A 55,906-nucleotide genomic window follows, 5' to 3' on the forward strand; every position below is an offset into this window, starting at 1 on the left:
AATGCTCTGTAGGCAATAAGGAGGATTTCCGCTTCCACCTAGGTCAGTTTGGGCATTTTGAAGTCGCAAACAGGCAAACGGTGGTCATGGGTATTTCGCACAATCGGTCGCAACAGGCTAGAACCGACCGGGATTCACCGGCGGCGCCATCCCCCGGCAAAACCGCTGATTACAGCGGGTTGCGGAGGCCCACCGGAAATCCCGGCGGGAGGACGGCTCGCCCTGTTCGACCCGGGCGGTAGGTAGCCCCAAACAATACAGGCGACATCAGGTTGTCGCAGGGAGATCTTCGATGTTCAGCAAGCAAGACCAGATCCAGGGTTATGACGACGAACTGTTCAGTGCGATGCAGGAAGAAGAGCATCGCCAGGAAGACCACATCGAGCTGATCGCCTCGGAAAACTACACCAGCAAGCGCGTCATGGAGGCCCAGGGCAGCGGCCTGACCAACAAGTACGCCGAAGGCTATCCGGGCAAGCGTTACTACGGTGGTTGCGAGTTCGTCGACAAGGTCGAGCAACTGGCCATCGATCGCGCCAAGGAGCTGTTCGGCGCCGACTACGCCAACGTCCAGCCGCACTCCGGCTCCCAGGCCAACAGCGCGGTCTATCTGGCCCTGCTGCAGGCCGGTGACACCATCCTGGGCATGAGCCTGGCCCACGGCGGCCACCTGACCCACGGCGCCAAGGTTTCCTCGTCCGGCAAGCTGTATAACGCCGTGCAGTACGGGCTGGATACCGCCACTGGCCTGATCGATTACGACGAGGTCGAGCGCCTGGCCGTCGAGCACAAGCCGAAGATGATCGTCGCCGGCTTCTCCGCTTACTCCAAGACCCTGGACTTCCCACGTTTCCGCGCCATCGCGGACAAGGTCGGTGCGCTGCTGTTCGTCGACATGGCTCACGTCGCCGGCCTGGTCGCCGCTGGCCTGTACCCGAACCCGCTGCCCTACGCCGACGTGGTCACCACCACCACCCACAAGACCCTGCGCGGTCCCCGTGGCGGCCTGATCCTGGCGCGCAAGAACGAAGAGATCGAGAAGAAGCTCAACGCCGCGGTCTTCCCCGGCGCCCAGGGCGGCCCGCTGATGCACGTGATCGCTGCCAAGGCCGTGTGCTTCAAGGAAGCGCTGGAGCCAGGCTTCAAGGAATACCAGGCCCAGGTCATCAAGAACGCCCAGGCCATGGCAAAGGTGTTCATGGATCGCGGCTATGACGTGGTTTCCGGCGGTACTGACAACCATCTGTTCCTGGTCAGCCTGATCAAGCAGGGCAAGACCGGCAAAGAGGCGGACGCTGCCCTCGGCCGTGCCGGCATCACCGTGAACAAGAACGCTGTACCGAATGACCCGCAGTCGCCGTTCGTCACTTCCGGCGTGCGTATCGGCACCCCGGCCATCACCACCCGTGGCTTCAAGGAAGAGCAGAGCATCGAGCTGGCTGGCTGGATCTGCGACATCCTCGACCACCTCGGCGATGCCGATGTTGAGGCGCAGGTGGCCAAACAGGTCGCCGGTCTCTGCGCCGACTTCCCCGTCTACCGCTAATCCAGGAGTCCGAACATGCAACGTTATTCCGGCTTCGGTCTGTTCAAGCACTCCCTGAGCCATCACGAAAACTGGCAGCGCATGTGGCGCAACCCAACGCCGAAGCCGGTTTACGACGTGATCATCGTCGGCGGCGGCGGCCATGGCTTGGCAACCGCCTATTACCTGGCCAAGGAATTCGGCGTGAAGAACGTCGCGGTAGTGGAGAAGGGCTGGCTGGGCGGCGGTAACACCGCGCGCAACACCACCATCGTCCGCTCCAACTACCTGTGGGACGAAGCGGCGCAGCTGTACGAGCACGCCATGAAGCTGTGGGAAGGCCTGTCCCAGGACCTGAACTACAACGTCATGTTCTCCCAGCGCGGCGTCTACAACCTCTGCCACACCCTGCAGGACATGCGTGACTCGGCACGTCGGGTCAACGCCAACCGCCTGAACGGCGTCGATGGCGAGCTGCTCGACGCCCGCCAGGTGGCTGAAGAGATTCCGTACCTGGACTGCAGCAAGAACACCCGTTACCCGATCATGGGCTCCACCGTGCAGCGCCGTGGCGGCGTGGCCCGTCACGATGCCGTTGCCTGGGGTTATGCCCGTGCCGCTGACGCCTTGGGCGTGGACCTGCTGCAGAACACTGAGGTGATCGGCTTCCGCAAGCAGGACGGCGCTGTGATAGGTGTCGAAACCAATCGCGGCTTCATCGGCGCCAAGCGCGTCGGCGTCGTCACCGCGGGTAACTCCGGCCACATGGCCAAGCAGGCCGGCTTCCGCCTGCCGCTGGAGTCTCACCCGTTGCAGGCTCTGGTATCCGAGCCGATCAAGCCGATCATCCACAGCGTGATCATGTCCAACGCCGTGCATGGCTACATCAGCCAGTCGGACAAGGGCGACCTGGTCATCGGGGCCGGTATCGACGGCTACAACGGCTACGGCCAGCGCGGCTCCTACGGGACCATCGAACACACCCTGCAGGCCATCGTGGAGATGTTCCCGATCCTCTCGCGGGTTCGCATGAACCGTCAGTGGGGCGGCATCGTCGACACGACGCCGGACGCTTGCCCGATCATCTCCAAGACGCCGGTGAAGAACCTGTTCTTCAACTGCGGCTGGGGCACCGGCGGCTTCAAGGCCACCCCGGGTTCGGGCCATGTGTTCGCGGCCAGCCTGGCACGCGGAGAAATGCACCCGCTGGCCAAGCCGTTCTCCATCGATCGCTTCCACACAGGCGCGCTGATCGACGAACACGGCGCGGCTGCGGTAGCGCACTGATTGAGCTCCCTCTCCCTCTGGGAGAGGGCTGGGGTGAGGGTGGTTGAGGCCGTGCGAAGGCCGACACCCCTCACCGCCGGGCCCTCTCCCAAGGGGAGAGGGGAGACACAAAGATTCACCGGAGACCACCATCATGCTGCACATCTTCTGCCCCTACTGCGGGGAGTTGCGCTCCGAAGAGGAATTCCATGCCAAGGGCCAAGCGCACATCCCGCGTCCGCTGGACCCGAGCGCCTGCACCGACGAGGAGTGGGGCGACTACATCTTCTTCCGCGACAACCCGCGCGGCATCCACCACGAGCTGTGGGTGCACTCGGCCGGCTGCCGCAAGTATTTCAACGCCACGCGCCACACCGTGAGCTACGAGATTCTCGAAACCTACAAGATCGGTGAGAAGCCCTCTGTCACCGAAGCCACCGTCGGCGAGAAGAAAGCCGCGACCGCAGGAGTAACGGCATGAGCCAGGTCAACCGTCTTCCCAAGGGCGGCCGCGTCGATCGCAGCCAGCCGCTGACCTTCACCTTCAACGGTGAGAACTACCAGGGCTTCGCCGGTGACACCCTGGCCGCAGCCCTGCTGGCCAACGGCGTCGATATCGTCGGCCGCAGCTTCAAGTACTCCCGTCCGCGTGGCATCGTTGCTGCCGGTGCGGAAGAGCCCAATGCCGTGCTGCAACTCGGTTCCACCGAGAGTGCCCAGGTGCCGAACGTGCGTGCCACCCAGCAGGCCCTGTATGCAGGCCTGGTGGCTACCAGCACCAACGGCTGGCCGAACGTCAATAACGACGTGATGGGCATCCTCGGCAAGGTCGGCGGCAAGATGATGCCGCCCGGGTTCTACTACAAGACCTTCATGTACCCGCAGAACCTGTGGCTGACCTACGAGAAGTACATCCGCAAGGCTGCTGGCCTGGGTCGTGCGCCGCTTGAGGTCGATCCGGACATCTACGATCACATGAACCAGTACTGCGACGTGCTGGTGGTCGGTGCTGGCCCTGCAGGGCTGGCCGCAGCCCTGGCCGCCGGCCGCAGCGGTGCCCGCGTGATCCTGGCTGACGAACAGGAAGAGTTCGGCGGCAGCCTGCTGGATACCCGCGAGACCCTGGACGGCAAGCCTGCCAGCGAGTGGGTGGCACAGGCCATCGCTGAACTGGAGAAGATGCCGGAAGTCACCCTGCTGCCGCGTGCCACGGTGAACGGCTATCACGATCACAACTTCCTCACCATCCACCAGCGCCTGACCGATCACCTCGGTGAAGTCGCGCCCCATGGCCAGGTCCGCCATCGCGTGCACCGTGTCCGCGCCAAGCGTGTGGTACTGGCTGCTGGCGCTCATGAGCGTCCGCTGGTGTATGCCAACAACGACGTGCCCGGCAACATGCTGGCCGGTGCCGTATCCACCTACGTTCGTCGCTACGGTGTAGCGCCGGGCCGCCAGCTGGTGCTGTCCACCAACAACGATTATGCCTACCGCGTGGTCCTGGACTGGCTGGATGCCGGCCAGCAGGTCGTCGCCGTGGCTGATGCCCGCAGCAACCCGCGCGGCACCTGGGTCGAAGAGGCCCGCGCCCGTGGCGTGCGCATCCTCACCGGCAGCGCCGTGGTCGAAGCCCGCGGCAGCAAGCGTGTCACCGGTGCACGCATCTGCGCCGTCGACCTGAAGAGCTTCAAGGTCACCAGCCCGGGCGAAGTACTCGACTGCGACCTGATCGTCACCTCTGGCGGTTACAGCCCGGTCGTGCACCTGGCGTCGCATCTGGGCGGCAAGCCGACCTGGCGTGAAGACATACTCGCTTTCGTTCCGGGTGAGGGCTTCCAGAAGCGTCATTGCGCCGGTGCCGTGAACGGTGTGTTCGGCCTGGGCGATGCACTGGCCGATGGCTTCGAGGCGGGCGTCAAGGCTGCTACCGAAGCTGGCTTCAAGGCGGTCGAAGGCAAGCTGCCGAAGACCGAGAAGCGTAATGATGAACCGGCGATCGCGCTGTTCCAGGTGCCGCACGACAAGTCCACCTCGCGTGCGCCGAAGCAGTTCGTCGACCTGCAGAACGACGTCACCGCAGCGGGCATCGAGCTGGCCACCCGCGAGGGCTTCGAGTCGGTCGAGCACGTCAAGCGCTACACCGCGCTGGGCTTCGGTACCGACCAGGGCAAGTTGGGCAACATCAACGGTCTGGCCATTGCGGCTCGCTCGATGGGTATCAGCATCCCGGAAATGGGCACCACCATGTTCCGCCCGAACTACACCCCGGTGACTTTTGGCGCTGTCGCCGGTCGTCATTGCGGTCACCTGTTCGAGCCCAAGCGTTACACCGCCATGCATCGCTGGCACCTGGCGCAGGGCGCCGAGTTCGAGGATGTCGGCCAGTGGAAGCGCCCGTGGTACTTCCCCAAGCGCGGCGAAGACATGCATGCCGCCGTGGCCCGCGAATGCAAGGCCGTGCGTGACAGCGTGGGCATCCTCGATGCCTCGACCCTGGGCAAGATCGACATCCAGGGCCCGGATGCGCGCGAGTTCCTCAACCGTGTCTACACCAACGCCTGGACCAAGCTGGACGTGGGCAAGGCCCGCTACGGCCTGATGTGCAAGGAAGACGGCATGGTCTTCGACGACGGCGTGACCGCGTGCCTCGCCGAGAACCACTTCGTGATGACCACCACCACCGGCGGTGCCGCGCGTGTGATGGAGTGGCTGGAGATCTACCACCAGACCGAATGGCCGGAGCTGAAGGTGTACTTCACCTCGGTGACCGACCATTGGGCCACCATGACCCTGTCCGGCCCGAACAGCCGCAAGCTGCTCGCCGAGGTCACCGACATCGATCTGGACAAGGACGGTTTCCCGTTCATGAGCTGGAAGGAAGGCCTGGTTGGCGGCGTCCCGGCGCGGGTGTTCCGCATTTCCTTCACCGGCGAACTGTCGTACGAAGTGAACGTGCAGGCCGACTACGCCCTGGGCGTGTGGGAGAAGATCGTCGAGGCCGGCAAGAAGTACAACCTGACCCCGTACGGCACTGAAACCATGCACGTACTGCGGGCCGAGAAGGGCTTCATCATCGTCGGTCAGGACACTGACGGTTCGGTGACCCCGGACGATCTGAACATGGGCTGGTGCGTCGGTCGCAACAAGTCCTTCTCCTGGATCGGCTGGCGCGGCATGAACCGCGAAGACAGCCTGCGCGAAGACCGCAAGCAGCTGGTGGGCCTCAAGCCCATCGACCCGAACCAGGTGCTGCCGGAAGGCGCCCAGCTGGTGTTCGATCCGAAGCAGTCCATCCCGATGAAGATGGTCGGCCACGTCACCTCCAGCTACATGAGCGCGACCTTGGGCTATTCCTTTGCCATGGCCGTGGTCAAGGGTGGCCTGAAGCGCATGGGCGAACGCGTGTTCGCGCCACTCGCCGATGGCAGCGTGATCGAAGCCGAAATCTGCAGCTCCGTGTTCTATGACCCGAAAGGGGATCGCCAGAATGTCTAACGTGAACGTCTACAAACAGCGCCCCGAAAAAGCCCAGGCCGAGTCGCCGCTGTTCCACGCCGGCCTCGACGAGCTGGCGCGCAAGGGCAAGAGCAGCGCAGGAGTGATCCTGCGCGAGAGGAAACTCCTCGGCCACCTGGTGATTCGTGGTGATGCCAAGGACCCTGCCTTCGCCGGTGGCGTGCACAGCGCCCTCGGCCTGGAGCTGCCGGTGGCCCTGACCCTGGTGGCCAGCGGCGACACCTCGCTGCAGTGGCTGGGGCCGGACGAGTGGCTGTTGATCGTGCCGAGCGGCGAGGAGTTCGCCACCGAACAGCGTCTGCGCAAGGCGCTGGAGGGGCAGCACATCTCGGTAGTCAACGTCAGCGGTGGCCAGACCGTCCTGGAACTGTCCGGGGCCCATGCCCGCGAAGTGCTGATGAAGTCCACGTCCTATGACGTGCACCCGAGCAACTTCCCGGTGGGCAAGGCGGTGGGCACCAACTTCGCCAAGTCCCAACTGGTGATTCGCCATACTGGCGAAGACACCTGGGAACTGCTGGTTCGCCGCAGCTTCGCCGACTACATCTGGCTCTGGCTGCAGGATGCCAGCGCCGAGTTCGGTTTGGCGGTGAAGGCCTGAGGCATGCACGGATAGCCCCCCTCTCCCTCCGGGAGAGGGGGGATAACCATCGGAGTCCGCATATGAGCCGCACCCCCGATACCTGGATTCTCACCGCCCATTGCCCGAGCGTGCTCGGCACCGTGGATGCGGTGACGCGCTTTCTCTACGAGCAGCGCTGCTATGTCACCGAACACCACTCTTTCGATGACCGGCTCTCCTCGCGCTTCTTCATTCGTGTTGAGTTCCGCCAACCGGACAACTTCGACGAGCAGGCCTTCCGTTCTGGCCTTGCGGAGCGCCTGGCACCCTTCGACATGCAGACCGAGCTGACGCCACCGGGCTATCGCGCCAAGGTGGTGTTGATGGTGTCCAAAGCCGATCACTGCCTGAACGACTTGCTCTACCGTCAGCGCATTGGCCAACTGGCCATGGACGTTGTCGCGGTGGTATCCAACCACCCTGATCTCGAGCCGCTGGCCCGCTGGCACGACATTCCCTACTACCACTTCCCCCTTGATCCTAACGACAAGCCGGCGCAGGAGCGCAAGGTCTTGCAGGTGATTGAGGAGACCGGCGCCGAACTGGTCGTGCTCGCCCGCTACATGCAGGTGCTCTCGCCCGAACTGTGCCGCAAGCTGGACGGCTGGGCGATCAACATCCACCACTCCCTGCTGCCCGGCTTCAAGGGCGCCAAGCCCTACCACCAGGCCTATCAGAAGGGGGTCAAGCTGGTGGGCGCCACCGCTCATTACATCAACAACGACCTGGACGAAGGCCCGATCATCGCCCAGGGCGTGGAGTCCGTGGATCACGCCCATTACCCCGAAGACCTGATTGCCAAGGGCCGGGACATCGAGTGCCTGACCCTGGCCAAGGCCGTGGGTTACCACATCGAACGCCGTGTGTTCCTCAACGCCAACCGCACGGTTGTGCTCAACGCATGACCTAGAAATCCCTGCCCGCCAGAACGTAGCCCGGACTTCAGTCCGGGACCGGAGGTGGGCAGTTTCCCGGGCTGAAGTCCGGGCAACAGCAGCATTTAGGGGGACCGCTCTGCCAGGTTTACCGGCGGTGCCCAGCAACAGACGCAAGCTCCAGTACAAGGCCGCGCGGCCGTCGGTCGCGCCTTTGTATTCACAACAACAAAGGAGAATTACGCATGTCTGGTAATCGTGGTGTCGTTTATCTCGGCGCAGGCAAGGTCGAAGTCCAGAAGATCGACTATCCAAAAATGCAGGATCCGCGCGGTCGCAAGATCGAGCACGGGGTCATCCTGAAAGTTGTTTCCACCAATATCTGCGGCTCGGACCAGCACATGGTGCGCGGCCGTACCACCGCCCAGGTCGGCCTGGTGCTTGGCCACGAGATCACCGGTGAGGTGATCGAGAAGGGCCGTGACGTCGAGAACCTGCAGATCGGCGACCTGGTTTCCGTGCCCTTCAACGTCGCCTGCGGCCGCTGCCGCTCCTGCAAGGAACAACACACTGGCGTGTGCCTGACCGTCAACCCCGCCCGCGCCGGGGGTGCTTACGGTTACGTCGACATGGGCGACTGGACCGGTGGCCAGGCCGAATACGTGCTGGTGCCCTACGCCGACTTCAACCTGCTCAAGCTGCCGGACCGCGACAAGGCCATGGAGAAAATCCGTGACCTGACCTGCCTGTCCGACATCCTGCCCACCGGTTACCACGGCGCGGTCACCGCCGGCGTTGGCCCGGGCAGCACCGTGTATGTGGCCGGCGCTGGTCCTGTGGGCCTGGCCGCTGCCGCCTCTGCCCGTCTGCTGGGCGCGGCCGTGGTGATCGTCGGTGACGTCAACCCGGTGCGTCTGGTGCATGCCAAGGCGCAGGGCTTCGAGATCGCCGACCTGTCCCAGGACACCCCGCTGCACGAGCAGATCGCGGCTCTGCTGGGTGAGCCTGAGGTGGATTGCGCCATCGACGCCGTAGGCTTCGAAGCACGCGGCCATGGCCATTCCGGTGCCCAGCACGAAGCCCCGGCTACCGTGCTCAACTCGCTGATGCAGGTCACCCGCGTGGCCGGCAAGATCGGTATTCCCGGCCTCTACGTCACCGAAGACCCGGGCGCGACCGATGCTGCCGCCAAGATCGGCAGCCTGAGCATCCGTTTCGGCCTCGGCTGGGCCAAGTCCCACAGCTTCCACACCGGCCAGACCCCGGTGATGAAGTACAACCGCGCACTGATGCAGGCCATCATGTGGGACCGCATCAACATTGCCGAAGTGGTGGGCGTGCAGGTCATCAGCCTGGACCAGGCCCCCAACGGCTACCACGAGTTCGATGCTGGCGTGCCGAAGAAATTCGTCATCGACCCGCACAAGACCTTCAGCGCAGCCTGATCGACTGCAGTACCCCCGACGCCGTGGGTGTGACAGCCGCGGCGTCTGTCCTCAAGGAGCCTTCGGGCTCCTTTTTTTTTGGTGCTTCTCCGAAACCCGGTGGGGCAGTGGGACGAGCCGACGGAATGCCGGGAACGCTGGCCCCCTCCGCGTAGTCATATCCTCGAGTTTCCGCTCACCGGCCGGTACGCAGTGTTCCGGCACGGCTCAAACCTCGAGGTCGACTATGCACACCCCCCGAATCCTGACCCTGGCCACTTTGCTGACGTTGGCGGCCAGCCCGGTATTCGCCGTTACCCTCAGTGATGTGGTGTCCGCCGCCGCAGCGAGTGGCGCCGGGACCGGAACAGCGCAAAGCACCGCCCCGGGCATAGCGCCGGCGGAAACCGCAGCTTTGGTGAACCAGTTGGGCGGCCAATTGCAGATCACCCCGGAGCAGGCCATCGGCGGCGCCGCGGCGTTGTTCGGCCTGGCACGCAATAACCTGCCGGCCGACGAGTTTGCCCAACTCGATCAAGCGGTACCGGGAGTCGGCATGTTGACCGATCCCAACACCATGGGGCTGCTCAATGGATTGGGTGGCTTGGGCGGTTTGCTCGGGCAACCGGCGACCGGTGGCCTGGGCAACCAGCCCGGTGTGCTGGCCGGTCAGATGAACAACATGGCCGACGTCACCCAGGCCTTTGGCAACCTGGGCATGGATGGCGGCCTGATCGCCCAGTTCGCACCGCTGATCCTGTCGTTCCTCGGCCAACAGGGCCTGACCAGCTCACTGCTGCAGAACCTTGGCAATATCTGGAAGTGGACCACGCCCCAGGTCAATCCGGGCCTGCAGCCTTTGGTGCCGGTCGCGCCGGCCGTGCCGGTGGTAAATGGCACCTCGACCTGAGGTGCCCGTTCAGGCGTTTCTGTTCAGCTCTGCGCGCAACTGGTCGATGCGCGCATCTTTCTCTTCCCATAATTGGTTGACCCAGCCCTGGACGGACTGGCGGAATTTGGCATCGTTCTCGTAGTCACCCTGCCACAGGGCCGGGTCCAGTTCGCGGGTCTGGATGTCGACGATGACCCGGGGCACCTGACCGCTGAGCAGGGCCCAGAAACCGGGGACGCCGTTGCCAGGGTAGACCAGGGTGACGTCGAGGATCGCGTCCAATTGCTCGCCCAGCGCCGCGAGGACGAAGGCGACACCGCCAGACTTCGGCTTCAGCAAGTGTCGGTAGGGCGACCCTTGCCGGGCCTGCTTGGCGGGGGTGCAGCGGGTGCCTTCCAAGTAGTTGACCACGGTGACCGGCAGGCGCTTGAACTTCTCGCAGGCCGTCTTGGTGATTTCCAGGTCCTTGCCCTTCATCTCCGGGTGCTTTTCGAGGAAGGCCTTGGAGTAGCGCTTCATGAAGGGGTAGTCCAGCGCCCAGAAGGCTAGCCCAAGGAATGGAACCCAGATCAGCTCTTTTTTCAGGAAGAACTTGAAGTAGGGCGCCTTGCGATTGAAAGCCTGCACCAGGGCCGGGATGTCGACCCAGGACTGGTGGTTGCTGATGACCAGGTAGGAAGTGTCTTTGCGCATGCCATCGCCGCCACGGATGTCCCAGTGCGTCGGGATGAGGGCGGCGAAAATGCGCTTGTCGTTCTCGGCCCAGGCTTCGGCGACCCACATCACGCCACGCGAGCAGGCGTCGCGCAGGTTCTGGCCGGGCAGGACAACCTTGAGCAGGGCGATCAGCAGCATCGGGCCGATCAGAGTCAGGGTGTTGAGCAGCAACAGCAGGGTGGTGGCAATTCCGGTCAGCAGTGCCCGCATGGCTCCTTGGCTCCTCGGCCTGTTGTTTGAGCGCCATGATACGCAGGGAATGGGAAGCGCCCAAGCCGCTGGCCAGCTCGCGAGCCGGAGACACGCAGTGTGAAAGTCGGCGCGCTTGCGGGCGAAATACCTTGCCTAGTGGAGCGCACCGTCGAACCATTGGCCGCTAGGTCAGTCCCAAAACCGTAGTCATTGACGAGGAGAAGCTTCTTGAAACGTCTGATTGCCCTGCTGTCACTGGTGGCCCTGCCGGTGTTCGCCACCGAGGAACCTACTCTCTACGGTCGCTACGAGTACGTGCGGCTGCCGGAGATCGGCCAGACCCTGAAGGCCAAGATGGACACAGGGGCATTGACCGCTTCGCTGTCGGCGAAGGATATCGAGCGCTTCACGCGCGACGGTGAGGACTGGGTACGCTTTCGACTGGCCACCAGGAACGCGGACGACACTGTCTTCGAGCATCGACTGTCGCGCATGAGCAAAATCAAGAACCGCGCCGGCGAGCAGAGCGAGGAGGACGAGGCACCCTCGGCGGAAGTGTCCAAGCGCCCGGTGGTGGACATGGAAATGTGCCTGGGAGGCGTGAAACGCACGGTAGAGGTCAACCTTGCCGACCGCAGCAGCTTCAACTACCCCTTGCTGATCGGCGCCAAGGCTCTGCGCGAGTTCAAGGCTGCCGTCTACCCGGGGCAGAAGTTTGCTGCCGGCAAACCGCAATGCTGATATGACCGGACGAGGCCGCTTGACGCGTTGGGCGGCCTTCCAGTTCAAGGATCCGAGCGTTCCTTCTACGCGTAGCGCCCAACCTCAGGGCGCAGAAGCACCACCCTGAGGCTCTTGCGCTTCAACTCGTGTGGTGCTCTGCTCTGGTCGTCATTGCCTGCGGTCGCGGATTGATAAGCGACTGCCGCCTCGCGGCGCCCGGGCGAGCGTGCATCGTCTATAAGTGATCGGCAAAGGCGCCCTGCTTTTCGTTGGGTGTCGCCATTTCGTAAACAGCTTTTGGCTTGATTCTTGATTCGGCACTCGTCCAAGCGCCGACGCTGGACTACAAGAACTACAGACACCCAGGAGCCCGTGCATGAAAACCGTTGCCGAGATACTCAGAGCCAAGTCCCATACCCAAATCTTCAGCGTCAGCCCGACGACGACTGTGCTGGAAGCCGCCTTGCTGATGGCCGAGAAGGACATCGGCGCATTGGTGGTGATGGAAGCCGGCGAGTTGGTCGGCATCGTCACCGAGCGTGACTTCGTGCGTCGTGTGGCTGCATTGGAGCGCTCCGCCTACGCCACCGGCATCGAGGAGGTCATGACCTCCAATCTGTTCGTGGTCGCCCCGCGCGACAGTAACCAGTACTGCATGCAACTGATGACCGAGAAGAACTTGCGCCACCTGCCGGTGCTGGATAACGGCAAGTTGGTGGGGCTGCTCTCCATCCGAGATCTGGTGCGCGATATCACCGCCGAGCAGGAAAGCCTGATCCAGCATCTGGAACAGTACATCCGCGGGGCCTGAGCCATCGGCTCCGCCAACCCAGCCGGGCTGCTGCCCGCGAAGCAGCCCGGCCGCCCTTCAACACAGACGGACTGATCAGGGTGTCGGTGTGGTGGCTTGCAGGGAGGGGCGCAGGCTGACGGCTGAATACCAGGCGGCCAGCCGGGGGCAGTCACGGCGCCAGTTCAGGTCGGGCATGCGGAAGTCCAGGTAGCCGAGCGCACAGGCGAGGCTGATGGCGGCGACGTCGAAGTGTTTCTCAAGCTCGCCAGAGGCTTGCTCGAAGACTTCCAGGGAACGGTCGATCTTGCTGAACTGGCCCAGCACCCAATCATCCCAGCGCTTGTCCTCGGGCCGCAGGAACGTCTCGTAGCGGGTGAGGACGGCAGCGTCGAGCATCGCGTCGGCCAGCGAGGCGAGAGTCAGCCGGCGCCAGCGAGCGGGCCCCTCGCGGGGGATCAGCGGCGTGCCCTGATGCTGGTGGTCGAGGTAGTCGAGGATCACCCGGCTGTCATGCAGCACGCTGCCATCGGGGAGCACCAGGGCTGGAATCTTGCCGGCCGGGTTGTGCTCGTTCAGCTCCGTGCTCGGGTGCACCGGGGAGAGCTGCACGCCGCGCAGGATCACCGCGTCCAACTGACCGGTCTCGTGCAACAGCACCATCACCTTGCGCACGTAGGGTGAGGTGGGGGAGTGGTAGAGGGTCAGGCTGGCGCTCATGCGGAGTCCTCGGCAACAGGGGCATTTGACAGCCAAGTTATACCGTATTGGCGAGCGGCCGGGCAGGCTGTCACAACGCCGGGGCGTGCAGTCGACGTTGCCTACGGGCGAGGGCAGAGGCCAGGGCAGCCGGGCTGTCGAGGCCTTGGCGGCGGGCTCGGCTGAAGAGAATCAGGGCTATCTCGGCGGTCACCAGCGCATCGGCGCTGGCGTGGTGACGTTGCTGAACCTGCAGGCCGAAGTGTTCGATCCAGTCGTCCAGGCCACCGTTGCGAATGCCGGCTTCGGGGCAGAGCATCGGCGCCAGTTCGGCGACGTCGAGGAAGCAGTGGCGCAGGCGGTAGTCGAGGTCCTGCTTGAGCGCGCGGGTCAGCATGCGCTGGTCGAAAGTGGCGTGGAAGGCAAGGATCGGGCTGTCGCCGAGAAACTCCATGAAATCGAGCAGGGCTTCAGCCGGATCCACGCCAGCGGCCAGGGCGCTGGGGGCGATGCCGTGGATCAGCACACTGGCGCTGGGTTTGCCGGCGTCACGCTGGAGGGTGGATTCGAACTGACTGCCGAGGTCGATGGCACCGTCTTCGATGGTCACGGCGCCAATCGAAAGCACCAGGTCACGGCTCATGTTCAGGCCGCTGGTTTCCAGGTCGAGGACGACGAAACGCTGCTCGCGGAGCGGACGATCATCCAGGGTGGCGGGTGCAGGCAGCTGGTCTCGACGTTCGGCTATGGCCGGGTCGAGGGGCTTGCGGCGGGTGAACCAGGGGAATCCGCTCATAGCTGGTAGCGCAGCGCGAGGCTGCTCTGCAGGCGCTGGGCCTGGCGGAACGACTCGCGCAGGATGCGCCGGTCGAGGTGGTTGAGGCTGTCCGGATCCAGCCGGTTGGAGTAGGGCAGGCCTTGCCGTGCCTGGAGCTGGTGCTGCTGCATGCGGGTGAGCTGGATGAAGTGATAGGCCTCCTCAAAGGCTCCGCCGTCCTGGGCATCGATGACCCCGCGGCCGACCAGCTCGCGCAGTCGATCGAGCGTGTTGCAGGCGTCGATGCCGTGAGCCAGGGCCAGCAAGCGTGCCCCGTCGACGAAGGGCGTCAGGCCTTGCACCTTGAGATCCAGCGTATCTTTCTCGGTTCCTTTGCGAGCAACCACGAAGTCGCGGAAGCGCCCCACTGGAGGACGCTGGCGCAGTGCGTTTTCGGCCATCAAGCGCTGGAACAGGCTGTTGTCGGCGATCTGGATGAGCAGCTCGCTGTGCAGGGCCTCACAGCCTTCGGTGGGGCCCCAGACGGCACGCAGGTCGAAGTAGATGCTCGAGCCCAGCAGGCTCTCCGGTGTCGCCTCGCGGACGAACCCGGCGAAGCGACGGCTCCATTCCGTGCGAGAGAGGCAGAGCTCCGGGTTCCCGGCCATGATGCCGCCCTTGCACAGATCGAAACCGCATTGTGCCAAGGCTTCATTGATGTGCTCGGCCAGTGGCAGCAGCCGTCCACGAATGGCAGCAGCCTCGGCGGCATCACGGGCCTCGAAGAGGATGCCGTTGTCCTGGTCGGTGTGCAGGGTCTGTTCGCAGCGCCCTTCGCTGCCGAAGCACAGCCAGGTGAAGGGCACGCCAGGGTCACCCAGTTCTTCCAGCGCCAGCTCGATGACCCGGCACACGGTGTGGTCGTTGAGCAGGGTGATGATGTGGGTGATCTGGGTCGAGCTGGCGCCGTGGGCGAGCATGCTGTCCACCAGGCGCTGGATTTCACTGCGCAGGGCGGCGAGGGTTTCGACGCGACCAGCATGACGAATGGTGCGGGCCAGGTGTACCAGGTCGACGCGCTGCAGGGAGAACAGGTCGCGTTCGGAGACCACGCCGACCAGGCGTTCGTTCTCCACCACGCAGACATGGGCGATGTGCCGCTCGGTCATGGCGATGGCCGCGTCGAAGGCGCTGGAGGTCGGCGGCAGGTGGAACGGGGCCTGGGTCATGAGCTCTCTGATTGGCTGGCTCAGGTCGGCGCTGGCATCGGCGATGACGCGGCGCAGATCACGCAGAGTGAAAATGCCCAGGGGCCGCCTGTCGGAACCGACGATCACAATACTGCCCACCTGCTGTTCGTGCATCAATCGCACGGCATCGCGCAGGGGTAGGTCGGGAGGGCAGGCGATCGGCTGGCGCACGGCCAGTTCGCCCAGGCGTGTATCGAGCGAGTACTGGGCGCCGAGGGTTTCCACGGCACGGAGCTGGACTTGCTGGTTGACCTGATCGAGCAGGCTGCTGACTCCGCGCAGGGCGAAGTCACGAAAGGGGTTGGAGAGGGCGAACAGCTTGACGAAGGCAGACTTGCCCAGCAGCAGGCAGAAGGTGTCCTCGCCCGCCAGGTGCTCGGTGCGCGTGGCGCGCTCGCCCAGCAGTGCGGCCAGCGGGAAGCATTCGCCGCTGGCGATCTCGAAGGTGGTTTCGGTTCCGCGCCGGGCGGTGTGCGGCCGTTCACCGACCACCCGGCCCTGCTTGACGATGTAGAAGTGCTCTACAGGCCCATCCTGCGGCTTGATGATGGACTCTCCAGCCGCATAGAAGCGCAGCAGGCAATGCTCGACCATGAAGGCGAGGTGGGCGGTTTCCATCTGATTGAACGGTGGATACTTCTGCAGGAGCTCCATGGTGCCGTGGATGTTCTGCATTACCGCCTGTTTGCCGGCTTGGGCAAAGGCATCTGCCTGGGTCATGGGCGTGCCTGTTCTATCGAGGATGGCTTCATGCTGCGGGGAGCCCGCACTTTCGCCCATTGGACCTAAGTCTAGGTGGTTGAGCGTCGGAGGTTTCTTACCGTTCGGCGGGAAGTTTCATGGTAATGGAACTCATTAGGGCTTTCAGGCATCTGAATCGCGGATTCCGTGCTAAATGTTTTTACTGGCTCGCAAGGCCCGCTATGGATGGCACCTTGAGGATTCTTAGATGAGTTACGGTGATTTGTTGACGGATGCCGAGCTGCAAGCGCTCGACGAAATCATGCGTGTACCCAGTGCGCCGCCCAGCGTTCTGCTGGTTGACGACGACGAGGCGGGACGTGATGCCTTGGCTGACCAGCTGGTATCGCAGGGCATCCCTTGCATCACGGCCGACAGCGGTGAGCAGGCTCTGGCGCTGCTGGTTACCCGACCTTCCATCGGTCTGATGATCACCGAGCTGCACATGCAATGCGGTAGCGGACTGGAACTGGTGCGCCAAGTGCGCCAGTCGGCGCGCGCGAGCCTGCCCGTAGTCATCATCTCGGCTCATGCCGATGTCGAGGACGCTATCGAAGCCATGCACATGAAGGTGGTGGATTTCCTGCTCAAGCCTGTGGACGTCAGCCGGCTGGTCAACCTCGCAGACATCGAATTTGGTGCTCCACCAGAGCCTCCCAAGGCACCACCGCCCCCGGTGCGTCCCAGGCAGGCGAAAGCCAAAGCGAAGGTCATTGCGCTGAAGAGCGCTTGAAGAAACCGCCCGGAAGGGCGGTTTTTTTGTGCCTGCGATTTGGCCAGTGTGGGTGCGAATTCATCCGCCAAGGGACGCTCAGAGGCCCATGGAATTCACTGGCAGGCGTAGGGCCTGCTTCGAGAATGAACTCGCACTACAGGGACAGGTTTCTGTGACACAAAGGAAAACCGCCCGGAAGGGCGGTCTTTCATATCGCGCAGCTTACAGGCCGTACTTCGCCTTGAACTCGCGACGGCGGCGGTGCAGCACCGGCTCGGTGTAGCCGTTGGGTTGCTTGGTGCCTTCTACGACCAGTTCCAACGCAGCCTGGAAGGCCACGTTGTCGGCGAAGTTCGGCGCCATCGGACGGTACAGCGGGTCATTGACGTTCTGCCGGTCGACCACGGATGCCATGCGCTCCAGGCTCTCGACGATCTGCTCGCGGGTGACCACGCCGTGGCGCAGCCAGTTGGCCAGCAGTTGGCTGGAGATACGCAGGGTAGCGCGGTCTTCCATCAGGCCGACATCGTTGATGTCCGGCACCTTGGAGCAGCCGACGCCCTGGTCGATCCAGCGCACTACATAACCGAGAATGCCCTGGGCGTTGTTGTCCAGTTCGTTCTGGATCTCTTCCGCGCTCCAGTTGGTATTCGGCGCCAGCGGGATGGTCAGGATGTCGTCCACAGAAGCCGGTGCGCGTTTGGCGAGTTCTGCCTGGCGGGCGAACACGTCGACCTTGTGGTAGTGCAGTGCGTGCAGGGTAGCCGCGGTGGGTGAGGGGACCCAGGCGGTGTTGGCGCCGGCCAGAGGGTGGCCGATCTTCTGCTCGAGCATGCCTGCCATCAGGTCCGGCATCGCCCACATGCCCTTTCCGATCTGCGCGCGGCCTTGCAGGCCGGTGGCCAGGCCGACGTCGACATTGTTGTTCTCGTAGGCACCGATCCACTTCTCGGCCTTCATGGCGCCCTTGCGCACCATGGCGCCGGCTTCCATGGAGGTGTGGATTTCGTCACCGGTACGGTCGAGGAAACCGGTGTTGATGAAGACGACGCGCTCGGCAGCGGACTTGATGCAGGCCTTGAGGTTGACCGTGGTGCGGCGCTCCTCGTCCATGATGCCGACCTTCAGGGTGTTGCGCGGCATGCTGAGGACGTCCTCGACACGACCGAACAGCTCGCTGGCGAAGGCGACTTCTTCCGGGCCGTGCATCTTCGGCTTGACGATGTAGACCGAGCCGGTGCGAGTGTTCTTGCGGCTGGTGTTGCCGTTGAGGTTGTGCAGGGCGATCAGGCTGGTGAACAGGCCGTCCTGGATGCCTTCAGGCACTTCGTTGCCCTGGGCGTCGAGGATTGCCGGGTTGGTCATCAGGTGACCGACGTTACGTACGAATAGCAGGGAACGACCGTGCAGAGTCATTTCGCTGCCGTCGGCTTTGGTGTACGTGCGGTCCGGGTTCATGGTGCGGGTGAAGCTCTGGCCGCCCTTGCTGACTTCTTCAGTGAGGTCGCCTTTCATCAGGCCCAGCCAGTTGCGATAGACCACGACCTTGTCGTCGGCATCGACAGCGGCGACGGAGTCTTCGCAGTCCATGATGGTGGTCAGCGCGGACTCCATCAGCACGTCCTTCACGCCAGCGGCATCGGTCTGACCGATCGGGCTGGTGGGGTCGATCTGGATTTCGAAGTGCAGGCCGTTGTGCTTGAGCAGCACGGCCGCGGGGTTAGCGGCGTCACCCTGGAAGGCGATGAACTGGGCGGCATTCTTCAGCCCGGTTTCAGTGCCGTTCTTCAGGCTGATAGCAAGCGTGCCGTTCTTCACTACATAAGCGGTGGCGTCGACGTGGGAAGCGCCTTCCAGCGGCGCGGCCTCATCGAGGAAGGCGCGGGCGAAGGCAATGACCTTGTCGCCACGGACCATGTTGTAGCCCTTGCCCTTCTCGGCGCCGCCTTCTTCGCTGATCGCATCGGTGCCGTAGAGGGCATCGTAGAGCGAACCCCAGCGGGCGTTGGCGGCGTTCAGGGCGAAGCGTGCATTCATTACCGGCACCACCAGCTGCGGGCCAGCCATGCGGGCGATCTCTTCGTCGACGTTCTGGGTGCTGGCCTGGAAGTCGGCCGGCTCCGGCAGCAGGTAGCCGATTTCCTGGAGGAATGCCTTGTAGGCCACGGCATCATGGGTCTGGCCGGCGCGTGCCTGGTGCCAGGCATCGATCTTGGCCTGCAGTTCATCGCGTTTGGCGAGGAGGGCTTTGTTCTTCGGAGCCAGGTCATTGATGACGGCTTCCACACCGGCCCAGAACTTATCGGCGGCAATGCCGGATCCGGGGATGGCTTCGTTGTTCACGAAGTCGAACAGGACTCTGGCGACCTGAAGGCCACCGACTTGAACGCGCTCAGTCATTGCTTGCCTCACTCTGCTCAATATCCGCTCGGACTGGGGGTTTCCCTTCTTGTAGTCCGAAGCGCGGCATACTACATGAAGCTGCCGCGAAAATCAGTGGGCTTGCGTCGCTATACGACTAAAAGCTGGTTTACGGTCACGGCAGCGGGCAGAATGTTCTCAAAAAACTGGCTCATTGTTCCAGTTAAATCTGAAAAATGTACACGATTTATTTTTCGATTGAACTGCGACAGGCCGTCGCATGCCTCATGGGTGTGGATTTCGGGCGTTCGTTCAGGCATTTCCTATACTCCTTCGAGCCTTGCCCGGAGTCATGCCATGCCCGTCCGCCTCGCCACCTATAGTGACCTTGATGATCTCTCCGAACTGTTCGCCGGCTACCTTGAGTTCTATGAAGTGCCCAAGCCACTCCCGGCCGTGCGTGCGTTTCTCGATGATCGGCTGCAGCGACGCGACTCGACCCTGTTCATCGCCCGCGATGACGCAGGGGCAGCCCTGGGCTTCATCCAGCTTTACCCGTTTCATTCATCGCTGGCGATGGCGCCGGCCTGGTTGTTGAGCGATCTTTATGTAGTGCCCCCGGCGCGCCGTCACGGCGTTGGTGAAGCCTTGATGAATGCGGCACGCGCCCATGCCGAGGCGACTGGTGCCTGTGGCCTGCAACTGGAAACCGCGAAGACCAATCTAGCTGGCCAGGCGCTTTATGAGCGGCTCGGCTATGTGCGCGACGAGGTCTTCTTCACCTACTGGCTGAGTCTGGCCTAGGCTGGCTGTCAGTTCCCCAACGAGGAGTCGAGCGTGGATCATCTGGTACTTACGGTCATCGCACCAGATCAGCCCGGGCTGGTCGAACGCATCGCCCAGTGCATCGCAGCCCATGGCGGAAACTGGTTGGAAAGTCGCATGTCACGGATGGCTGGGCAGTTCGCCGGCATTCTTCGGGTGGCGGTGCCGGCCGAGGGCTACGACGAACTGGTCGAGGGTCTGCAAAGCCTGAATGCCCACGGCATCCGCGTGATGCTGGCGCAAAGCGGGATCGAGCCGGCCTGCACCTGGAAACCGATCCTGCTGGACCTGGTCGGCAATGACCGGCCTGGGATTGTCCGCGACATCACCCGGCTGCTTTCCGAACTGGGCGTCAACCTGGAAAGCCTGGTCACCGAGGTGGCCCCGGCGCCGATGAGCAGCGAACCGCTGTTCCACGCCGAGGCGGTCCTGGCCGTGCCGCTATCCTTGTCGCTGGACGTGTTGCAGGCCAAGTTGGAGACCCTGGCGGATGAGTTGATGGTGGAGCTGAACCTGCATAAGGAAAAGTGAGTGTGCTCCTGGCAGCGCGGCATGGATTCGCCGCAGCGATCCAGCGGCGACGTTGAAGCCAGCCGAGTGGGTGGATGTTAAAGCGACATCCACCCATCCATGAGGAGTTCAGGCGTTGCGCCGCAGGGTAAGCCAGGCATCGACGCTGTAGATCGCAAGTCCCGCCCAGATGAAGCAGAAGGCCAGGAGTTTGCTCGGGTCGAAATGCTCGTCGAACAGGAAGATCGCCTGCAGCATCACCAGGGTCGGCGCCAGGTACTGGAGAAAACCCAGCGTGGTGTAGGGCAGGTGGCGTGCGGCGGCGTTGAAGCACACCAGCGGAACCAGGGTGATGGGGCCCGCGGCAACCAGCCAGAGGGCTTCAGGCGTGCTCCAGAACGCAGCCTGGGACGAAGCCGCATTCGGGCTGAGCAGCAGCCAGCCGATGGCCAGCGGCAGCAGCAGCCAGGTTTCCACCACCAGGCCCGGCAGGGCGGCCACTGGCGCTTGCTTGCGGATCAGACCGTAGAATCCGAAGGTCAGCGCCAGGGTTAGCGAGACCCACGGCAGCGCACCCACCTGCCAGATCTGCTGCGCCACGCCGACGGCGGCCAGCAGCACTGCCAGCCACTGCAGCCTTCGCAGGCGCTCGCCGAGGATCAGCATCCCCAGCAGCACGTTGATCAGCGGGTTGATGTAGTAACCGAGACTCGCCTCGAGCATGCGACCGTTGTTCACCGCCCAGACATAGACCAGCCAGTTGCCGGCGATCAAGATGCCGCTGGCCGCCAGAACCCCGAAACGCTTGGGGTTGTCGCGCAGTTCGCGCAGCCAGCCGGGATGCTTCCACACCAGCAGGAGCAGCGCGCCGAACACGGCTGACCAGAGGGCGCGATGAACGATGATTTCCAGTGCTGGAACGCTCTGGATGACTTTGAAGTAGAGCGGAAACAGGCCCCAGATGATGTAGGCGGTCAGTCCCAGGATGTACCCGCGACGCGGGTCGGCGGTTGCCATGTGCGGTCCTTGATTAGGCAGCTAACGAGTGGGCCATCATTCTAGTGGGCGCTGTCGGGGCTTGTCTGTGTGCTCAGGTTTTTTCCGCAAGCCTGTGCAATCGGAAAGCGTAAAGGCTGCTTTACGCCAGCAACTTCTGCATGGCTACGACTCAGTAGGAACCAGCTTGCTGGCGAATTCCTTGCCGCCGGGTTCGCGGGTAAGCTCGCTCCTGCAAAGGCCGCTCCGCAGGCTTACCGACTGACCAGTGTTTCGGGTCAGAACAGCTTCAGCGGCTCTTCGTCCAGCGCCGACAGTTGTTCGCGCAGGGTCAGGATCTGGTCGCCCCAGTAGCGTTCGCTACCGAACCAGGAGAAGTGCATCGGGAAGGCTGGATCGTCCCAGCGGCGGGCGATCCAGGCGCTGTGATGCATCAGGCGGAGGGCGCGCAGGCCTTCGATCAGCGGCAACTCACGCGAGTCGAAATCGTGGAATTCCTGGTAGCCGTCGATCAGCTCGGCAAGTTGCCCGATGCGCTCGAAGCGGTCGCCGGCCAGCATCATCCACAGGTCCTGCACCGCCGGGCCCATGCGGCAGTCGTCGAGGTCGACCACGTGGAAGACGTCGTCGCGGCACAGCAGGTTTCCGGGGTGGCAATCGCCGTGCAGGCGGATCGGCTGGAAGCGCGTTTCACTGACCAGCTTGTCGATGCGCTTGAGCAGGTCGCGAGCGACCGACTCATAGGCCGGCAGCAGGCTGCGCGGGATGAAACCGCCGTCCAGCAGGGTGGCCAGGGATTGGTGACCGAAGTTTTCCACCGTCAGCGTCTCACGGTGCTCGAACGGTCGTGTCGCGCCCACGGCGTGCAAGCGTCCGAGGAGCTGGCCGAGGCGGTAGAGTTGGTCGAGATTGCCGGGCTCGGGAGCACGGCCGCCCCGACGGGGGAACAGGGCGAAGCGGAAACCCGCGTGTTCGAAGAGGCTTTCTCCGTCGCACACCAGCGGCGCCACGACCGGCACTTCGCACTCGGCCAGTTCGGCGCTGAAGCTGTGCTCTTCGCGGATCGCCGCATCGCTCCAGCGCTGCGGACGGTAGAACTTGGCAATCAGCGGCTCGCTGTCTTCGATGCCGACCTGGTAGACGCGGTTCTCGTAGCTGTTCAGTGCGAGGATTCGAGCGTCGCTGAGGTAGCCGAGGCTTTCGACGGCATCGAGCACCAGGTCGGGGGTGAGGTCATCGAAGGGATGGGACATGCGCGGCTCCGTCATCAGGGCACCCAGTCTATTCCTGTAGGAGCGAGCTTGCTCGCAAAGATCGCCAGCATCGGTGAGCAGGCTCGCTCCTAGAGCGGCGTGCCGAGCAGAACCTGGCCAGGGGCAAACTGCGCACGCACCGGATCGCCGCCTTGAAGTCCCAGCTTCGCAAGCAATTCGGGCTCCACCAGCGCGCATAGAGTCAGACCGCTCGCCATGCCGATGCGGACTTCAGAGGGGCCGTCGTCGGCAGGCAGGATCTGCTCGATCCAGCCTTCCAGTTGATTCAGCTGCGGATCGGCCGGGCTCGACAGCGCGTCCAGGCTCAACCAGCCGGCCTTGATCAAGGCGACGACACCGCGCCCTGCTGCCAGCTCGAGCTTTTCGGTGCTGTCGCGGGTGATCTGCGCTTGGATACGGGCGCCGCCGGCAAGTTCGATCTCCACCAGGTCATTGCGCCCCTGCGGCTGGATGGCGACCACCCGCCCGCTGAGCTGATTGCGCGCGCTGGTACGCAGCATCAGTCGGCCGAGCAGCTCGAGGTCCTGCTCGCTTTCGGCGCTTTCCAGCAGGCGCGCCTGCAGGCTTTCCAGGCGTTTGTAGAGCGCCAGCAAACGCTCGCCCTCGGCTGAGAGTCGCGCCCCGCCGCCGCCCTTGCCGCCGACGGTGCGTTCCACCAGAGACCGCCCGGCAAGGTTGTTCAACTCGTCGATAGCATCCCAGGCGGCCTTGTAGCTCAGTCCTGCTGCCTTGGCGGCACGGGTGATCGAGCCTTGCACGGCGATCTGCTCGAGCAGGGCCACGCGCTGCGGACGACGGGCGAGCTGTTGGGCAAGGGTGGTGGACAGGCTCATGGGACAGAATCGTCTGGGGCTTTGGCGCGCAGGCTGCTGGAGCCTGACCGACAAGTCAAGGGTTCGGTCCGCTCAGGAGTCACCGGGGCTGGGCGTACGTGCCAGGCAGTAGATGTCGACCCGCTCGGCGCCGTGGCGCTTGAGCAGCCGCGCCAGATAGTGCGCAGTCGTGCCGGTGGTCAGCACGTCGTCGACTATGGCCAGGTGCAGGCCGGCCGGTTGCGCATCGGTGGCCAGGTCGAAGGCCTGGCGCAGGTTGCGGCGGCGGGCCTTGGCGTCCAGTCCCTGCTGGGCGGGTGTTTCGCTGATGCGCTGAAGCCAGTTGGCCCGCACGGTGAGACCCAGGTCGTCGCCGAGCCAGCGTGCGAGCATCTGTGCCTGATTGAAACCGCGCTGGCGCAGCCGTCGCGGAGCCAATGGCACCGGCAGCAGGGCGGCGGGGCGCGGAAGGCCTTCGCTGTAGGCGTGAGCCAAGTGGTGGCCCAGCAGCTCGGCCAGCAGGCGGCCCATGGGCCACTGGCCCTGGTGCTTGAAACGGGTGATCAGGCTGTCCACCGGGAAGCCATAGCGCCATGGGGCTTCCACTCGTGTGAATGGCGGCAAGCGTTTCAGGCATTCGCCGCAGGGCAGATCGAGAGTGGGCAGCGGCAGGGCGCAGATCGAGCAGCGTCCTCCCAGCCAGGGCAGTTCGGCTTCGCAGCCGGCACAGATGGGCAGGTCAACACCCGTGCCACCACAGAGAAGGCAGACCGGGCTGGGCGTCAGCCAGGCCGGGCGTCGTTGCCAGAGTCGCGTGAGCCATGGATGCATGGTCCCCTCCTTGGGACGTGGGTCAGGCGATCAGCCAGCTCATCACCACCAGGCCGAGGAAGGTGAGAATCAACCCGCCGATGATCGAGCGACGTATCAGGGCGCGGATGCCGGCATAGAGCAGCAACAGGCCGATCACCAGCAGGATCAGGCTGAAGAACGAGACGTCCATGCCAATGGCGCGCGCCATGCCATGGACGAAGTCGTCGATGGCATCGCTGATGCCGCCGAGTGCGCCTGACAGCAGCTCGACGAAAAAACGGATGATCGAGCCCAGCAGATGGCCGAGCCAATCGAAGAATCCTTCGGTACGCATTGCGGTGTGGTGCTCCTTTAGCGTCAGGCTGATGGTTTGAACCTGCCAATCATGCCAGGTTCAGCGCCGCGAACTGCTCAGTTGCGGGGCCAGGAAAGAGTGCCGGAAATATTCGCGGAAGGCTTTCATCGGTTCACTGAACTCCAGGTCGCGACGCCAGGCCAGTCCGACGCTCATCGGTGGCACAGGGTCGTTCAACGACAGGGTCTCGATGCGCCGTCCTTCCAGTGACCAGGGCCGGTACACCAAGTCGGAAAGGATCGCCACGCCCGAACCATTCGCCACCATGCTGCGCACCGCCTCCACTGAACTGGTGCGCAGGATCACTCTGGGCTGCAGATGGCTGCTCTCCCAGTAACGCAGGGCGGTCTGATCGGCTTCGTCCACCGTCAGCATGATGAAGGGCTCGCGGGCGACGTCCTCCAGGCTCACTGAGGGCCGCTCGCTGAGCGGGTGGCGATTGGGCAGCCAGAGGCGCCGTTCCGAGCTGAACAGGGTTTCGGCGGCGATGTTCGGGTGCTGCAGGTTGGCGGTCAGCACCACGGCCATGTCGAACTGGCCGTCCAGCAGACCACGCTCGATGGTTTCGCGCTCCTGCTCGAAGAGGTTCAGCTGGATGCCCGGGTACCACTGCGCGAGCCGCTGCAGGTGATAGGGCAGGAAGTAGCCCATCACCGTGTAACTGGCGGCCACGCTCAGGCTGCCCTCGATGCTGGTATCCGGCAGCGGGCTTTTCAGCGCGTCCTCGACACTGCGCAGGATGGAGTAAGCGTGGTTGAGGAAGTGCCGGCCGCTGTCGGTCAGGGTCATGCCTTGCGGCGAGCGGATGAACAGGCTGACGCCGAGCAGGCTCTCCAGTTCCTGGATGGCGCTGGTGACCGCCGACTGGGAAATGCTCAGGTGGATGGCGGCCTGGGATATCTGCCCGACCTCGGCGGTGGCGACGAAATAGCGGACCTGGCGCAGCGTGAATGCCATGGTAGAGACCTGTCAGGGGGTATCGATTTTTCAGAACTCAGTCTATCGAATAATAAATCTTCCCAATACCTAGGGTGCCTTTTAACGTCGGCTCCATCGACATCCGACAACAAGAGGCAAGCAAGCGATGACCGAGGTCGACCTCAATTCCGACATGGGCGAAGGATTTGGCCCATGGACCATTGGCGATGGCGTCGACGAAGCGATCATGCCGCTGATCAGCACCGCCAACATCGCCACCGGCTTCCACGCCGGCGATCCCAACACCATGCAGCGCACCGTCGTACTGGCCCAGCGCCACGGCGTGGCCATCGGCGCCCATCCGGGCTTCCGCGACCTGGTGGGCTTTGGCCGCCGGCATATCAATGCGCCTGCCCAGGAGCTGGTCAACGACATGCTTTACCAGCTCGGCGCCCTGCGTGAGTTCGCCCGTCTGCAAGGCCTGCGTCTGCAGCACATCAAGCCCCACGGTGCGCTCTACATGCACCTGGCGCGTGATGAGGGCGCTGCCCGCCTGTTCATCGAAACCCTTCGTCGCCTCGACCCCGAACTGCTGCTGTTTTGCATGGACGGGTCGGCTACCTGCCGCATCGCCCAGGAGCTGGGCCAGCCGGTGGTGCGCGAGTTCTACGCCGACCGCGACTACGACGCCTCCGGCTCCATCGTGTTCATCCGCAGGATCACTGCGCTGGACCCGGAACAGGTCGCCGACAAGGTGCTGCGTGCCTGCCAGGAAGGCGTGGTGCAGACCGTCGATGGCCAGGACATCCCGATCGCCTTCGACTCGGTGTGCATCCACAGCGACACGCCCGGAGCCCTGGCCCTGGTCCAGCGCACCCGCGCGCGCCTGGATGCCGCGGGCATCGCCGTCAGGGCGCCGCGCTGAGCCCTCCCTTACTTCGCCTGCCTAGACAATGACTACAAGAGGAATAGAAATGGCCGAATATCACGTGCTTTCCCCTTTGCCCGGCACCTTCTACCGCAAGCCGAGCCCGGATGCCGACAACTACGCCAACGCCGGTGACCGTGTGCAAGCCGGTGCCGTGATCGGGCTGGTGGAGGTGATGAAACAGTTCTCCGAATTAACCTCCGACCAGGGCGGTCGGGTGCTGGCGTTCCACGCCGAGGACGGTGACCCGGTGGAGCCGGGGCAATTGCTGGCCGTGATCGAAACCGACGTGTGAGGGCCGGGCGATGAGCAACTCCATCCACAAGCTGCTGGTGGCCAACCGCGGCGAGATCGCCGTACGCATCATCCGCGCAGCCCAAGCCTTGGGCATTCCCACCGTGGCCGCGTGCAGCGAGGCCGACGCCGAGTCGCTGCCGGCCCGTCTGGCCGACGAGGTGCGGATCATCGGCCCGGCCCGCGCCGACAAGAGTTATCTGAACGCCGAGGCTCTGCTGCAAGCCGCGCGGGACAGCGGCGCCAATGCCATCCACCCCGGTTATGGATTCCTTTCGGAGAACGCCGCCTTTGCCCAGGCGGTGGTCGAGGCGGGCCTGATTTTCGTCGGCCCGGGTGCCGACACCATCCGCCGCATGGGCGATAAGGCCGAAGCGCGGCGCACCGCCCAGGCCGCCGGCGTACCGGTGGTGCCAGGCTCGCCGGGTGAGCTGGATGACCTCGCCTCGGCCCTGGCCTGCGCCGAGACAGTGGGCTATCCATTGCTGATCAAGGCCTCTGCCGGTGGTGGCGGGCGCGGCATCCGCATCGCCCACGACGCCGCCGAACTGTCCCGCGAATTTCCCCTGGCCCAGCGCGAAGCCCTGGCGGCATTCGGGTCCGGCGCCGTGTATCTGGAACGCTTCATTCGTCAGGCGCGTCATATCGAGGTGCAGATTCTCGGTGATGGTCAGCACGCGGTGCACCTGTTCGAACGCGAGTGCTCGCTGCAGCGTCGCCGGCAGAAGGTGTTCGAAGAAGCGCCATCGCCCGTGCTCAGCGCCGAGCAGCGCCATGCCTTGTGCGACAGCGCCGTGCGCCTGGCTCGCGACATCGGTTATTGCGGCGCTGGCACCCTGGAATACCTGTTCGACTCCCACAGCGGCGAGTTCTTCTTCATCGAGATGAACACGCGCATCCAGGTCGAGCATCCGATCAGCGAGATGATCACCGGCATCGACCTGGTGCAATGGATGCTGCGCATCGCCGGCGGCGAGCCGCTGTCGCTGCGTCAGGACGACATCCGCATCCAGGGCGCGGCGCTGGAAATGCGCATCAACGCCGAGGACCCCGCGCGCAACTTCTTCCCCAGCCCGGGCCTGGTGGAGGAGCTGATCTGGCCGCAAGGCGAGGGTATCCGCGTGGAGAGCCACTTGTTCGAGGGCTATAGGGTCCCGGCCTATTACGACTCGCTGCTGGCTAAGCTGGTGGTGCACGGCGGCGACCGCGCCGAGGCCTTCGCCCGGGCCGAAGCGGCGCTGGACACCACCCGTCTCACCGGCATGGCCACCACCATCGCGCTGCACCGTCTGCTGCTCGCCGACCCGGCGGTGCGTGACGGTCAGTTCGACACCGGAACCCTGGAACCCTGGCTCGCCGAACGAGCTGCTCTGCTGGCGCCCGCCGCCCCGGAGGCTTGAGATGAACGCAGAACCCGTGCGCTACAGCTTCGGCGGCGATGAGCATCTGTTCGCCGAAGTGTCCGAGTCCATGTCGCTGGAAGCCTTCTTCCGCGGCATGGCAATCACCCGCGCCGTCGAGCAGCAGGCGCTGCCAGGCGTGCTCGATATCTGTCTGGCCAACGCATCCTTCCAGATCCGCTTCAACCCCGACGAAATCGCCCCGCAGGCGCTGCTGGAAAAGGTCCGCGAACTGGAGGCCGAGGCCACTGCCGAGCGCAGCATCCAGACGCGCATCATCGAGATCCCGGTGCTCTATAACGATCCCTGGACCCATGAAACGCTGATGCGCTTCCGCGACCGCCACCAGGACCCGTCCGCCACCGACCTGGAGTACGCGGCCAAGGTCAACGGCTATGCCGACGCGCAGGCTTTCATCGACGCCCACAGCGGCACGCCCTGGTTCGTTTCCATGGTCGGCTTCGTCGCTGGGCTGCCCTTCATGTACCAGATGGTCGAGCGCGAGCAGCAGTTGCAGGTGCCCAAGTACCTGCGTCCGCGCACCGACACGCCTAAGCTGACCCTCGGCCACGGCGGCTGCTTCGGCTGCATCTACTCGGTGCGTGGGGCTGGCGGCTACCAGATGTTCGGCGTCACCCCTGCGCCCATCTACGACCCGCAGCAGCGCCTGGGCTACCTGAAGGAGTCCATGGTGTTCTTCCGCTCCGGCGACATCGTCAAGTTCAAGCCCATCGACCGCGAGGCCTACGACCAGGCCGTGGCCGAAGTCGAGGCTGGAACCTTCCAGTTGCGCATCCGTCCGGTCACTTTCGACCTGGATGCCTTCATCCAGGACCCGCAAGGCTGCAATCAGCACCTGCAGGAGGTGCTCCATGTCGATTAAGGTGCTGAAACCCGGTCTCGCCACCTCGGTGCAGGACGCCGGCCGCGAGGGCCATTACCACCTGGGGATTCCGCCGTCCGGTGCGCTCGACCAGTACGCGCTGCGAGCCGCCAACCTGTTGGTCGGCAACCCGGCGACTGCCGCCGTGCTCGAATGCACGCTGCTTGGCCCGCAGCTGGAATTCCAGCGCGATGCCCTGGTGGCGGTGTGCGGCGCACGCATGACGCCTCGCCTGGATGGCGCCGAGATGCCCCAGGACGCCACGTTCCGTGTGCGCGCTGGCCAGGTGCTGGGCTTTGATTACATCAAGGCCGGGGCCCGGGGTTATGTCGCCATCGACGGCGGCATCGATGTACCGGAGGTGCTCGGCAGCCGTTCCACCTACGGCCTCGGCTCCATCGGCGGCTTCAACGGCCGTCGTCTGGCTGCCGGTGATGAACTGCCGCTGGGCCAACCGTCCGGGCAGGATCGCGAAGGCCTGGCCCTGCCGCGCTCGTTGCATATCGAGTTGGGTGGAGAAGTGGCCCTGCGCGTGGTCCCGGGTCTTTACCATCACCGCCTCACCGCCCGCGCGGCGGAGCAGTTCTTCGCCGATACCTGGACCGTAGGCTCGGAAGCCGATCGCACCGGCTACCGCTTCAAGGGCGGCACTCCGCTGGAGTTCGAACCGCGCGAACAGCCCTTCGGCGCCGGTTCCGATCCCTCGAATATCGTCGACGCCTGCTACCCCATCGGCTCGATCCAGGTGCCAGGCGGGCTGGAGCCCATCATCCTGCACCGGGATGCGGTGTCCGGCGGAGGCTACGCGATGATCGGAACGGTGATCAGCCCTGACCTCAACCTGATGGCGCAGATGCAGCCGAACCAGCGCGCCCGTTTCGTCGCCATCACCTTGGAAGAGGCGTTGGCGGTCCGACGTCACTACAACCAGCAACTCGAACGGCTGAACCGCTTCTTCCTTGCCTGATTAACCACGCGCGGCAACGGCGGTACCCGGTGGCTCCCTCTTCGCAGGGAGCCGTCGCGGTCCCCTGTTGCCGCAAAACCTGGGCCTCATCTTGCGGAGAAACCAAGATGGCAAGTCTGTCGACACAAGAACAAGACATCGACCTTTCCACCCAACCTGTTCCCCTCAACGCTCGGATGGGCAAGCTCTCGCTGACCATGGCCTGGTGGGCCGTGTGCAGCGCCATGTTCTACATCGTGGTCGGAGCGTCGTTGGCGCTGGCTTACGGCGCGCGTAACGCCATCATTGGCATGCTGCTTTCTGTGGTCTGCTACGGTGTGATCAACGCGGTGATCAGTCGCTTCGCCGTACGCAGCGGCCTATCGGTGGCGCTGTTCTCGCGTGTGCTGTTCGGCCGGCTTGGCGCCTCCCTGGCAACGCTGATCTTCTTCTCCACGGCGATCTACTACGCGGTCTTCGAAGGCTCGGTGATCGCGGTGGCGTTCAATCATCTCTATCCGTCTATTTCCTACCCGTTGGCAGCGCTGCTGGTGGTGTTGTACAGCGTGCCGCTGATCTTCGGCAGCGTGCAGAACTGGCTGGACAAATTCAACGGCGTACTACTGCCGTTCTACCTGTTCGGTCTGCTGGCCGCCGTGGCGTTGTCCATAGGCGAATACGGCTACCAGCCGCAGTGGCTGGATTTCGGCCCTGCCGAGCCGTCGGCGACTGGCTGGTGGGATTGCTTCACCGCCTACATGGGCGTGTGGGTGCTGATGATGTTTACCTTCGACTACGCACGTTTCGGCAAGCCGGAAGACGCCACGTACCACGGCCGCTGGAACTTCGGCATGCCCTTCTATCTGGTGACCTTCCTGCTCAACGGCATGGCCGGCATCTACCTCGCCGCGAGCATTCCGCGCCAGGGTGAGCTGAGCGAAGTGACGGTGGTGCTGGCGATTCTCCAGCTGATGGGTATCTGGGGTCTGCTGTTCGTCTGGGTCACCCAGACGCGCATCAATACTGCCAACTACTACCTGGCCACGGTAAACATGCAGGCCTTCTTCGGCGACCTGCTGCGCCTGCGTTATTCGCGCCTGGTCTGGGCCTTGGTGGTAGGAGCGGCGGTCTACGGCCTGATGCTGGCGGATGTGTTCGCCTGGCTGCTCAAGGCGCTGGCCTGGCAGGGCGTGTTCGTGGTGGCCTGGGTTGGCGTGGCGCTGGCGCACATCCTTGGCAAGGGGACGGCCCAGGTGACTGATTCCCCCAACCTGAATGCTGTCGGATTGGCCGCCTGGTTCTGTGGTGTGCTGCTGGGCTTCGCGCTGATGCAGGCTGGCGGCGTGCTGCAGTCGCTTTCGGCCCCGCTGACTTTCCTGGTCTCGGCGGGCGTCTACGGCGTTGCCGCGCGCTTTGGCAAAGCCGGGCGAGCTGCCTTGGCGTAGCGAATGCTGGGTGATCAAAAAATGACCAGATGTAAACCTGTGTCCAGTTTGTGGTTGACAGCGTCATAGCTCAACTTATGATGCCCTAAGCCTGAATTACCGGTGTCACAGCCGGGCATCCCTGACAAGAAGCAACGCCAAAGCGTCGAAGGAAACCTCCATGAGTGCAACTGCAACCCTCGTTACCCGCCACGATTGGTCCCTTGCCGAAGTGAAGGCGCTGTTCGAGCAGCCGTTCAACGATCTGCTGTTCCAGGCCCAGACTGTCCACCGCGCACATTTCGACCCGAACCGGGTACAGGTTTCCACGCTGTTGTCGATCAAGACCGGCGCCTGCCCGGAAGACTGCAAGTACTGCCCGCAGTCCGGCCACTACAACACCGGCCTGGACAAGGAAAAGCTGATGGAGGTGCAGAAGGTCCTCCAGGCCGCAGCCGAAGCCAAGTCCATCGGCTCTACCCGTTTCTGCATGGGCGCCGCCTGGAAGCACCCGTCCGCCAAGGACATGCCCTATGTGCTGGAAATGGTCAAAGGTGTGAAGAAGCTCGGCTTGGAAACCTGCATGACCCTCGGCAAGCTGACCCAGGAGCAGACCCAGGCGTTGGCCGAGGCCGGCCTCGACTACTACAACCACAACCTGGATACCTCGCCGGAGTTCTACGGCAACATCATCACCACCCGCACCTACAGCGAGCGCCTGCAGACCCTGGCCTACGTGCGTGAGGCAGGGATGAAGATCTGTTCCGGCGGCATCCTCGGCATGGGCGAGTCCGTCGACGACCGCGCCGGCCTGTTGATCCAGCTGGCCAACCTGCCGGAGCATCCGGAATCGGTTCCGATCAACATGCTGGTCAAGGTCCAGGGCACCCCGCTGGCAGAAGAGAAGGATGTCGACCCGTTCGACTTCATCCGCACCCTGGCCGTGGCGCGCATCATGATGCCGAAGTCCCACGTCCGACTGTCCGCCGGTCGCGAGCAGATGAACGAGCAGATGCAGGCCCTGGCCTTCATGGCCGGCGCCAACTCGATCTTCTACGGCGAGAAGTTGCTGACCACCGCCAACCCGCAGGCGGAAAAAGACATGCAGCTGTTCGCCCGTCTCGGCATCAAGCCGGAAGAGCGCGAAGAGCACGCCGACGAGGTGCATCAGGCCGCCATCGAGCAGGCCCTGGTCGAACAGCGCGATTCCAAACTGTTCTACGACGCTGCGTCCGCCTGACACTGCATCACCGAATCCTGTAGGAGCGAGCGGGCTCGCGAAGCCGTTGCGGCTCCTGCAGGTTCGCCAGCAAGCTGGCTCCTACGAAAAGCCGACCCGCCCATGTCATTCGATCTCGCCTCCCGCCTTGCCGCCCGCCATGCGGAAAACCTCTATCGCCAGCGCCCCTTGCTGGAGAGCCCGCAGGGGCCTGAGGTGGTGGTCGACGGTCGGCCCATGCTTGCCTTCTGCTCCAACGACTACCTGGGCCTGGCCAACCATCCTGATGTGATCGCCGCCATGCGCCAGGGCGCTGAACGATGGGGCGTCGGTGGTGGTGCCTCGCACCTGGTGATCGGCCACAGTGGCCCGCACCATGACTTGGAGCTGGCGTTGGCCGAGTTCACCGGCCAGCCCCGTGCGCTGCTGTTTTCCACCGGCTACATGGCCAATCTCGGCGCCGTGACCGCGCTGCTCGGCAAGGGTGACACGGTGCTGGAAGACCGCCTCAATCACGCTTCCCTGCTGGACGCCGGCCTGCTCAGCGGGGCGCGTTTCTCACGCTATCTGCACAACGATGTAGCCAGCCTCGCCAGTCGCCTGGAGAAGGCCGAAGGCAACACCCTGGTGGTGACTGACGGCGTATTCAGCATGGACGGTGATCTGGCTGACCTGCCTTCCATCTGCGCCGCTGCCAAGGCGAGAAACGCCTGGGTGATGGTCGATGACGCCCACGGCTTCGGTCCGCTGGGTGCCCACGGCGGTGGTATCGTCGAACACTTCGGGTTGGGTCTGGACAATGTGCAGGTGCTCGTCGGCACTCTTGGCAAGGCCTTTGGTACCGCTGGCGCTTTCGTGGCCGGCAGCGAAGAGCTGATCGAAACGCTGATCCAGTTCGCCCGCCCCTACATCTATACCACCAGCCAGCCGCCAGCTGTGGCCTGCGCAACGCTGAGGAGCCTGGAGCTGTTACAGCGCGAAAGCTGGCGCCGAGAGCACCTCGACAAACTGATCCGGCGCTTCCGCGAGGGCGCGGCCGAAATTGGCCTGTCCCTGATGGACAGCCCGACGCCAATCCAGCCGATCCTGATCGGCAACAGCGCTCGCGCCATGCAACTGTCAGCCTTGCTCAAGGCCCGCGGCATCCTGGTCGGCGCCATCCGCCCACCCACCGTACCAGCCGGCAGCGCGCGCCTGCGCGTCACATTCTCTGCCGCCCACAGCGAAGAGCAGCTTGAATCATTGCTGACTGCCCTGGCCGAGTGCTGGGCCGAGTTGCCACCGGAGGATGCTGCCGATGCGTGAACACTTGATCCTGCTGCCGGGCTGGGCCATCGGCCCGGCTGCCCTGGAACCGCTGCGTGGTGCACTGATGGAACGAGCGCCGCACCTGCGCGTCGACATCGAACCTTTGCCCGAACTCGACCAGGCCGGTGCCTGGCTGGATGAACTGGATGAGCGCCTGGCCAGGGACGCCTGGCTGGCCGGCTGGTCCCTGGGCGGCATGCTGGCGGCGCAATTGGCGGCACGCCGTGGCGACGCATGCCGGGGACTGATCGGCCTGTGCAGCAACCTGAGCTTCCGCGCTCGCGAAGATTGGCCCAGCGCCATGCCGCAGGACGTCTTCACTGCCTTCCACGAGGCCTGCCGGCTCGACCCGGCGCAGACCCTCAAGCGCTTCAGCCTACTGGTCGCCCAGGGCGCTCGCGATGCGCGCACTCTGGCGCGGCAACTGCAGGTCACTCAACCAAGCGTCGACCCCAAGGCGCTGGACGCCGGTTTGTGTTTGCTGGATGTGTTGGATACGCGCGCTGCGTTGCAGGGTTTCAGTGGTCCGCAGTTGCACCTGTTTGCCGGGCGCGACGCGCTGGTGCCGGCCACCGCGGCGGATGCGTTGCTGGAATGGCTGCCCGACATCGAGTTGCAGGTCTTCCCGGAGGCCAGTCATGGCCTACCGTTGGAGAACCCAGAGGAAGTGGCTGAGGCCATCCTTGTATTCATGCGAGAGGGCGATGATGTCTGATCCCCTGGCTGCTGCCAAACCCTCGGTCGAGACCGGGGGTCTGTTGCCGGACAAGCGTCAGGTGGCGGCTTCCTTTTCCCGCGCGGCACAGAGCTACGACAGCGTCGCCGCCCTGCAGCGAGCAGTAGGTCACGAACTGCTAGCGAGCCTGCCAACTACCTTTGTGCCACGTCGCTGGCTCGACATGGGCTGTGGCACCGGCTACTTCTCCCGGGCCCTGGCCGACCGTTTCCCAGAGGCCGATGGCGTCGCGCTGGATATCGCCGAGGGCATGCTGCGCCATGCGCGTCCGCAGGGCGGCGCTCGGCACTTCATCGCCGGGGATGCCGAGCATCTGCCGCTGGCCTCAGGATCGCAGCAACTGGTCTTCTCCAGCCTGGCCGTGCAATGGTGCGTCGACTTCGCCGCCGTGCTGGCCGAGGCTCGACGCGTGCTGCAACCGGGCGGAATCTTTGCCTTTTCCAGCCTGTGCGTCGGTACGCTGCAGGAGCTGCGTGAAAGTTGGCTGGCAGTGGACGGCTTCATTCACGTCAACCGTTTCCGGCGCCTGGAGGACTACCAGGACCTCTGCGCTGCCAGCGGTCTGTTGCCGCTCGACCTGGAGAGCCGGACTCAGGCCTTGTACTACCCGGACTTGCGTAGCCTGACCCATGAACTCAAGGCGTTGGGTGCGCACAATCTGAACCCGGGCCGCCCTGGCGGCCTCACCGGCCGGGCGCGCATCCTGGCCCTGGTCGAGGCCTACGAGCGTTTCCGCCGGCCCCAGGGACTGCCGGCCACCTACCAGGTTGTCTACGGCCTACTGCAGAAGGAAGAGTGAATGCGCGAGGCCTACTTCGTTACAGGCACCGACACCGAAATCGGCAAGACCACCATTGCCGCCGGCCTGTTGCACGCTGCGCGTATGGCTGGCCGCTCGACCGCCGCGGCCAAACCGGTGGCCTCCGGCTGCGAGCAGACCCCCGATGGCCTGCGCAACAGCGACGCACTGGCGCTGCTGGGCGAATGCTCGCTGCCGCTGACTTACGACGAGGTCAATCCGCTGGCCTTTGTCCCGGCCATCGCCCCGCACTTGGCGGCGCGCGAAACGGGTGTCGATCTGAATGTCGAGGCTCTGGCCGCGCCGGTGCGGCACGTGCTGGGCAAGGGCGCGGAGTTCACCCTGGTGGAAGGCGCCGGCGGCTGGCGCGTTCCGCTAGCGGCGGCGGCAAGCCTGTCCGACCTGCCCATCACTCTGGGGTTGCCGGTCATTCTCGTAGTAGGGGTGCGCCTGGGGTGCATCAATCACGCGCTGCTCACCGCCGAGGCCATCGCCCGTGATGGCCTGCGCCTGGCAGGGTGGGTCGCCAACATCGTCGACCCGGCTACCTCTCGTCTCGAAGAAAACCTCGCCACTCTCGCCGAGCGCCTGCCGGCACCCTGTCTGGGCCGCGTGCCGCATCTCGCTGAGGCAACCCCCGCCGCAGTGGCTGCCTACCTCGATCTCTCCCGGCTGGACCTGACCATGTAGCCCGGATTTCAGTCCGGGCTACATGGTCAGCAGAAATTGCATCCGCGCGCTCCGGCTGCTTCAATTGCCGCCACCGTCGACTCGCCCGCGGAGTCCGGCATCGAAATCAGCAAAAACTTGTTCAATGCAGGTCTTGGCGCCGTTCAATCCGGCCAGCGGCGCATCGACCTGGTGGCTACCGATATCGCCGGCAGCATCCAGCGGCGCAGCGTACAACCTCAGGCCGAAGCTGCCGACCTGGCCTCCAGCCTGGTTGCACTGGACATTGGCAAGTTCGAAGCCCAGGCGAGCGCCAAGGTCATAGAGGCGGCGGACGCCGCGTTGGGCACCTTGATTGACACCCACGCCTGACCCCTCCCCACCGCTCTGTCGCTGGTCTGCAGCGCCCCGGCGCTGCCACTCCGTTCTTGAACTTTACTGTCACTAGAGTCCTGCAGAATTCACTGCACGGTCGGGTTGCCGCACGCCTGAAAGAGTGACTGGTCGGTCGGGAAGGCCGCTTGACAAGGGTTTGGCGTAAACGTATGTTTCAAACGCCTGTTTGATTGCTGCCGGCGATGCCGTGCAACCAAGAACCAGATGCAGCACGCGACCGGCGCCCCGGTCACCTGAACTAGGAACCCACCGCAGAGGTTTACCGCTATGCCTGATTACAAGGCCCCCTTGCGTGATATTCGTTTCGTTCGTGACGAACTGCTCGGCTACGAAGCGCACTATCAGAGCCTGCCTGGCTGCCAGGACGCTACCCCGGACATGGTCAACGCCATTCTCGAAGAGGGCGCCAAGTTCTGTGAGCAGGTGATCGCTCCGCTGAATCGCGTGGGTGATACCGAGGGTTGCACCTGGAGCGAGTCCGGCGTGAAGACTCCGACCGGATTCAAGGAAGCCTACAAGCAGTTCGTCGAAGGCGGCTGGCCGAGCCTGGCCCACGACGTCGACCATGGCGGCCAAGGCCTGCCGGAGTCCCTCGGCCTGGCCATCAGCGAAATGGTCGGCGAGGCCAACTGGTCCTGGGGCATGTACCCTGGTCTGTCCCATGGCGCGATGAACACCCTGTCCGCCCATGGCACTGACGATCAGAAGCACACCTACCTGACCAAGCTGGTATCCGGCGAGTGGACCGGTACTATGTGCCTGACCGAACCGCACTGCGGTACCGACCTGGGCATGCTGCGTACCAAGGCTGAGCCGCAGGCTGACGGTTCCTACAAAGTCACCGGCACCAAGATCTTCATCTCCGCCGGTGAGCACGACATGGCCGACAACATCGTCCATATCGTCCTGGCCCGCCTGCCCGATGCCCCGGCTGGCACCAAAGGCATTTCCCTGTTCATCGTGCCGAAGTTCCTGCCGACTGCCGACGGCTCCGTTGGCGAGCGCAATGCCGTGTCGTGTGGCTCCATCGAGCACAAGATGGGCATCCACGGCAACGCCACCTGCGTGATGAACTTCGACGGCGCCACCGGTTACCTGATCGGCCCGGCGAACAAAGGCCTGAACTGCATGTTCACCTTCATGAACACCGCCCGCCTGGGCACCGCGCTGCAAGGCCTGGCCCACGCCGAAATCGGCTTCCAGGGTGGCATCAAGTATGCCCGCGAGCGTCTGCAGATGCGTGCCCTGACCGGCCCGAAAGCGCCTGAGAAGCCCGCTGACCCGATCATCGTGCATCCGGACGTGCGCCGCATGTTGCTGACCATGAAGGCCTTCGCCGAAGGCAACCGCGCGATGGTCTACTTCACGGCCAAGCAGGTGGACATCGTCAAATACAGCCAGGACGAAGAGCAGAAGAAAGCGGCCGACGCGCTGCTGGCCTTCCTGACTCCGATCGCCAAGGCCTTCATGACTGAAGTGGGCTTCGAGTCCGCTTCCCACGGCATGCAGATCTACGGTGGTCATGGCTTCATCAGCGAGTGGGGTATGGAGCAGAACCTGCGCGACTGCCGCATCTCCATGATGTACGAAGGCACCACTGGCGTTCAGGCCCTCGACCTGCTGGGTCGCAAGATCCTGATGACGCAGGGCGAAGCGCTGAAGGGCTTTACCAAGATCGTCCACAAGTTCTGCCAGGCCAACGAAGCCAACGATTCCGTCAAGGAATTCGTCGAGCCGCTGGCCAAGCTGAACAAAGAGTGGGGTGAGCTGACCATGAAGGTCGGCATGGCCGCCATGAAGGACCGTGAGGAAGTCGGTGCCGCTTCGGTGGACTACCTGATGTACTCCGGCTATGCCTGCCTGGCCTATTTCTGGGCCGACATGGCGCGCCTGGCTGCCGAGAAATTGGCTGCTGGCAAAGGCGATGCTGCCTTCTACAAGGCCAAGCTGCAGACTGCGCGCTTCTACTTCAAGCGCATCCTGCCGCGTACCCGCATGCATGTGGAAACCATGCTGTCCGGTGCCAGCAACCTGATGGACATGGCCGAGGAAGATTTCGCCCTGGGTTACTAAGACTCGCGCGGCGAGATCGGAAAAAAGGCGGTGGGGCAACCCTCCGCTTTTTTTATTGGGCGTGCGTTATGGCGCGGCATTCAGCGTCCGCCCTTCGATTGACCGAGGCGCCTGCCGGGATTAGCGTCAAACGACTGTTTGACTGCCATTCCGGAGAATCTGCCATGCCCGAGTACAAGGCCCCGCTGCGCGACATCCGTTTCCTCACCGACGAAGTCTTCGACTACCCGTCCACCTACGCTGCACTGGGTGCCAGCGACGCGACCCCGGACATGGTCGCGGCAATCCTCGAAGAAGGCGCCAAGTTCTGCGAGCAGGTGCTGTCGCCCCTGAACCGCAGCGGAGATGAAGAAGAGTGCCAGTGGAAGGCCGGCGTGGTCACCACGCCAAAGGGCTTCAAGGAAGCCTTCGCCCAGTACGTCGAGGGTGGCTGGAACGGCCTGGCTGCCGACCCCGCCTATGGTGGCCAGGGCCTGCCGCACTCGCTGGGCCTGATCATCAGCGAGATGGTGGCCGCAGCCAACCAGTCCTGGGCCATGTACCCCGGGCTGACCCACGGCGCCATGTCGGCCATCCATGCCCATGGCACCGAAGAGCAGAAGCAGACCTACCTGACCCGCCTCACCGAGGGGCGCTGGACCGGCACCATGTGCCTGACCGAACCACACTGTGGCACCGATCTCGGCATCATCAAGACCCGCGCCGTGCCCCAGGCGGATGGCAGTTATGCGATCTCCGGCACCAAGATATTCATCTCTGCCGGCGAGCACGACATGAGCGAAAACATCGTTCACCTGGTGCTGGCCAAGCTGCCTGACGCGCCCGCTGGCACCAAGGGCATCTCGCTGTTTATCGTGCCCAAGTTCCTGCCCGCTGGTGAAGGTGTCGGTGAGCGTAATGCGGTCTCCTGCGGCTCCATCGAGCACAAGATGGGCATCAAGGCTTCAGCCACCTGCGTGATGAACTTCGACGGCGCCAAGGGCTTCCTCATCGGCGAGCCGAACAAGGGTCTGAACTGCATGTTCACCATGATGAACCACGCCCGCCTGGGTACCGGCATGCAGGGGCTCTGCCTCGGCGAGGCGAGCTACCAAGGCGCGGTGCGCTACGCCAATGACCGCTTGCAGATGCGTGCCCTGACCGGACCGAAGGCGCCGGAGAAAGCAGCCGACCCGATCATCGTGCATCCCGATGTGCGGCGCATGCTGTTGACCATGAAAGCCTTCAACGAGGGCAACCGCGCCCTGGCCTACTTCACCGCCCAGCAATTGGACATCGCCCATCGCAGCAATAGCGTCGAGCAATGCGAGGAGGCCGAAAACCTGCTGGCCTTCCTCACCCCCATCTGCAAGGCGTTCATGACCGAGACCGGTCTGGAGGCCACCAACCTTGGCATGCAGGTGTTTGGCGGCCATGGCTACATCCGCGAGTGGGGCATGGAGCAACTGGTACGCGACTGCCGCATCGCCCCTATCTACGAAGGCACCAACGGCATCCAGGCGCTGGACCTCCTCGGGCGCAAGGTGCTGGGCAGCCAAGGCAAGCTGCTGCGCGGTTTCACCAGGCAGATCCACAAATTCTGCCGGACTCAGGCGGAGCATCCCCAACTCAAAGTACATGTGGCAGAGCTGGCACGTCTCAACCAGCAGTGGGGCGAGCTGACCCAAAAGGTCGGCCTGGCGGCCATGACGAACCCCGACGAAGTGGGCGCCGCAGCGCTCGATTACCTGATGTATTCGGGCTACATCATCCTGGCCTACTTCTGGCTGCGCATGGCACTGGTCGCCGATGCGAAGCTGCAGGATGGCAGTGGGGACGCGGCCTACTACCAGACCAAACAGGCCACCTGTGACTTCTACTTCAAACGTCTGCTCCCGCGCACCGAGGCCCATCGGGCAGCGGTGGAGGCGGGCAGCGATTGCCTGATGCAGCTGCCGGCAGAGCACTTCATGCTCTGAACCAGAAGGCCCGTTTTTCTACCGGGCCTTATTAATTTGGTGACCGATAAATACTCAGTGGTCACATAAGGACTCTATGTGTCTGAAAAGTTGCTGGGGTAGACTCGGCGACCGATCCGTGAATTCGGCCTTTCCTGGCCCCTGTAGAGTGTTTTCGAGGTTTGCACATGGCTGACTACAAAGCCCCCCTGCGCGACATGCGCTTCGTCCTCAATGAAGTCTTCGAAGTCTCCAAGCTGTGGAGCCAATTGCCGGCGCTGGCCGAAGTGGTTGACGTCGATACCGCTGCGGCGATCCTCGAAGAGGCCGGGAAAGTGACCGCCGGAGTAGTCGCACCGCTCAACCGCAGCGGCGACGAAGAAGGCTGCCAATGGCAGGATGGCGTGGTCACGACGCCGGCCGGCTTCCCCGCGGCCTACCAGACCTACGCCGAAGGCGGCTGGGTTGGGGTGGGCGGTGACCCGATCTACGGCGGCATGGGCATGCCCAAGGTCATCTCCGCCCAGGTGGAGGAGATGGTCAACGCGGCCAACCTGTCGTTCGGCCTGTACCCGATGCTGACCGCCGGCGCCTGCCTGTCGCTCAACGCCCACGCCAGCGACGAGCTGAAGGCAAAGTACCTGCCGAACATGTACGCCGGCGTCTGGTCGGGTTCCATGTGCCTGACCGAGCCGCATGCCGGTACCGACCTCGGCATCATCCGCACCAAGGCCGAGCCGCAGGCCGATGGCAGCTACACGATCACCGGCACCAAGATCTTCATCACCGGCGGCGAGCACGACCTGACCGAGAACATCATCCATCTGGTGCTGGCCAAGCTGCCCGACGCACCGGCCGGTCCGAAAGGTATCTCGCTGTTCCTGGTGCCCAAGGTCATGGTCAACGAAGATGGCAGCCTTGGCGCACGCAATGCAGTGAGCTGCGGCTCGATCGAGCACAAGATGGGCATCAAGGGTTCCGCCACCTGCGTAATGAACTTCGATGGCGCCACCGGCTACATCGTCGATGCGCCGAACAAGGGCCTGGCGGCGATGTTCACCATGATGAACTACGAGCGCCTGGGCGTGGGTATCCAGGGCCTGGCCTCCGGCGAGCGTTCCTACCAGAACGCCGTGGAGTACGCCCGCGAGCGTATCCAGAGCCGCGCGCCGACCGGCCCGGTGGCCAAGGACAAGGCGGCCGACCCGATCATCGTGCACCCCGACGTGCGCCGCATGCTGCTGACCATGAAGGCAGCCAACGAAGGCGGCCGTGCCTTCTCCAGCTACGTCGCCATGCAGCTGGACACCGCCAAGTTCAGCGAAGACCCCCTCGTGCGTAAGCGCGCGGAAGAACTGGTCGCCCTGCTGACGCCGGTGGCCAAGGCCTTCCTCACCGACCTCGGTCTGGAAACCACCGTGCATGGCCAGCAGGTCTTTGGCGGCCACGGTTTCATCCGCGAGTGGGGCCAGGAGCAACTGGTGCGTGACGTGCGCATCACGCAGATCTACGAAGGCACCAACGGCATCCAGGCGCTGGACCTGGTGGGGCGCAAGGTGGTCGGCAGCGGCGGGGCGTTCTACAAACACTTCGCCGACGAGATCAAGGCGTTCGCCGAGGGTGCGCCCGCCGAACTGGCCGAGTTCGTGCAGCCGCTGAAGGCCGCCATCGCCAACCTCGACGAGCTGACCGCCTGGGTCCTGGACCGCGCGCAGTCCAACCCCAATGAGATCGGTGCCGCCTCGGTCGAGTACCTGCACGTGTTCGGCTACACCGCCTACGCCTACATGTGGGCGCTGATGGCGCGGGCCGCCTTGGGCAAGGAAGGCCAGGACGAGTTCTACGCCAGCAAGCTCGGCACCGCGCGCTTCTACTTCGCGCGCCTGCTGCCGCGCATCCACTCGCTGACCGCCTCGGTGAAGGCCGGTAGCGAATCGTTGTACCTGCTGGACGCTGCGCAGCTCTGAGTCTCGTTTAAGTCTCAAAAGGCCCCGCTACCGCGGGGCTTTTCTTTGTCATGTGGGGTATTGATCTGAACTCGCTGAAGGCTTAGGTGCTAAATATTGCTTTGTTAATTCCCCAATCATGTAAGCCAAAGCTTACATTTTCTGGTGGCTAATGCTGCTACCGGGGTTTTGGAGGCAGGGCTAATCTTCACATCACTAGGACGTCGCGCAGGAAGCGCACTGCAAAACAGGGATACGCCGGATTTCCGCCAGGATGGCGGTGCGATCAGGGATGTCGGGACTTAGTCTGCAAAACCTCGCTTCGGCGGGGTTTTTCTTTTTCTGCGCTCGGCAAACGTGCTCAGCCCTCCGTCACAGCAGTGGCTCCTCCGGCGCCCCAAAACCCTTCCAGCATCGAGCGCAACAGTTGCAGGATCGCCTGTCGGCGCTGCGCATCGTGAAATACCAATCCCACTTTCAATGGCACACGCGACTGGCTCAGTGGCTTCCACAGCAGGCGTGGTTGGCGTGCAGTTGCCACGCGCCGGCACCGACTCTGTTCAGGTTGTTGGATTACCTGACTGGGCCGCATGCGGCGTTGACTTGAGGAAGTGACCAAACCTGCGGGTGCGAATGAATTCGCACCCACTAAGAGCATCGTGTCTGGCGGGTTATATCAGCGGGCGGTACAGCTCCGGATGCCGATCCTTCAGGTAGGTGATGCTAGCCCGTGAGGCTTCCAGCTTCTGGCGATCCAGGTCGGCGAAGATAAGCGTCTCGTTGCGCCCGGCGCTGGCCGACAGGCTACCGTCCGGTGCAGCGACGCTGGAGAGACCGCAATAGTGGATCTCGCCTTCGCTGCCACAATAGTTGGCGTACGCCAGGTAGCACTGGTTTTCGAAGGCGCGGGCGCGGACCAGCACTTCGGCGACGAAGTCGTAGGGCACCATGTTCGCCGTCGGCACCAGTATCAGGTCGGCGCCGGCCAGCGCCAGCCGTCGGGCATTCTCCGGAAACTCCACGTCATAGCAGATCAACATCCCCAGTTTCCAACCGTTCAGTTCGACCAGCGGGAAGTCATCGCCGCCAGCACTGAACATGGTGTTGTCCAGATCACCGAACAGATGCGTCTTGCGATAGTTGCCGAGGCTGTCGCCGCGTTTGTCGATCAGTTGCACCGAGTTGAAGATCGCCCCCTCAGCGCTGTGCTCGGGATAACCGTAGAGAATGGCGATTCCGTGCTCGCGGGCGATCTCGGCCACCCGTGCGGCCCAAGGGCCGTCCCGGTGTTCGGCCAGGGCGCTTACCGCGCCCAGGCCAATGTTGTAGCCGCTGAGGAACATCTCCGGGCAGACCAGCAGCGCTGCCCCCTGGGTTGCCGCTTCCGCAGCGCGGCGTTGCAGCCGCTCGAGATTGGCGGCGGGCTCCAGCGGCAGGGGCGGGCATTGGTAGAGGGCGATGCGCATGGGGGCTCTCCTGGATCAGTCCGGCAGCGCAATCGGGCCGAGCTCGGCGAACAGATCGCCGGGGCCAGGGTTCTCGACAGGGCTGCTGCCGCCGAAGTGCTTCATGATGCCCCAGACCGCGTTGAGCGAGGTCTGCACCGCACCTTCGACCCAGGCCGGCGTCCAGGACACATCGTCACCGGCGATGAAAATGCCACGCTGCTCGGCAGGCATGTCGTCCTGCATGAAGTGCGCGTACATGCGCTGGTTGTAGCGGTAGTGGCCCGGCAGCGCACCTTTGAAGGCGCCGAGGAAGTGCGGGTCGGCCTCCCAGGACACGGTGATCGGGTCGCCGATGATGTGGCTGGCAATGTCCACGTCCGGGTAGATCTTCTTCAGCGCATCGAGAGCCAGCTTCACGCGCTTCTCCACCGGATGCGGCAGCATCTTCAGCGCATCGCTCATCCACGAGTAGGACAGGCAGATCACGCCTGGCTTGTCGTCGCCGTTGTCGAACAGGTAGGTGCCGCGGGTGAGGCGGTCGGTCAGCGTCATGCTCAGGGTATCGCGGCCGGTCTTTGGATCCTTGTCCTTCCAGAACGGGCGGTCGACCATCACGAAGGTCTTCGACGACTGCATGTAGCGGGTACGGTCCAGGGCCATCCACATCTTTTGCGAGAACAGCGACTCCTCGCATTCGATCTGGGTGGTCAGCAGCCAGCTCTGGCAGGTGGTCAGCACTGCCGCGTAGTGGCGGGTGTCGCCCCAGTTGTCGGTCACCGCCATGCGGCCATCGGCGGCGCGGGCGATGCGCTTCACGCCTGGGCGTGCTGCGCCGTTGTGCAAGGATGCCAAGCTGGTGCCCGCCGGCCAGTGCACGCAGCGTTCAGGGGCGTGGCGCCAGATGCCCAGCGGCACCTGCTGGACGCCGCCGACGATCAGGTGCTGGTTCTCGTCGCACGCAGTCATCACCACGCGGAAGATTTCCAGCATCGAGTTGGGGAAGTCCGAGTCCCAGCCGCCGGTGCCAAAGCCCACCTGGCCGAACACTTCGCGATGGTGGAAGGAGAGCTTGGCAAATGCCTTGGAGCTGGCGACGAAGTCGTAGAAAGTGCGGTCGTCCCACAGTGGAACCAGGGTGTTCCACAGATCCTTCAGGCGCTTCACGTCGCGGTCGCGGATCGCCTGCTGGATGTCGCCGAAACGGGCTCCGTCTTCCAGAGCATCGGCCCAGGCGTCGGCCACCTCCTGGAACAGGGCCGGCAGGTCGGAGAGCTTCTCGGCGTAGTAGGTCTTGCCCTCAATGTCGATCACCGTGCTGCCCGAGGCCGGAGTCAGCGGGTTGGGGAAGGGCTTGGTTTCCAGGCCGAGCATGTCGACGTAGTGATAGAAGGCAGTGGAGGAGGCCGGGAAACGCATCCCGCCGAGCTCGGCGGTGATCCCGTCAGTGCCCTCGAAGGTCTGCGAGCGCAGGCGGCCGCCCATCTTCGAAGCCTCATACACCACGGGCTTGAGGCCCATCTTCATCAGCTCGTAAGCCGCTACCAGACCGGCGATGCCCGCACCGACGATCGCCACTTCTTCGCCGTGATGTTCGGCCGGAATGCTGCCCAGGCCGGCCGGGTGCTGGATCCAGTCATCGAAGGCGAACGGGAAATCCGGGCCGAAGATGGTGATGGGTTTCTTGCCGTCGGCGGGGTGGCGATTGTTGTTATGCATGATGAACCTTGATGGCCGTGAGAGGGGGCTGCCAGCTCGGGCAGCGGTGGAGCCATTCTAGGGAGCGTGAAGTTCGTCGTTAAGACGCAAAGTGTCGTCATTTGGCAGTCTCATGATGCGAAGTGACGAACGATTTATGCAGAGTGACAAGATGCTTCAGCAGCGGACTGTTCCAGGGGGGTACGAAACTAAATGCCGGCTTTCTGCGCCGCATCTTCTAGGCGAGAGTTTGCTCGCAAACGGATGCGAGTGGCTTGGCGAGCAGAGATCGCTCCTATGGGGTCAGGCGGGAGGCGCCAGCGGCTGGCCCCGATCCAGCTTGCAGCTAAGGATGATCGAGGTGGTGGTCTTCTCCACCCCGTCGACGCTGCCGATCATGTCCAGCAACTGGTCCAGCCGCTCCGGCGAATCGGCGCGCAACCAGGCCACGTAATCGAATTCGCCGCTCACCGCACAGAGCAATTGCACCTCGGCCATGCCGGTGAGGCGACGCAGCACTTCCCTGCCACTGCGCGGCTTCACGGTGATGCCGACATAGGCCTGCAATCCGCCATCCGCCACGCGCTGGCCCAGGCGCACGCCGTAGCCGCTGATCACATTGGCCTTCTCCAGCCGCGCCAGGCGCGAGGTCACCGTGGTCCGCGCAATGCCCAGACGCCGTGCAAGCATCGCCACGCTTTCGCGGGCGTTGATTTGCAGCGCTGCGATCAGCTGGCGGTCGATTTCGTCGAGGACGGCGGGGTTCAGGTCAGACATAAGTGGCTCGGCGGTGGCATGTGCAATGAGGTTAGCGGGTGCGCAAGGCTACCTGAAGGGCGCGAAGGGAATGAAACTTTGCTGCCGCAGCCCACTGGTCGGCTGAGCCGTCGCCGGCGCTGTGAGTGACCAGACTTATTGCTGAATGGCTGGATGAAGGCGCAGAGGTACCGGCCGAAACAGCATCTCCGCACGGGAGTCGTCCCGCTATGAAATCGTCGTCATACCTCTACTGCAGCCTGCTGCTCGGCGCGTTGACCAGTCTTCCTGCAAACGCCGAAACCGTGGTGCCCTTGCAAGGGCAGAGCCCCGAACAGGTCCAGCAGGACATCGCCGCGTGCCAGAGCCAAGCCGGCAGTTCAACAAGCACAACCAGCAGCTCCACGCAAAGCGGCGGACGAGTCCGTGGCGCTGCAACAGGCGCCGTGGCCGGCGCGGCGGTTGCCCAGGTGCGAGGCAACCGCCACGAGGAGGTGTATGACCGGGTGGATGACGACGTGAAGCAGGAATACCGGCAGGAGCGCGCCAAGGACGCTGCTGTAGCCGGGGCGGTGGTGGGGGGCTCGCGCCAACGTCAGGAGCGTCGGCAGGACCGCCGCACTGTCGAGCAGGCGAGCAGCACGTCCTCTTCGGCCTACACCAGTTGCCTGCAACAGCGGGGCTATCAGGTGACGCCTTGAGAAGTCGGCGCTCAGCAATCGTTGAGTCAACTCGAGCGTGCGAGCCCGATGGCATAGGGGCGGGATTGTTGCGCGCCACGGAAAGGCCCTTTCAGTAAAGGCGGCTTTTTCCGCTGCTTCGTCTGGAGTCTCATTTCACCATCGGTCCCAAGGTGCTGTAAGCCGATTCCGGGAACCTGAAATGACTTCCGAAGGAGACTCTCATGAAACGCTCGATTCTCACCGGCGCGAGCCTTTTTTTAGCCGCCTTTGCCAGTAGCGGGGTGATCGCTGCCGAAGCGACCCAAGCTGTCGGCTACGAGTACGGCATGCCGCTGGATGTCGCCCGAGTGATTTCCATCGATGAGCCCAACCCGCTCAGCTGCGAGACCGTGCAGGCGAAGATGACTTACGTCGATTCCAACGGCGAGCAGAAATCCGTCACCTATCTCAAGCAGTCCAGTGCTTGCGCCAATAGCTGAATGGGTATCGCTGCGCACAATCCAAGCTACTCGGTGCGGGCCAGCGAGCACGACGTACCGTTTATCACTTTATCGACGAAAGCCTCGAAGGAGGTCGCGGTGGTACTGGACGGTCGCCGTCCTTCCCGGGACCTCACCTGACCTTCGTTGATCGCCTGGGCCAGCTCTGCATAGAGCCCCGCCAGGCATTCGGAGAAGTCCGCTTCCTGTAGCAGGCCAGCCATGTCTGCGTAGGGCAGTTGCACGTACCAGAGCTGTGGCCGCCCCAGGCGCGCACCAAGGATTCGGGTCGCCTCGGCAAAGCTCAGGTCACGCTGGCCGAGCAGTTCACGTATCTCCATACCTCGCCAGATCGGCCGCGCTATCGGCCCGATCCACCGCGACCCAGAGCGCGATTGGAGCCTGGCTTCACTGGCGGAGGCGGCGGCCATGTCCCGGTCTGCCTTTGCCGCACGCTTCACCGCACGGGTGGGTGAGCCGGCAATGCAGTACCTGACGCGTTGGCGCATGAACCTTGCGCTAGGCTGGCTGCGGGAGGGAGACGTGGGCATCGCCACTCTGGCCGAGCGCCTTGGCTACCGGTCAGAAGCAGCCTTCAGTCGTGCTTTCAAGCGTTGCCAAGGGGGGGCGCCCGGAGCGGTCAGGCGCGGAGGTTGGCAGTCTTATCTCGGTGCTCTCTGGGAATATTCTTACAACTCATTGAGCTTTACTATTTATTTACAAATCAGAATTGTTACCATTAGCGACAGTATTTTAAAAAGGAGCTCATGGTGGCATTTTTGCGCATTAACCCAGCCGCGCTGCCGATGCTGGGTGTACTGGTGATTCCGGCCGTTCAAGCGGAAACGAACGAGGCCCTGGCCATACCGGCAACGTCTGTGACCAGCGCCTACGAACAGCAAAGCTACCGGGCCACCGAGAGCACGAGCGCGCTGAAGATCGACGCGCCGCTGCGCGACATCCCGCAGACAGTGAACGTGGTCCCGGAGAGCGTGATAAAGGATCAGGGTGCCCAGTCGATGGAGGATGTCCTGAAGAATGTTCCCGGTGTTGGCCTGTCCAACGGCGACGGCCAGCGCGACCAAGTCACCATCCGCGGCTTCAGCGCTATCGGCGATATGTTCGTCGACGGTATTCGAGACGACGCGCTGTATTTCCGCGATCTCTCCAACGTCGAGCGGGTTGAGGTGATCAAGGGCCCGGCCGCCGTGCTTTACGGCCGTGGCTCGTCCGGCGGCCTGATCAACAGTGTGAGCAAAAAGCCCACCTTCGACCCCAAGCAAGAACTGGGCGTCAGCTTCGACAGCGAAGGCAAGCGTCGCACGCAGTTCGACACCGGCTGGGCCGACCAGCAGCAGGGCAACAAGGCTTTCCGTGTCACCGGTGCACTGGAGGACAGCGACACTTTTCGTGATGACGGCTACATCGATCGAAAGGCCATCGCGCCTTCGGCTTACTTCAGGCTCTCCGATGACCTGGAGCTCAACCTGGGTGCCACTTACCTCTACGACAAGCGACTGATCGATTTCGGTATCCCTGCCCGCGGCGATCGCCCGGTCGATGTCGATCGCGACAAGCGTTTCGGCTCCGGCGACCCTGACCAGGATTACGCCCGCAGCGAGGTGTTCTCCTTCACCGCCGGCATCGATTACCGGATCAATGACGACTTCACCTTGAGCAACACCAGCCGTTACTACCGTTACGACCTGGACCGCAACAACACCCTGGCCGACAGCAGTGCGACCCGTTTCGTCACAGCCCCTAACGGCGAACTGCTGGTCAAGTTGAACCGCGGTAACGTCGCGCGTGATGAGTACGGTGTGTTCAATCAGACCGAGTTGAAGCAGCAGGCCCAACTCGCCGGCATGCAGCACAGCCTGCTCTACGGCATCGAGCTTGGACATCAAGATAAATACCAGCGCGTGTTCAACCAGAACAACGTGGCGCAGGTACCGGTTTATCGTGACGCCCTGGTCGTCGTGCCGGACCACGCCAGCACGCTGTCATCCAAAGGCACCAACTTCCAGGACACCGCCGGCTTTTACGTGCAGGACATGATCGAGCTGTCCTCGCAGTGGAAGGCGCTGCTGGGTGTGCGCTACGACATCTTCGGCCAGGAGTACGACGATGATCGCCCGGCGAACATCGATCTCGACCGTACCGACAAAACCTGGAGCCCGCGTGCCGGCCTGGTGTTCCAGCCGGATCAGGTGCAGTCCTACTACGTCTCGGTCAGCCGTGGCTACCAGCCCTCCGGTGAGGTCTTCGCCGTCAGCGTGGCCAACGAGAATCTCGAGCCGGAAGAAACTACCAACTACGAGCTGGGTGCCAAGTGGGACTTGCTCGAGAGTCGCCTGTCGGTGACCGCAGCGGTCTTCCGCCTCGAGCGCACCAACATCAAGACTGCCGACCCGACCAACCCGGCCTTGCTGGTGCTCGCCGGTGAGCAGCGCACCGATGGCTTCGAGGCCACCTTCAGCGGCCAGCTCAGCGACAAGTGGCAGGTCTACGGGGGCTATGCCTACCTGGACGCGGAGATCACCAAGTCCAACAGCAGGACCAACGGCGTGCCCAACGAGGGTCAGACGCCTACGCTCACCCCGCGCAACAGCGCCAACCTCTGGCTGGTGCGTTCGCTGACCCCGCAATGGCGCGTCGGCATGGGCGCCAATTATGTGGATGATCGCTACACTGCACTGGACAATGTGGTGGTGATGCCCAGCTACACCACCGTGGACGCCGCGCTGCTCTACAACGAGCCGAAGTGGGACATGGCGCTGCGCCTGCACAACGTCTTCGACCGTGACTACTACGCCTCCGCCCACGGCTCCGTGGACTTGATCACTCCCGGGGCGCCCCGGACCCTGGAGCTGAGCGCCAACTACAGGTTCTGAGACCTGCTCCAACAAAAACGCCCGGCCAATGCCGGGCGTCTTGCTTTCTACCGTCGGCTAGTTCGCCGGCAGCTTCTTCAGCGCCTCGCAGCTAGCTGCGTACTGCTTGTCGCAAGCGCTTTGGTAGAGCGCGCGAGCCTGGTACAGGTCTTTCTGCACACCCTCCGTGCCCTGGGCATACATGCTCCCGAGCACATGCTGCGCCATGGCGTTGCCGGCCGCCGCGGCCTGATTCAGGTACTTGAGCATGGCGGGCGGGTCAGTCAGGGCCGGGTCAGCGCGGCCGGTGTAGAGAAAGGCTAGGCTCACTGCAGCCTGGGCATGGCCCTTGTCGGCTGCCTGCTTCCACCAATAGGCCGCTTGCTGGAGGTTCTTCGCCGGCTTGCCGACGAAGTATTGGTTACCGAGCTGGAACTGGCTTTCGAGGTCGCCACGCATGGCCTGTTCATGGAGGCGCTGCAGATCGTTGGCCGGTGTTGGCGTCTCGGCTGGTTTGGCTGGTTTGGCTGGTGCAGTAGCAGGCGCCGTGGGGGCCGGGCTGCTGGCGGGGGGCGTGGTTTGCTGCATCGTGCATGCACCAAGCAGGGCCAGGACGCCGAGGCAGGTGAGGCGCTGGAGTGGGCGGAGAATCATGGGCGTCGTCCTTTTCTCGAATCAGGGAGGAGGGTAGTTGCATCTGTCGAAGCCGTCACCCGCTGGCTCTCGACTCTTGCCGGAAAAGCAGATATCTAGGCGTTGATCCTTGCCTGGAGGTCATGAATGAGAACCACGTTAGACGAATTGCAAGCGTTCACCACGGTGGTCGATACCGGGTCCATCACGGCCGCCGCCGAGCACCTGGCGCAGACCGCTTCGGGTGTCAGCCGCGCTCTCAGCCGGCTGGAGGACAAGCTCGACGTCACTCTGGTGCACCGCACCACCCGGCGCCTGGAGCTCACCGAAGAGGGCGAGGCGTTCCTCGTCCAGGCGCGGCGTATTCTCGCCTCGGTCGAGGAGGCCGAGGAGCAGATGGCCCTGCGTCGGCAGAGGCCGGCGGGGCGCCTGCGAGTGAACGCCGCGTCGCCTTTCGTCCTGCATGTGCTGGTGCCGCTGGTGGCGGGCTTTCGCGCGCGCTACCCGGAAATCGAACTGGAGTTGCACAGCAGCGAGCAGATTATCGACCTGATCGAGCAGCGCACCGACGTCGCCATCCGCATCGGCACGTTGCGCGATTCCACCCTGCATGCACGGCCCCTCGGTAGTAGTCGCATCTGCGTGCTGGCGAGCCCCGCCTACCTGCAGGCGCATGGCACGCCCGAGCGCGTCGACGATCTGGCAGGGCACGCTCTACTGGGCTTCACCCAGCCGGAAAGCCTTAACGTCTGGCCCTTGCGCCATGCCCAGGGCGATGGCTTGCCGATCACCCCGGCCATCAAGGCTTCCAGCGGCGAGACTCTGCGCCACTTGGCCCTGGCGGGTGCTGGACTGGTTTGCCTGTCCGAATTCATGACCCAGACCGACCGCGTCGAGGGGCACCTGGTGCAGGTGCTGGCTGTCGACACGCTGGAAGTGCGCCAGCCGATCAATGCCGTGTACTACCGAAACACCGCACTGGCTTCGCGCATTACCTGTTTTCTTGATTACGTAGCGGATTGCTTGAAACAAGAGACCTGGGCTGAGCGAAAAGACTGAATTGCAGGAACGAATTCATTCTGTGAATCAGTCACTGTGCTCGCCTTCCCTCACCCCCAGCCCCTCTCCTAATGGGAGAGGGGAGTTCAGTCCTGCCAAGCAGCCCCGGTTGCGCTGATCCGTTCCGGCTGTCTGAAATTTTCTCCACCTTTGACTGGGTATTGTGGCGTCCGTGGTCATTAATTGTTGGTCATAGCCGTTGGCACGCCTGCAAGGATGAATCAAATGTTGCTTATTTCGAACGCTCGGGCTTGGCGTTATGAATTATCTCGTGTATTTTTTCATGAAATTTAATTTCAATAATTTCACGAGGCTTTCATGTTCAAGCAGTCCGCCCAGCATGTCGGCACCTACTACGCCCGCACCTATCCGGGCAGCATTCCGCTGCGCCCAACCCTGTCGGGTAGTGAAGACACTGAGGTCCTGATCATCGGCGCCGGCTTCAGCGGCCTGCACACCGCGTTGCGCCTGATCCAGGCCGGCAAGCGCGTGACCTTGCTGGAAGCCAGTCGTGTGGCCTGGGCGGCCTCCGGACGCAACGGTGGCCAGGCATTGCTGGGCTGGTCCTGCGATATGCCACCGCTGGAGAAGGTCCTCGGCCTGGAGCGTACCCGCCGTCTGTGGGACAGCATGCGCTGGGCCGCCCTTGAGATGCGCGAGCTACCGCAACGCCATGGTTTCGATGTCGACTACCGCGTCGGCAGCCTGTGGACAGCAGTGCAGCAGCGTCGGGTCAAACTGCTGGAAGAAGCCCAGGAAGATGCGATCCACAAATGGGGCTACGACCAGATGCGCCTGATCGGCCGCGACGAACTGCCCGAGTGGATCGACAGCCCGCGCTACCAAGCCGCGCTCTATGACCCGGAAGCTGCGCATCTCAACCCGCTGAAGCTGGCCCAGGGCCTCGCTGCCGCTATCGAGGCTGACGGCGGGCACATCTATGAACAGAGCCAGGTGCTGGAATACCGCGAAACACCGACCGGCTACGTGGCCCGCACCGCCAAGGGCGAAGTGCGTGGCGAAGTGCTGGTGATGGCCTGTAATGCCTACGTCGATCGCCTCGATCGCCAGCTCTCCAGCCGCCTGCTGCCGGTGGGCTCTTATCAGGTGGCCACCGCGCCGCTGGACCCGGAACTGGCGCGCTCGCTGCTGCCGCGCAACAGCTGTGTGATCGACAACCAGTTCGTCCCCGATTATTTCCGCCTGACGCCGGACCACCGCCTGCTGTTCGGCGGTGGCTGCACCTACCTGGGTGGCCTGCCGAAAGACGTTCCAGCCGCCACGCGTCCGTATCTGGAGCGGGTGTTCCCGCAGCTGCAAGGTGTGGAGATCGAGTTCGGTTGGGGCGGCCATATCGACGTCAGCATGAAGCGCACCCCCGACATCGGCCGCCGGGGCCAGCGTTACTGGCTGCAGGGCTTCTCCGGGCATGGCGTGCTGCCGACGCTGGCCGGCGCCCGCGCAGTGGCCGATGCCATCCTCGGCGATGACGACTTGCTCGGGCTCTACCAGGCCATTGGCAACCCGCGCTTCCCGGGCGGCTCGTTGCTCGCCGCGCCGTTGGAAGCAGCGGGCAAGGCCTGGTACCGCCTGCGTGATGTGATTTAAGTTCGCGCGGTCGAAGGCTGGCTCTAAGGAATACAGATGGACAAGCAAGACGAAATCGAAGGCCTCGCGATCCTGATTCGCGACCTGCGCAAGCACAAGAATGTGACCCTGGGCGACCTCGCTACGCGGATCGACCGCTCCGTGGGCTTCCTGTCCCAGGTAGAGCGCGGCCTGTCGCGCCCCACCGTGGCTGACCTCACCGCCATCAGCGAAGCCCTCGGCGTGCCGACCACCTACTTCTACAGCCTGAGCAAGCCGCGCGAACTGCGTTGGGTGACCCGCCCCGGCGAGCGCCGCACGCTCTACTACGCCGGCGGCATCACCGACGTGCTGGCCTCACCCAACATGTCGGCCGGTTTCTCCATGCTCGAAAGCTTTCTCGAACCCGGCGCTACCAGCGGCGAAGGTCATCTGGACGACAGCTCGGAGCAGGGTGGTTTCGTCCTCGAGGGGGAGCTGACCATCTGGCACGGCGATGATGAAGATCCGGTAACCCTGTATCCGAATGACAGCTTCCAGCTGCCATCCCACGCCCAGTTCCGCTACGCCAATCTTTCCGACAAACCAACGCGGGTGTTGTGGGTGTTCACCTGAACCCCCGATCCGCAGGACTGCTGTGATGACAACAACAAATCAGTACCCCGATCTGCTCAGCGAAGTACGTGCCTTCCGTGCCCAATACCCTGAGGTGCGCTATATCGACCTGATCTGCCTGGACATCCCGGGCCATTTCTACGGTAAGCGCTACCCCGTGGAGATGGTGGAGAAGGTGGCCGCTGGCAGCCCACTCAAGGTGCCGCAGAACTGCGTGCTGCTGGGCACCCAGGGTGGGCTCTACCCGATCGGTGACTACTGCTTCAACGACGGCGACCCGGATGCCCCGCGCCGCCTGATCCCCGGCACCCTCAAGCCGGTGCGCTGGGAGAAGGAGCCACTGGGTCAGATGCTGATCAGCTCCGACGGCACCGAGGCGCCGATCGAGTTCGAACCGCGCGAGGTGCTGGCGCGCGTGCTCCAGCGTCTGGAGAAGCGCGGCATCCGCCCGGTGGTGGCCTTCGAGCTGGAGTTCTACCTGTTCGACCGCAAGCTCAAGGACGGTCTGCCGGCTTTCCCGCGCGACCCGCTCTGCGAGGACGAGGACGACCAGCCGAACATGCACATCGAGCGCCTGTCGCGCTTCTCCAATGTGCTGCATGAAATGGTCGAGGCGGCCAATGAGCAGGGCGTGGCGGCCAACGTCATCACCGCCGAGCTGGGACCAGGTCAGTTCGAGATCAACTTCGGCCACTGCGACGACGGCCTCAAGGCCGCCGACTGGGCCGCCCTGTTCTGCCGCAGCACCCGTGGCGTCGCCCTCAAGCACGGCCACCGCGCCAGCTTCATGAGCAAGCCCTACCTGCATGCGCCAGGCAGTGGCATGCACGTCCACGTCAGCCTCTATGATCGCGAAGGCAACAACCTGCTGGCCGGCAATGGTCAGCGTGCGCTACGCCACGCCGTGGCCGGCTGCCTGGATCTGTTGCCACACTGCATGCCGATCTTCGCCGCCAACCACAATGCCTTCCGCCGCTACGGCGCCATGGTCAACGCCGCCAGCCGCGCCAGCTGGGGCTTCGAAGACCGTGATGCGTGCATCCGCATCCCCGAATCCGACGGCCGCAACCTGCGTATCGAGCACCGCCTGGCCGGCGCCGACGCCAACCCTTACCTCGTCCTAGCGGCTATCCTCACCGGCATGGAGCACGGCCTGGACACAGCCCGCGAACCCATCGCCCCGCTCAACGAAGATCGTTCCAGCGGCATCGACTTCCCCAAGGACATGCTTACCGCCGTGGCGGCCATGCGCAGCCATTCCGTGGTCAACGCGGGGCTCGGCTCGGAGTTCGTGATGGTCTACTGCGAGAACAAGCGCCAGGAGTATCTGGACTTCATGAACGAGGTCAGCGCTCGGGAGTACCGCTGGTACATGTAACCGCCAAACCAATGCGGGGCCGTAGGATGGGTTGAGCGCAGCGATACCCATCAGTCCGAGTCAGCGAAGGGTATCGCATTGCTCATCCCATCCCACGCTCATCGCCCGCACGGAGTGATGACGGCCCCAGAGGTTGGAGCTGACATGGACAGAACCCCCTCTCCTCTTCAGGGG

53 protein-coding genes and 2 pseudogenes (1 of these 55 only partly in view) are annotated in these 55,906 nt (G+C 63.7%); 36 read left to right on the forward strand and 19 right to left on the reverse strand.

Features of this window, described 5'->3' with window-relative positions; genetic code table 11:
* The first annotated feature begins 292 nt into the window (after nt 1–292).
* From glyA to OXH74_RS10195, 8 genes are all read left to right on the forward strand, one after another.
* Complete coding sequence (gene glyA / locus OXH74_RS10160; RefSeq protein WP_215380949.1) at nt 293–1,546, forward strand: serine hydroxymethyltransferase; 1,254 nt, start codon at nt 293–295, stop codon at nt 1,544–1,546.
* Between the two features lie 15 nt (nt 1,547–1,561).
* Nucleotides 1,562–2,812: a sarcosine oxidase subunit beta gene (locus tag OXH74_RS10165; protein ID WP_215380945.1), complete on the forward strand. Its 1,251-nt coding sequence runs from the start codon at nt 1,562–1,564 to the stop codon at nt 2,810–2,812.
* A gap of 133 nt (nt 2,813–2,945) precedes the next feature.
* Nucleotides 2,946–3,272 carry a sarcosine oxidase subunit delta gene (locus OXH74_RS10170; protein ID WP_215380940.1) on the forward strand — a complete coding sequence of 109 codons (327 nt, stop codon included), beginning with the start codon at nt 2,946–2,948 and terminating at the stop codon, nt 3,270–3,272.
* Nucleotides 3,269–6,286 carry a sarcosine oxidase subunit alpha gene (locus tag OXH74_RS10175; RefSeq protein ID WP_215380937.1) on the forward strand — a complete coding sequence of 1,006 codons (3,018 nt, stop codon included), beginning with the start codon at nt 3,269–3,271 and terminating at the stop codon, nt 6,284–6,286. Before OXH74_RS10170 ends, OXH74_RS10175 begins: the two co-directional genes overlap by 4 nt.
* The gene (locus OXH74_RS10180) at nt 6,279–6,908 is read left to right on the forward strand and encodes a sarcosine oxidase subunit gamma (protein WP_215380934.1); all 630 of its coding nucleotides are present in this window, start codon (nt 6,279–6,281) and stop codon (nt 6,906–6,908) included. Before OXH74_RS10175 ends, OXH74_RS10180 begins: the two co-directional genes overlap by 8 nt.
* 62 nt (nt 6,909–6,970) lie before the next feature.
* Complete coding sequence (purU, locus tag OXH74_RS10185; protein WP_375741104.1) at nt 6,971–7,834, forward strand: formyltetrahydrofolate deformylase; 864 nt, start codon at nt 6,971–6,973, stop codon at nt 7,832–7,834.
* Nucleotides 7,835–8,049: 215 nt separating this feature from the next.
* Entirely contained in the window at nt 8,050–9,249 is a 1,200-nt protein-coding gene (gene fdhA, locus OXH74_RS10190; RefSeq protein WP_375741105.1) for a formaldehyde dehydrogenase, glutathione-independent, read from the forward strand.
* Between the two features lie 226 nt (nt 9,250–9,475).
* Nucleotides 9,476–10,138 (forward strand): DUF2780 domain-containing protein, encoded by a 663-nt coding sequence (locus OXH74_RS10195; protein ID WP_375741106.1) that lies wholly within the window; start codon nt 9,476–9,478, stop codon nt 10,136–10,138.
* A gap of 9 nt (nt 10,139–10,147) precedes the next feature.
* Here the strand turns inward: OXH74_RS10195 and OXH74_RS10200 are convergent, their stop codons facing one another.
* The gene (locus OXH74_RS10200; RefSeq protein ID WP_375741107.1) at nt 10,148–11,047 is read right to left on the reverse strand and encodes an acyltransferase; all 900 of its coding nucleotides are present in this window, start codon (nt 11,045–11,047) and stop codon (nt 10,148–10,150) included.
* 210 nt (nt 11,048–11,257) lie between these two features.
* On the opposite strand from OXH74_RS10200, the gene OXH74_RS10205 reads away from it, so the two are divergent.
* The gene (locus OXH74_RS10205; protein WP_375741108.1) at nt 11,258–11,770 is read left to right on the forward strand and encodes an ATP-dependent zinc protease; all 513 of its coding nucleotides are present in this window, start codon (nt 11,258–11,260) and stop codon (nt 11,768–11,770) included.
* Nucleotides 11,771–12,128: 358 nt separating this feature from the next.
* Entirely contained in the window at nt 12,129–12,563 is a 435-nt protein-coding gene (locus tag OXH74_RS10210) for a CBS domain-containing protein (RefSeq protein WP_215380911.1), read from the forward strand.
* Nucleotides 12,564–12,638: 75 nt separating this feature from the next.
* On the opposite strand, the gene OXH74_RS10215 is transcribed toward OXH74_RS10210, so the two are convergent.
* From OXH74_RS10215 to OXH74_RS10225, 3 genes are all read right to left on the reverse strand, one after another.
* Entirely contained in the window at nt 12,639–13,262 is a 624-nt protein-coding gene (locus OXH74_RS10215; RefSeq protein ID WP_375741109.1) for a glutathione S-transferase family protein, read from the reverse strand.
* Between the two features lie 70 nt (nt 13,263–13,332).
* Nucleotides 13,333–14,037 (reverse strand): PolC-type DNA polymerase III, encoded by a 705-nt coding sequence (locus OXH74_RS10220; RefSeq protein ID WP_375741110.1) that lies wholly within the window; start codon nt 14,035–14,037, stop codon nt 13,333–13,335.
* Nucleotides 14,034–15,968 carry a putative nucleotidyltransferase substrate binding domain-containing protein gene (locus OXH74_RS10225; RefSeq protein WP_375741111.1) on the reverse strand — a complete coding sequence of 645 codons (1,935 nt, stop codon included), beginning with the start codon at nt 15,966–15,968 and terminating at the stop codon, nt 14,034–14,036. Before OXH74_RS10225 ends, OXH74_RS10220 begins: the two co-directional genes overlap by 4 nt.
* 229 nt (nt 15,969–16,197) lie before the next feature.
* Between OXH74_RS10225 and OXH74_RS10230 the strand changes: the two are divergent.
* Nucleotides 16,198–16,629 (forward strand): annotated as a pseudogene (locus OXH74_RS10230) (response regulator); the annotation flags it as partial.
* Between the two features lie 297 nt (nt 16,630–16,926).
* Here OXH74_RS10230 and OXH74_RS10235 read toward each other — a convergent pair.
* Entirely contained in the window at nt 16,927–19,104 is a 2,178-nt protein-coding gene (locus OXH74_RS10235; protein WP_375741112.1) for a malate synthase G, read from the reverse strand.
* Nucleotides 19,105–19,214: 110 nt separating this feature from the next.
* A complete protein-coding gene (locus OXH74_RS10240) occupies nt 19,215–19,385 on the reverse strand; it encodes a hypothetical protein (protein WP_375741113.1) in 171 nt (56 codons plus the stop codon).
* A 37-nt stretch (nt 19,386–19,422) separates the two neighbouring features.
* Between OXH74_RS10240 and OXH74_RS10245 the strand changes: the two genes are divergently transcribed.
* Nucleotides 19,423–19,869 (forward strand): GNAT family N-acetyltransferase, encoded by a 447-nt coding sequence (locus tag OXH74_RS10245; RefSeq protein WP_375741114.1) that lies wholly within the window; start codon nt 19,423–19,425, stop codon nt 19,867–19,869.
* A 33-nt stretch (nt 19,870–19,902) separates the two neighbouring features.
* Nucleotides 19,903–20,421, forward strand: coding sequence for a glycine cleavage system protein R (locus tag OXH74_RS10250; protein WP_215380891.1), 519 nt, complete (start codon nt 19,903–19,905; stop codon nt 20,419–20,421).
* Nucleotides 20,422–20,529: 108 nt separating this feature from the next.
* Here OXH74_RS10250 and rarD read toward each other — a convergent pair whose 3' ends face one another.
* From rarD to OXH74_RS10280, 6 genes are all read right to left on the reverse strand, one after another.
* Nucleotides 20,530–21,417: an EamA family transporter RarD gene (gene rarD / locus OXH74_RS10255; RefSeq protein ID WP_215380888.1), complete on the reverse strand. Its 888-nt coding sequence runs from the start codon at nt 21,415–21,417 to the stop codon at nt 20,530–20,532.
* A gap of 257 nt (nt 21,418–21,674) precedes the next feature.
* Complete coding sequence (locus tag OXH74_RS10260; RefSeq protein WP_375741115.1) at nt 21,675–22,649, reverse strand: serine/threonine protein kinase; 975 nt, start codon at nt 22,647–22,649, stop codon at nt 21,675–21,677.
* Between the two features lie 89 nt (nt 22,650–22,738).
* The gene (locus tag OXH74_RS10265; protein ID WP_375741116.1) at nt 22,739–23,503 is read right to left on the reverse strand and encodes a TOBE domain-containing protein; all 765 of its coding nucleotides are present in this window, start codon (nt 23,501–23,503) and stop codon (nt 22,739–22,741) included.
* 72 nt (nt 23,504–23,575) lie between these two features.
* Nucleotides 23,576–24,313, reverse strand: a complete 738-nt coding sequence (locus tag OXH74_RS10270) for a phosphoribosyltransferase family protein (protein ID WP_375741117.1) — start codon at nt 24,311–24,313, stop codon at nt 23,576–23,578.
* A gap of 22 nt (nt 24,314–24,335) precedes the next feature.
* On the reverse strand, nt 24,336–24,629 hold the full coding sequence (locus OXH74_RS10275) for a hypothetical protein (protein ID WP_215380878.1): 294 nt from the start codon (nt 24,627–24,629) through the stop codon (nt 24,336–24,338).
* A gap of 60 nt (nt 24,630–24,689) precedes the next feature.
* Nucleotides 24,690–25,607, reverse strand: coding sequence for a LysR family transcriptional regulator (locus OXH74_RS10280; protein ID WP_375741118.1), 918 nt, complete (start codon nt 25,605–25,607; stop codon nt 24,690–24,692).
* 127 nt (nt 25,608–25,734) lie between these two features.
* Between OXH74_RS10280 and OXH74_RS10285 the strand changes: the two genes are divergently transcribed.
* The 15 genes from OXH74_RS10285 (at nt 25,735) to OXH74_RS10355 (ending at nt 42,547) form a co-directional block, all read left to right on the forward strand.
* On the forward strand, nt 25,735–26,493 hold the full coding sequence (locus OXH74_RS10285) for a 5-oxoprolinase subunit PxpA (RefSeq protein WP_375741119.1): 759 nt from the start codon (nt 25,735–25,737) through the stop codon (nt 26,491–26,493).
* 49 nt (nt 26,494–26,542) lie between these two features.
* The gene (locus OXH74_RS10290) at nt 26,543–26,791 is read left to right on the forward strand and encodes an acetyl-CoA carboxylase (RefSeq protein ID WP_215380870.1); all 249 of its coding nucleotides are present in this window, start codon (nt 26,543–26,545) and stop codon (nt 26,789–26,791) included.
* Nucleotides 26,792–26,801: 10 nt separating this feature from the next.
* A complete protein-coding gene (locus OXH74_RS10295; protein WP_375741120.1) occupies nt 26,802–28,190 on the forward strand; it encodes an acetyl-CoA carboxylase biotin carboxylase subunit in 1,389 nt (462 codons plus the stop codon).
* A gap of 1 nt (nt 28,191) precedes the next feature.
* Nucleotides 28,192–29,073 (forward strand): allophanate hydrolase subunit 1, encoded by an 882-nt coding sequence (locus tag OXH74_RS10300; protein WP_375741121.1) that lies wholly within the window; start codon nt 28,192–28,194, stop codon nt 29,071–29,073.
* Nucleotides 29,063–30,040 carry a biotin-dependent carboxyltransferase family protein gene (locus OXH74_RS10305; RefSeq protein ID WP_375741122.1) on the forward strand — a complete coding sequence of 326 codons (978 nt, stop codon included), beginning with the start codon at nt 29,063–29,065 and terminating at the stop codon, nt 30,038–30,040. Before OXH74_RS10300 ends, OXH74_RS10305 begins: the two co-directional genes overlap by 11 nt.
* A gap of 107 nt (nt 30,041–30,147) precedes the next feature.
* Nucleotides 30,148–31,464 (forward strand): purine-cytosine permease family protein, encoded by a 1,317-nt coding sequence (locus tag OXH74_RS10310; protein WP_375741123.1) that lies wholly within the window; start codon nt 30,148–30,150, stop codon nt 31,462–31,464.
* Nucleotides 31,465–31,624: 160 nt separating this feature from the next.
* Entirely contained in the window at nt 31,625–32,683 is a 1,059-nt protein-coding gene (gene bioB, locus OXH74_RS10315) for a biotin synthase BioB (protein WP_375741124.1), read from the forward strand.
* A 102-nt stretch (nt 32,684–32,785) separates the two neighbouring features.
* Entirely contained in the window at nt 32,786–33,967 is a 1,182-nt protein-coding gene (gene bioF / locus OXH74_RS10320) for an 8-amino-7-oxononanoate synthase (RefSeq protein WP_375741125.1), read from the forward strand.
* Complete coding sequence (locus tag OXH74_RS10325; RefSeq protein WP_375741126.1) at nt 33,960–34,685, forward strand: alpha/beta fold hydrolase; 726 nt, start codon at nt 33,960–33,962, stop codon at nt 34,683–34,685. Before bioF ends, OXH74_RS10325 begins: the two co-directional genes overlap by 8 nt.
* A complete protein-coding gene (gene bioC, locus OXH74_RS10330; RefSeq protein WP_375741594.1) occupies nt 34,678–35,505 on the forward strand; it encodes a malonyl-ACP O-methyltransferase BioC in 828 nt (275 codons plus the stop codon). The genes OXH74_RS10325 and bioC overlap by 8 nt, the downstream gene beginning before the upstream one ends.
* Nucleotides 35,506–36,195, forward strand: a complete 690-nt coding sequence (bioD, locus tag OXH74_RS10335; RefSeq protein WP_375741127.1) for a dethiobiotin synthase — start codon at nt 35,506–35,508, stop codon at nt 36,193–36,195.
* Nucleotides 36,196–36,231: 36 nt separating this feature from the next.
* A complete protein-coding gene (locus tag OXH74_RS10340; protein WP_375741128.1) occupies nt 36,232–36,546 on the forward strand; it encodes a hypothetical protein in 315 nt (104 codons plus the stop codon).
* A gap of 291 nt (nt 36,547–36,837) precedes the next feature.
* Complete coding sequence (locus tag OXH74_RS10345) at nt 36,838–38,643, forward strand: phenylacyl-CoA dehydrogenase (protein WP_375741129.1); 1,806 nt, start codon at nt 36,838–36,840, stop codon at nt 38,641–38,643.
* Between the two features lie 164 nt (nt 38,644–38,807).
* A complete protein-coding gene (locus OXH74_RS10350; protein ID WP_375741130.1) occupies nt 38,808–40,601 on the forward strand; it encodes an acyl-CoA dehydrogenase C-terminal domain-containing protein in 1,794 nt (597 codons plus the stop codon).
* Between the two features lie 167 nt (nt 40,602–40,768).
* Nucleotides 40,769–42,547 carry an acyl-CoA dehydrogenase C-terminal domain-containing protein gene (locus tag OXH74_RS10355; RefSeq protein ID WP_375741131.1) on the forward strand — a complete coding sequence of 593 codons (1,779 nt, stop codon included), beginning with the start codon at nt 40,769–40,771 and terminating at the stop codon, nt 42,545–42,547.
* A gap of 340 nt (nt 42,548–42,887) precedes the next feature.
* Here the strand turns inward: OXH74_RS10355 and OXH74_RS10360 are convergent.
* From OXH74_RS10360 to OXH74_RS10375, 4 genes and pseudogenes are all read right to left on the reverse strand, one after another.
* Nucleotides 42,888–43,043: pseudogene (locus OXH74_RS10360) on the reverse strand (hypothetical protein); the annotation flags it as partial.
* 154 nt (nt 43,044–43,197) lie between these two features.
* Complete coding sequence (locus OXH74_RS10365; protein ID WP_375741132.1) at nt 43,198–43,992, reverse strand: carbon-nitrogen hydrolase family protein; 795 nt, start codon at nt 43,990–43,992, stop codon at nt 43,198–43,200.
* Nucleotides 43,993–44,007: 15 nt separating this feature from the next.
* A complete protein-coding gene (locus OXH74_RS10370) occupies nt 44,008–45,690 on the reverse strand; it encodes a flavin monoamine oxidase family protein (protein WP_375741133.1) in 1,683 nt (560 codons plus the stop codon).
* A 282-nt stretch (nt 45,691–45,972) separates the two neighbouring features.
* Nucleotides 45,973–46,446, reverse strand: a complete 474-nt coding sequence (locus OXH74_RS10375) for an Lrp/AsnC family transcriptional regulator (protein WP_375741134.1) — start codon at nt 46,444–46,446, stop codon at nt 45,973–45,975.
* A gap of 209 nt (nt 46,447–46,655) precedes the next feature.
* Between OXH74_RS10375 and OXH74_RS10380 the strand changes: the two genes are divergently transcribed.
* A complete protein-coding gene (locus OXH74_RS10380; RefSeq protein WP_215381240.1) occupies nt 46,656–47,126 on the forward strand; it encodes a YMGG-like glycine zipper-containing protein in 471 nt (156 codons plus the stop codon).
* Between the two features lie 203 nt (nt 47,127–47,329).
* Nucleotides 47,330–47,587 carry a DUF2790 domain-containing protein gene (locus tag OXH74_RS10385; RefSeq protein ID WP_375741135.1) on the forward strand — a complete coding sequence of 86 codons (258 nt, stop codon included), beginning with the start codon at nt 47,330–47,332 and terminating at the stop codon, nt 47,585–47,587.
* A gap of 26 nt (nt 47,588–47,613) precedes the next feature.
* On the opposite strand, the gene OXH74_RS10390 is transcribed toward OXH74_RS10385, so the two are convergent.
* The gene (locus tag OXH74_RS10390; protein WP_375741136.1) at nt 47,614–47,928 is read right to left on the reverse strand and encodes a hypothetical protein; all 315 of its coding nucleotides are present in this window, start codon (nt 47,926–47,928) and stop codon (nt 47,614–47,616) included.
* Nucleotides 47,929–47,998: 70 nt separating this feature from the next.
* Here OXH74_RS10390 and OXH74_RS10395 point away from each other — a divergent pair, with 70 nt between their 5' ends.
* Nucleotides 47,999–48,412 (forward strand): helix-turn-helix transcriptional regulator, encoded by a 414-nt coding sequence (locus OXH74_RS10395; RefSeq protein WP_375741595.1) that lies wholly within the window; start codon nt 47,999–48,001, stop codon nt 48,410–48,412.
* A complete protein-coding gene (locus tag OXH74_RS10400) occupies nt 48,355–50,481 on the forward strand; it encodes a TonB-dependent receptor (RefSeq protein WP_375741137.1) in 2,127 nt (708 codons plus the stop codon). Before OXH74_RS10395 ends, OXH74_RS10400 begins: the two co-directional genes overlap by 58 nt.
* Before the next feature lie 57 nt (nt 50,482–50,538).
* On the opposite strand, the gene OXH74_RS10405 is transcribed toward OXH74_RS10400, so the two are convergent.
* Nucleotides 50,539–51,114 carry a tetratricopeptide repeat protein gene (locus tag OXH74_RS10405; RefSeq protein WP_375741138.1) on the reverse strand — a complete coding sequence of 192 codons (576 nt, stop codon included), beginning with the start codon at nt 51,112–51,114 and terminating at the stop codon, nt 50,539–50,541.
* 126 nt (nt 51,115–51,240) lie between these two features.
* On the opposite strand from OXH74_RS10405, the gene OXH74_RS10410 reads away from it, so the two are divergent.
* From OXH74_RS10410 to OXH74_RS10425, 4 genes are all read left to right on the forward strand, one after another.
* A complete protein-coding gene (locus OXH74_RS10410) occupies nt 51,241–52,152 on the forward strand; it encodes a LysR substrate-binding domain-containing protein (RefSeq protein ID WP_375741139.1) in 912 nt (303 codons plus the stop codon).
* Nucleotides 52,153–52,470: 318 nt separating this feature from the next.
* Nucleotides 52,471–53,760: an NAD(P)/FAD-dependent oxidoreductase gene (locus OXH74_RS10415; RefSeq protein ID WP_375741140.1), complete on the forward strand. Its 1,290-nt coding sequence runs from the start codon at nt 52,471–52,473 to the stop codon at nt 53,758–53,760.
* 36 nt (nt 53,761–53,796) lie between these two features.
* Nucleotides 53,797–54,354 carry a helix-turn-helix domain-containing protein gene (locus OXH74_RS10420; protein ID WP_375741141.1) on the forward strand — a complete coding sequence of 186 codons (558 nt, stop codon included), beginning with the start codon at nt 53,797–53,799 and terminating at the stop codon, nt 54,352–54,354.
* Between the two features lie 25 nt (nt 54,355–54,379).
* Complete coding sequence (locus OXH74_RS10425; protein WP_375741142.1) at nt 54,380–55,732, forward strand: glutamine synthetase family protein; 1,353 nt, start codon at nt 54,380–54,382, stop codon at nt 55,730–55,732.
* Nucleotides 55,733–55,899: 167 nt separating this feature from the next.
* Here OXH74_RS10425 and OXH74_RS10430 read toward each other — a convergent pair whose 3' ends face one another.
* Nucleotides 55,900–55,906: the end of a LysR family transcriptional regulator gene (locus OXH74_RS10430; RefSeq protein ID WP_375741143.1), read on the reverse strand. The gene runs 917 nt beyond the window's last position; only the last 7 of its 924 coding nucleotides appear in the window; the start codon falls outside the window, past its right edge; the stop codon is at nt 55,900–55,902.

The organism is Metapseudomonas boanensis, from assembly GCF_042232855.1.
GTDB lineage: Bacteria > Pseudomonadota > Gammaproteobacteria > Pseudomonadales > Pseudomonadaceae > Metapseudomonas > Metapseudomonas boanensis.

Excerpts from the sequence above, each read along its gene's own strand:
- glyA (WP_215380949.1), top strand. The coding sequence starts at position 293 with ATGTTCAGCAAGCAAGACCAGATCCAGGGTTATGACGACGAACTGTTC.
- OXH74_RS10165 (WP_215380945.1), top strand. The coding sequence starts at position 1,562 with ATGCAACGTTATTCCGGCTTCGGTCTGTTCAAGCACTCCCTGAGCCAT.
- OXH74_RS10170 (WP_215380940.1), top strand. The coding sequence starts at position 2,946 with ATGCTGCACATCTTCTGCCCCTACTGCGGGGAGTTGCGCTCCGAAGAG.
- OXH74_RS10175 (WP_215380937.1), top strand. The coding sequence starts at position 3,269 with ATGAGCCAGGTCAACCGTCTTCCCAAGGGCGGCCGCGTCGATCGCAGC.
- OXH74_RS10180 (WP_215380934.1), top strand. The coding sequence starts at position 6,279 with ATGTCTAACGTGAACGTCTACAAACAGCGCCCCGAAAAAGCCCAGGCC.
- purU (WP_375741104.1), top strand. The coding sequence starts at position 6,971 with ATGAGCCGCACCCCCGATACCTGGATTCTCACCGCCCATTGCCCGAGC.
- fdhA (WP_375741105.1), top strand. The coding sequence starts at position 8,050 with ATGTCTGGTAATCGTGGTGTCGTTTATCTCGGCGCAGGCAAGGTCGAA.
- OXH74_RS10195 (WP_375741106.1), top strand. The coding sequence starts at position 9,476 with ATGCACACCCCCCGAATCCTGACCCTGGCCACTTTGCTGACGTTGGCG.
- OXH74_RS10200 (WP_375741107.1), bottom strand. The coding sequence starts at position 11,047 with ATGCGGGCACTGCTGACCGGAATTGCCACCACCCTGCTGTTGCTGCTC.
- OXH74_RS10210 (WP_215380911.1), top strand. The coding sequence starts at position 12,129 with ATGAAAACCGTTGCCGAGATACTCAGAGCCAAGTCCCATACCCAAATC.
- OXH74_RS10215 (WP_375741109.1), bottom strand. The coding sequence starts at position 13,262 with ATGAGCGCCAGCCTGACCCTCTACCACTCCCCCACCTCACCCTACGTG.
- OXH74_RS10220 (WP_375741110.1), bottom strand. The coding sequence starts at position 14,037 with ATGAGCGGATTCCCCTGGTTCACCCGCCGCAAGCCCCTCGACCCGGCC.
- OXH74_RS10225 (WP_375741111.1), bottom strand. The coding sequence starts at position 15,968 with ATGACCCAGGCAGATGCCTTTGCCCAAGCCGGCAAACAGGCGGTAATG.
- OXH74_RS10235 (WP_375741112.1), bottom strand. The coding sequence starts at position 19,104 with ATGACTGAGCGCGTTCAAGTCGGTGGCCTTCAGGTCGCCAGAGTCCTG.
- OXH74_RS10240 (WP_375741113.1), bottom strand. The coding sequence starts at position 19,385 with ATGCCTGAACGAACGCCCGAAATCCACACCCATGAGGCATGCGACGGC.
- OXH74_RS10245 (WP_375741114.1), top strand. The coding sequence starts at position 19,423 with ATGCCCGTCCGCCTCGCCACCTATAGTGACCTTGATGATCTCTCCGAA.
- rarD (WP_215380888.1), bottom strand. The coding sequence starts at position 21,417 with ATGGCAACCGCCGACCCGCGTCGCGGGTACATCCTGGGACTGACCGCC.
- OXH74_RS10260 (WP_375741115.1), bottom strand. The coding sequence starts at position 22,649 with ATGTCCCATCCCTTCGATGACCTCACCCCCGACCTGGTGCTCGATGCC.
- OXH74_RS10265 (WP_375741116.1), bottom strand. The coding sequence starts at position 23,503 with ATGAGCCTGTCCACCACCCTTGCCCAACAGCTCGCCCGTCGTCCGCAG.
- OXH74_RS10270 (WP_375741117.1), bottom strand. The coding sequence starts at position 24,313 with ATGCATCCATGGCTCACGCGACTCTGGCAACGACGCCCGGCCTGGCTG.
- OXH74_RS10275 (WP_215380878.1), bottom strand. The coding sequence starts at position 24,629 with ATGCGTACCGAAGGATTCTTCGATTGGCTCGGCCATCTGCTGGGCTCG.
- OXH74_RS10280 (WP_375741118.1), bottom strand. The coding sequence starts at position 25,607 with ATGGCATTCACGCTGCGCCAGGTCCGCTATTTCGTCGCCACCGCCGAG.
- OXH74_RS10285 (WP_375741119.1), top strand. The coding sequence starts at position 25,735 with ATGACCGAGGTCGACCTCAATTCCGACATGGGCGAAGGATTTGGCCCA.
- OXH74_RS10290 (WP_215380870.1), top strand. The coding sequence starts at position 26,543 with ATGGCCGAATATCACGTGCTTTCCCCTTTGCCCGGCACCTTCTACCGC.
- OXH74_RS10295 (WP_375741120.1), top strand. The coding sequence starts at position 26,802 with ATGAGCAACTCCATCCACAAGCTGCTGGTGGCCAACCGCGGCGAGATC.
- OXH74_RS10300 (WP_375741121.1), top strand. The coding sequence starts at position 28,192 with ATGAACGCAGAACCCGTGCGCTACAGCTTCGGCGGCGATGAGCATCTG.
- OXH74_RS10305 (WP_375741122.1), top strand. The coding sequence starts at position 29,063 with ATGTCGATTAAGGTGCTGAAACCCGGTCTCGCCACCTCGGTGCAGGAC.
- OXH74_RS10310 (WP_375741123.1), top strand. The coding sequence starts at position 30,148 with ATGGCAAGTCTGTCGACACAAGAACAAGACATCGACCTTTCCACCCAA.
- bioB (WP_375741124.1), top strand. The coding sequence starts at position 31,625 with ATGAGTGCAACTGCAACCCTCGTTACCCGCCACGATTGGTCCCTTGCC.
- bioF (WP_375741125.1), top strand. The coding sequence starts at position 32,786 with ATGTCATTCGATCTCGCCTCCCGCCTTGCCGCCCGCCATGCGGAAAAC.
- OXH74_RS10325 (WP_375741126.1), top strand. The coding sequence starts at position 33,960 with ATGCGTGAACACTTGATCCTGCTGCCGGGCTGGGCCATCGGCCCGGCT.
- bioC (WP_375741594.1), top strand. The coding sequence starts at position 34,678 with ATGTCTGATCCCCTGGCTGCTGCCAAACCCTCGGTCGAGACCGGGGGT.
- bioD (WP_375741127.1), top strand. The coding sequence starts at position 35,506 with ATGCGCGAGGCCTACTTCGTTACAGGCACCGACACCGAAATCGGCAAG.
- OXH74_RS10345 (WP_375741129.1), top strand. The coding sequence starts at position 36,838 with ATGCCTGATTACAAGGCCCCCTTGCGTGATATTCGTTTCGTTCGTGAC.
- OXH74_RS10350 (WP_375741130.1), top strand. The coding sequence starts at position 38,808 with ATGCCCGAGTACAAGGCCCCGCTGCGCGACATCCGTTTCCTCACCGAC.
- OXH74_RS10355 (WP_375741131.1), top strand. The coding sequence starts at position 40,769 with ATGGCTGACTACAAAGCCCCCCTGCGCGACATGCGCTTCGTCCTCAAT.
- OXH74_RS10365 (WP_375741132.1), bottom strand. The coding sequence starts at position 43,992 with ATGCGCATCGCCCTCTACCAATGCCCGCCCCTGCCGCTGGAGCCCGCC.
- OXH74_RS10370 (WP_375741133.1), bottom strand. The coding sequence starts at position 45,690 with ATGCATAACAACAATCGCCACCCCGCCGACGGCAAGAAACCCATCACC.
- OXH74_RS10375 (WP_375741134.1), bottom strand. The coding sequence starts at position 46,446 with ATGTCTGACCTGAACCCCGCCGTCCTCGACGAAATCGACCGCCAGCTG.
- OXH74_RS10380 (WP_215381240.1), top strand. The coding sequence starts at position 46,656 with ATGAAATCGTCGTCATACCTCTACTGCAGCCTGCTGCTCGGCGCGTTG.
- OXH74_RS10385 (WP_375741135.1), top strand. The coding sequence starts at position 47,330 with ATGAAACGCTCGATTCTCACCGGCGCGAGCCTTTTTTTAGCCGCCTTT.
- OXH74_RS10390 (WP_375741136.1), bottom strand. The coding sequence starts at position 47,928 with ATGGAGATACGTGAACTGCTCGGCCAGCGTGACCTGAGCTTTGCCGAG.
- OXH74_RS10400 (WP_375741137.1), top strand. The coding sequence starts at position 48,355 with ATGGTGGCATTTTTGCGCATTAACCCAGCCGCGCTGCCGATGCTGGGT.
- OXH74_RS10405 (WP_375741138.1), bottom strand. The coding sequence starts at position 51,114 with ATGATTCTCCGCCCACTCCAGCGCCTCACCTGCCTCGGCGTCCTGGCC.
- OXH74_RS10410 (WP_375741139.1), top strand. The coding sequence starts at position 51,241 with ATGAGAACCACGTTAGACGAATTGCAAGCGTTCACCACGGTGGTCGAT.
- OXH74_RS10415 (WP_375741140.1), top strand. The coding sequence starts at position 52,471 with ATGTTCAAGCAGTCCGCCCAGCATGTCGGCACCTACTACGCCCGCACC.
- OXH74_RS10420 (WP_375741141.1), top strand. The coding sequence starts at position 53,797 with ATGGACAAGCAAGACGAAATCGAAGGCCTCGCGATCCTGATTCGCGAC.
- OXH74_RS10425 (WP_375741142.1), top strand. The coding sequence starts at position 54,380 with ATGACAACAACAAATCAGTACCCCGATCTGCTCAGCGAAGTACGTGCC.